Source organism: Segatella cerevisiae, assembly GCF_024054555.1.
In the GTDB taxonomy this organism is placed as follows: Bacteria; Bacteroidota; Bacteroidia; order Bacteroidales; family Bacteroidaceae; genus Prevotella; species Prevotella cerevisiae.
This window is the reverse complement of record NZ_JAMXLY010000006.1, coordinates 57,672-100,922: the sequence shown is the minus strand read 5'-3', so window position 1 is coordinate 100,922 and position 43,251 is coordinate 57,672. Positions and strand designations below refer to the sequence as shown.

The following is a 43,251-nucleotide window of genomic DNA, read 5'->3' as shown; positions in this document are numbered from 1 at the left end:
GGTACCCCGGAGATTGTCAATACAGACCAGGGAAGCCAATATACCAGCGAAGAATGGGTCAACACGTTGAAATCATATCATGTCAAAATCAGTATGGATGGCAGAAACAGATGCAAGGACAATATATGGATAGAGCGCTTCTGGCGTACCATTAAGCAGGAGTATATCTACTTGAATCCGGCTAATAACGGAGCCGAACTTCGTAAAGGCATTGGCAAGTTCATGGAATATTACAACTACCGCAGGCCACATCACAGTTTACCGGAATTAATTCCGATAAGGAGATATCAATCTGCAGCGTGACGCTCGCCGAGGCGTTACACGACGCCTCTTGCCGCTATGCGCGCTCTCCGTGGATGAGTATATTATTTAAATAAAAGTTAAACATTGTCTAAAATTGGGGTATAGTATAGTATGATGAGGACTAATCTTTGATAAAAGAATATCTGTTCTAGGAAAAGTATTTTTATTAAGGTCTAAACGTGACCTTATACTACATGATAAGATCACGTTAAATTCATTTAATTGATTATCGAAAATTTCATGCAGTAAAGTCCGAACTTCAAACCTTTCTGTACTTCAGGCATCATTTTACTTGACTTTTAAGGAATGCAGCCAGTTTAGCTACAGCCCGTGCACGATGAGAGATTTTGTTCTTTTCTTCATCTCCCATTTGTGCAAAACTTTCTTGATAACCTGTAGGGATGAAAAGAGGATCATATCCGAAGCCCGATGTACCTCTTTTTTCTTTAGCTATAGTACCGGAGATTTCACCGTTAAAGTAATGAATGGTCTCCGAAGAAGCGGCATTACCATTACGTTGGGCCGGATTCTTTTGGATTAGAGTAATGACAGTACGGAATTTAGCCCTTCGATTAGGATTATCTCCCAATTTCCGTAAGAGTTTTGCGATATTGGCTTGGTTGTCATGGTCGGTACCTTCAGCATAACGGGCTGAATGTACGCCAGGCTCACCATTCAATGACTCTACCTCCAGTCCCGTATCGTCTGCGAAACAGTCCTGATGATAGTGTTGATAGACATAAAGGGCTTTTTGAAGAGAATTCTCCATTAGAGTATTTCCTGTCTCAGGAATATCTTCATGGCAGTTGATGTCAGAGAGCGAAACGATATTGAAATCAGATCCTAGAATTTCACGGATCTCACGAAGTTTATTCTTATTGTTAGTGGCAAATACAATAGTTGTCATTTGTATTGTTTTATGGTTGTGGATATCCTATAATTTAGGGACAGAGCCGTTTTGCGAGGCTTTGATGATCGATTCTTTATCACGTTTGGGGATCTTGATCCTCATTTTGTCAAAGCCTTCGCCGTAGACACCGATGACGGATGATTGGGATACGAAAGCATTCGGGTCGATGATCTTGATAAGTCTGAAGATGATAGGGCTTTCTCTCTTTCTAGCCAAGATACAAAGCACTTTCACTTCATTTCCGGTATACCATCCGTGACCGTCGAGAATCGTTACACCATGTTCCATTTTCGTTCCAATGGCATTGGCTATCTCCTGATATTTTTTAGAGAAGATCATGAACTGTACACTCTCCCTTTGAGCATTCATGACATAGTCCAAGACAAAGTTTTCTATGACCATCGTACAGAAACCGAAAACCAGTTTTCTCCAATCATGGAAGATAGGGTAGGAGCTGCTGATGATACAGATATCTACGAAAACCAGGACACGTCCCAGGGAAATATTCCGGTACTTATTGACGCAAGCGGCTATGATATCCGTTCCGCCAGTAGACCCGTTGTGCAGAAATACGATTGCCAGTGCCGTACCGGTCATAGAACAACCTATGATTAAGGACATGAAATCCTGGCCTTTGCCTAATATCTGGTACATCGTATGATCAGGCAGGGTCATCGCCTGCTGTGCAAAACTCAATGTGAGTGACAGGACGATGGTCGCATAAATGGTCTTTACCAGAAATTTCAGTCCGAGGATTTTCAGTGCAAAAACCAGAAGTATGGCATTTATAATGAAATAAGAGTAGGCGATAGGAATTTTAGAAGCATAAAATATGATAGCTGAGATACCAGTTACCCCACCTGTTACGATACTGTACGGCAAGAGAAATACCGTCCAACCAAAGGTATAAAGTATGAGACCTAATGTAATATATACATAATCCTTGATCTCATTTTTTACATTACGATTGTTCATATAGCTTGTAAATGCAAGTGCTTGACGGGCAGGACACCTGTATGGATTTTATGCTGAATGACTGATACGAAGTCGCCTGCTATTCTTATTCCAAAATCAGTTTCAATTTTTGAATACCACGTTCACGATCTTTTTAGGAACTACGATGATTTTTATAATATTTTTCCCGGCAATATATTTTTGGCTCTTTTCATCCGAGATGACTGCTTTCTTGATACTTTCTACATCTGCATCAGCTGAGAAGACTTTTTGATACCGTGCTTTCCCATTGAAGGATATGGTCATTTGGATTTCATTTTCCACGAGATATTTCTCGTCATAAGTCGGCCACTGAGCATCGCAAACTGAACCTTTTTCTCCAAGTTCATGCCACAATTCTTCAGCGATATGGGTGCAGAACGGTGCGATCAAGACCACGAGTTCTTTCAGAATATCATGATTATGGCACTTTTGCTGGGAAAGTTCATTGACAGCGATCATAAATGCGGATATAGCCGTATTATAACTGAACTTCTCGATGTCTTCACCTACCTTTTTGATGAGTTTGTGAGCCGATTTAAGGCTGGCTTCACTCGGAGCAACCTCATTGATGAGACATTGATCAGAACGGTTGTCCCAGAACAAGTTCCAGAATTTCTTCAAGAATCTGTGACAGCCGTCTATGCCGTTGGTATCCCAAGGTTTGCTGGCTTCTACAGGTCCCAGGAACATCTCGTAGAGCCGTAGCGTGTCAGCACCATATTTGTTGACGATATCATCAGGATTCACGACGTTGAACATGCTCTTACTCATCTTTTCCACAGCATATCCGCAGATATACTTACCGTTTTCCAAGATAAATTCAGCGTTCTTGTATTCCGGTCTCCATGCCTTGAATGCATTAATATCGAGAATATCATTTTGGACAATGTTGATATTGACATGGATAGGTGTAACATCCTTATAGTTCTTCCTCAGGTTGAAACTGACGAATACCGGTTTGTCCTTCTTGCTTTTTTCATTGACACGGTAGACGAAATTACTGCGTCCTTGTATCATACCTTGGTTGATGAGTTTCTGGAAAGGTTCTTCCTTGCAGGAATAGTCATAGTCGTGCAGGAACTTATTCCAGAAACGGGAATAGATCAAGTGTCCGGTAGCATGCTCTGTACCCCCGACGTATAAGTCGACATTCTGCCAATATTCATCTTTCTCCTTGCTCACAAGAGCCTGGTCGTCATGAGGATCCATATACCGAAGGTAATAAGCTGAACTTCCTGCAAATCCCGGCATGGTATAGAGATCAATAGGGAAGACGGTCTTGTTGTCTATCAACGCAGTGTCAACGACCTTATTGCTTTTCGTATCCCATGCCCATTTCTTTGCGCGTCCCAATGGAGGATTACCTGTTGCAGTAGGCTTATACTGGTCAATGTCAGGAAGAGTCAAGGGTAAGAACTGTTCCGGAATCATATAAGGCATGTCATCCTTATAATATACAGGGAATGGTTCACCCCAATATCTCTGACGGGAAAAAATGGCATCCCTCAACCTATAATTGACTTTTATACGGCCTATACCTTTTTCTGTAACGAATTTTTTGGTAGCGGCAATGGCTTCCTTCACGTTCAATCCGTTCAAGGTAAAACCATCCAGGCCTTTCTTACCCGCAGCCGGAGAATTCATCACCGTTCCCTCTTTGGCATCAAAACTCTCCTCGCTGACATCAGCGCCTTCTATCAGAGGAATGATAGGCAGATGGAAGTGTTTTGCAAAGGCATAGTCCCGACTGTCATGTGCAGGCACAGCCATGATGGCTCCAGTGCCATATCCTGCTAGAACATACTCTCCAACCCAAATAGGAATGGCTTCTTCTGTAAAAGGATTGATCGCATAGGATCCGGTGAACACCCCCGTGACTTTATGATCACTCATGCGCTCAAGTTCCGTCCGACTTTTCACGTAATCCAAATATTTTTCCACTTCCTCTTTCTGTTCAGGAGTGGTCACTTGGGCGACCTTGTCTGATTCAGGTGCAAGGACCATGAAAGTCACGCCGAACATCGTATCTGCACGGGTCGTGAATATTTTGAATTCAAGGTCACTGTCTTTGACTTTGAACACCACTTCAGTCCCCTCAGAACGGCCGATCCAGTTGCGTTGTGTTTCTTTGATGGAGTCACTCCAGTCAATGGTATCCAGTCCATCCAACAGTCTTTGAGCATAGGCTGACACTCGGAGACACCACTGTCTCATTTTCTTCTGAATGACAGGATAGCCTCCTCGGACACTGACGCCGTTCACGACTTCATCATTGGCAAGTACAGTTCCTAATCCGGAACACCAGTTCACCATCGTCTCCCCTAAATAGGCGATACGGTAGTTCATCAATATCTGTTGCTGCTTTTTTTCATCCCATGAATTCCATTCATCTGCCGTGAAAGAAAGTTCTTTGGTTTGTGCTGCATGGATACCTTCGGTGCCCTTTTCAGAAAAGTGGTGGATTAACTTTTCTATAGGTTTGGCTTTCTGGCATTTAGTGCAATAGTAACTATTGAACATCTTTTCAAATGCCCATTGTGTCCAATGGTAATAACTGGGATCACAAGTTCGGATCTCACGGGACCAGTCAAATGAAAAACCGATCTTATCAAGTTGTTCCCGGTAATGGTTGATATTCTGCTCTGTTGTGATGGCAGGATGCTGCCCCGTCTGAATTGCATATTGTTCTGCAGGAAGACCATAGGCATCATAGCCCATAGGATTCAGTACATTGAATCCTTTCAAGCGTTTGTAACGGGCATAAATGTCACTGGCAATATATCCCAATGGGTGACCGACATGAAGTCCTGCACCTGAAGGATAAGGAAACATGTTGAGTACATAATACTTTTTCTTACTTTTATCTTCAGTAACCTTATAGGTTTTGCTCTCAACCCACTTTTTCTGCCATTTCTTTTCAATCTCTCTGAAGTCGTAGTTCATTTTATATAAGTGATTTTTGTTCTTTCTTTAGACGTCTTTCAGTGTAAGAATCAGTCCTACAATATTGTGCAAAGATATAAAAAAATATTGTGTAAATTAAAAGCTTTTGAAAAAAATATAGTAACTTTGGGGCTGGTATAATTAATAACTTATAAATAATTGGCATTATGAAAAAATATGTATGTAATGTATGCGGCTATGTTTATGATCCTGAAAAGGGTGATCCAGATAATGGTATAGCACCGGGAACAGCCTTTGAAGACCTTCCGGATGATTGGGTTTGCCCACTTTGTGGTGTAGGAAAAGACGAATTTTCCCCACAGGAATAAGCAGGAAAATATAACTAATCAATAACACATTTTTTGAATTTAATCTGTGTTGGTAAGGTCCCCTTTTGAAAATCGTTTTTCAAGAGGGGACCTTTTTCTATTGTATTATCATCGATTTCTCAGAAAATATAGTCTACAACTTTTGTACCTTATGGACTCCCCGGAAAATCTTTTTATTGGAGGTAGGATACAAATGATAATGTCGGCTCAAAATAGTTAGAACCCGTATAAAACAAAAAGTCGCAACAAACAGAACTGTATGTTGCGACCCCCACTTGATTTCAAAACTCTCAACTTGCTCTAATTTATCTACGCTCGATGGTTGAATTAATCACACCTGCAACTACAAAGAAAAGCAATGCTAAACCCATCACACTCGAACTTGTCAACATAATTTATATCCTTTCAATTAATTTATGCCTCAGTCATGAACTTCGGCTTTATACATTTTCTTATTATCAGTTTCTGGCTGTTTTATCTTGTCATCTTTAAAAAGACCCCTCATTCGGTTGAGGACCTCTTCTCTCTGATTGACGTTGCAAAGATAATATATTTTAAAATCACGATCTATAAAATTCAGGTATATTCGTGTATTTTGTTTATTTTGTTGACATAAATCAATGAGCGTGTGTACGCACACATAATAAATGCTATCTACGTGATAAAAGTATTAAATATGACATATTGATAATTATAATACTGAATATATCCCATATAGATGTACAAAACACTATATATCACCAATTATTTCGATATTAACTTTACATTGTGATTTATTGATATACAGAGATAGAATCTATGAGTTATCTTCTAATTTTATAAATATTTATTACTTTATTCTAGTTTGATAATTATAGAATATTAAAAGTTATATTTTAATTTTTTTAAAGGTAGAATAGTATCAATTAATAGAGTAGGTAAGGTGGAAAGATAACGTCGGCAAACAGATGATAAGATTTTTCAGAAGAAAAAAGAAGGTTAAGTTTTTCGTTTCAAAAGAAATGTGTAAATTTGCACTTGGAATTCAAATACATTATATATAATGAGTATTCAATTAGCATTTATACTTTTTGTAGTTGTCGCATTGGTCGGTTGGGGCGTCTGTGAATTGAAGTCCAGATCAACCTTTACTCATTCCGAGGCAGAAAAGAAGGAGTTGGAAGAGATGGAACTGGCAGATAAAGCCAAAGGGGGGTATCATGAGATGAATCTCCATGAGTTAATCCAGAACAATTCTTCCAAAGGTTACGACGCTGTCGACAATAAGGATGCAGTAGACTAATTCTTATTAGTCTTTCATATATCTTACCTGGTATCTTCATCTTGGAAAGAAATGGAGAGCCGGGATTTTTTATGTCCGCACGTCTCGGACTTGATTTCTAAAGATCCGGCAAAAGAATGAGACATTTGTGTGCCTCATTCTATTAGTCCGAAATGCTTCAATGCATAAGCCAGCCCATCATCATCCACGCTGCGAGTGACGAAATCAGCTGCAGCTTTGGTTTGATCCGAAGCGTTTCCCATTGCGATGCCTATTCCTGCCTGTCTAATGATCGGAATATCATTTCCTCCGTCCCCCAGGGCGAAAGTATGACTGATATCGAATTTCTCAAAGGCAGCCATTTTCAACAACCCTTTTCCTTTATCAGCGTCTTTATCCGTAATATCAGTAAACTTTGGATTCCATCGGCCACTGGTGCAATGCTTCAGATAAGGCATCATCTTTTCTTCCTGTTCGGGAGAGATAAAAGGAGTCAACTGTAGTATCCGCTGTCCCTTCAATGCATTTATCGACGGTGCCTTGTCCAATCCGGGAACACCCAGTTCTCCGTAGAAGACGGCATTGACTTCAGGCGTATTGTGATAGACTGCTATTGTCTTTTCACCTACTAGAACGCAAGGAAACCCCATTTGATCAGAAAATTTCAGCATTGTCTGTACATCTTCAGGAGAAATGCCACAACAGTTAACTTCCTGTTTGCCTACAAAGCAATAAGCACCGTTCGTCGTGATGTAACCGTCTATGAGATGCTCTATCTGTTTTAAATTAATGATGAAACACAAAGGTCTGCCGGTCGAAATATAAATACGGTGACCTCTTTGATGGGCTTCCGTCAGCGCCTGAACAGCCGATTCAGGTATGACATGAGTTTCAAAACTGACCAATGTTCCATCTATATCACTGAAAATAGCATATTTATTATTCATTTTGCCTTAATCAATTTAGTGTATCCTTACAAAGTTACTCAAATTTTATCTTAGATAATGTAAATTTGCAAAAATTGTTTTTTTATTTTGTCTTCTGCTATAAAAATTCTATATTTGCATAAAAGAAAATAGAATTAAGATGGAACAGAAACTGATTATTTACAATACACTTTCCCGACGGAAAGAGATTTTCAAACCTTTACATGCACCGCATGTGGGAATGTATGTCTGCGGACCTACTGTGTATGGTGACCCGCATTTGGGACATGCACGTCCTGCCATTACCTTTGATGTCCTTTTCCGTTATCTGAAGCACTTAGGGTATAAAGTCCGCTATGTCCGCAACATTACGGATGTCGGGCATTTGGAGCATGATGCAGATGAAGGTGAGGACAAGATAGAGAAAAAAGCACGTCTGGAGCAGGTGGAACCGATGGAAATAGCCCAATACTATACCATCCGCTACCATCATGCGATGGAGGCTCTGAATGTCCTTCCGCCTTCGATTGAGCCCCATGCCACCGGCCATATCATAGAGCAGGAAGAGTTGACCAAAGAGATCCTGAAGAACGGTTATGCCTATGTCAGTAACGGCTCCGTCTATTTTGATGTCGTGAAATATGACCAGAAATACCATTATGGTATCCTTTCAGGGCGTAATCTGAAAGACATCATCAATAATAGCCGGGAGTTGAATGGAGTAGGTGAGAAAAAGCACCAGTGTGATTTTGCACTTTGGAAGAAAGCCCAGCCCGAGCATATCATGCGCTGGCCGAGTCCTTGGAGTGTAGGTTATCCCGGATGGCACTGCGAGTGCACGGCTATGGGAAGAAAATATCTGGGTAATCATTTTGATATACATGGAGGAGGTATGGACTTGGTCTTTCCTCATCATGAGTGCGAGATTGCGCAGGCCGTAGCCAGTCAGGGCGATCAGATGGTCCACTATTGGATGCATAACAACATGATTACCATCAATGGTCAGAAGATGGGGAAGAGTCTGGGTAATTTTATTACTTTGGAACAGTTCTTCACCGGAAAGCATCCGACACTTGATCAGGCATACAGTCCGATGACGATCCGTTTCTTCATCTTGTCTGCCCATTATCGCAGTACGGTCGATTTCTCCAATGAAGCCCTCAAGTCAGCCGAGAAAGGCTATAAGCGTCTCATGGACGGCATCAATGACCTGAAACGCATTCAGGTTGACAAGACCAGCGACGAAGCCACGGCAAAATTTGTGAGTGAACTCCGCCAGAAATGCTATGATGCGATGAATGATGACTTGCAGACTCCGACAGTGATCAGTAACCTGTTTGAAGCTTGCCATCTGATCAATACGATAGTCGGTCATAAGGCTAAAATCAGTGCTGCAGATCTGAAAGAACTCTCAGACACCATGAATCTCTTTACTTCCGACATTCTCGGACTGAAGAGTGAGGAAGGTGCTGACAGCAGTGAGCGGGAGAAGTCATTCGGGAAAGTCGTAGATATGGTCCTCGATCTCCGTGCCAAGGCAAAGGAAGCCAAGGACTGGACGACGAGTGACAGGATCCGCAATGAATTGCAGAAAGACGGTTTCGAAATACAAGACACACAAGATGGGGCAACCTGGAAACTCGATAAATAAGTTTTTGGAGCAGTTGTCTTGATGTGTCGGATTGAGAACAGTCCGAACAGATAAAAGAGGGAATCGAATCCTAAGAAATGGAATGAGGAATAGGAAGAGCCCTGATATCAAGAATAGAAAATGCCTGTCAATGATTCTGACAGGCATTTTGTTATTATCAATGTTTTTTGTAACAGGAGGTAGTGCCATGAATTTAAGAGAACAGGAGAAGACCGTTCGTCCTATGGCCGTTGCCGGTCAATTTTACCCCGGAACGCCACAGCAACTAATCAATGATTTGAAGTCTTATTTTAAGAGTGCAAAGGTGTTGTTTGCGGACCGGCAGATACAGTCCGTTATCGTCCCGCATGCCGGATATGTCTTTTCCGGCCGAGTGGCAGCAGATGCTTTTGCCCAGATTTCTCTGGATGCGCAATATGATCACATCTTTCTGATAGGCCCCTCGCATCATGTGGCTTTCGACGGTGCTTCCATCTGCAATGCCTTTGATGAGTATGCCACCCCTATAGGCCGTATCAGCGTAGACAAGGAACTTTGCGGCCAACTTCTCAAGTCGAATACGGTATTCCGGTATGTGCCTCAGGCTCATGACCGCGAACACTGTCTGGAAGTACAACTCCCCTTCTTACAGTATCATTTAAAGCATGTTGCACCCATTGTCCCCATTATCATCGGGACAGAGAATATCCATCGGTTGAGGGAGATAGCGAAGGCCTTGGCGCCTTATTTCAACCCTCACAATCTGTTTGTGATCAGCAGTGATTTTTCCCATTATTCGTCTTATGATGATGCAGAGAAGGTCGACCACCGTACAGGCAATGCCATTGCGACAGGTGATTTGGAGAAATTCGTCAAGACATTGTCAGAGAACAATTCCTTGGGGATCCGAAATCTGGCGACCAGCGCCTGTGGACAGTGCGGTATAGCGGTATTGCTGATGATGAGTCAGGAGAGGACGGATGTTCAACTCCATCGACTGATGTATCTGAATTCCGGTGATTCCCCTTACGGAGGGAAAGATGAAGTTGTAGGCTATTATGCTTTGTGTCAAACCTGTTCAGGAAAAGATTCTGCAGACGACTCACCTTCTTCCAACCTTTCATCAGAGAGCACGGCAGATCAGACACCAACTGCAAAGACAGGAACATCTTCAGATGCTTCTAGGTCTCCATCTTCTGCATATCCCCCGTCTTCTCCTGATGAATTTCTTACTCAGGAGGAGAAAAAGACATTGCTGGCGATTGCCCGAAACAGTATCTCATCGAAATCGGAAAGCGTCTCTTTCCCCCTTACAGACCGTCTCAAGAGCAAATGTGGGGCTTTCGTCACGCTCAATGAAAACGGTCGTCTCAGGGGTTGTATAGGGCATTTTGGAGAAGATATACCCCTTGCTGATGTCGTCAGGGAGATGGCTAAGGCTGCTGCTTTCGATGATCCCCGTTTCTCACCGGTCACGACTGATGAACTTCCGAAGATCGACATCGAAATTTCCGTCCTTACACCACTGCATAGAATTTTCGATATCAGTGAGTTCCAATACGGGAAACAGGGCATTTATATGCGTAAAGGTTTTCGTAGCGGCACATTCCTGCCACAAGTGGCCGATGAAGTCAACTGGACAAAAGAAGAATTTCTGGGACATTGTGCCCAGGACAAGGCAGGTATAGGTTGGGACGGTTGGAAAGATGCAGAACTTTATACTTATCATGCCGTTATTTTCAGTGAAAAGTCTATGGGGAAAGGAGAATAACTGATGTTGTATGAAGCGAAATTTTATGAAAAACTGACGACCCCGGTTTTGTCTGATACAGAGAATACCGACAAAATCGGGAATCCGAAAGAGACCGGAACGCTTTCTGGTGAGAAAAACAAACCCTCGGGTAATAGTGTCAGGTGCTTACTCTGTCCGCATGAATGTCGGGTTTCTGACGGACATACAGGTCTTTGCCGAAACCGGAAAAACATCAATGGCAAACTTTATTCCGTGGTATACGGTCATCCTTGTGCCTTGGCTGATGACCCGATAGAAAAGAAACCCCTATTGCAGTTTCATCCCAGCAGCAGATGCCTTTCCTTGGCTTGTCCGGGGTGTAATCTGAGATGTAAGAACTGCCAGAACTTTGAAATATCACAGGCTTTCCCTCAAGACGTTTCCAGTGCAGAATACAGTCCGGAAGCTATTGTAAAATTGGCATTGAAGAACCACCTTCCGACAATAGCCTACACCTATACAGAACCCTTGACCTACATCGAATATGTGCACGATATAGCGGTATTGGCGCATCGTCATGGGCTTTATAATGTACTTGTTTCTGCAGGTTACATTAATCCAGAACCACTCCGTTGGCTGGTGCCTTATATTGACGCCGCCAATATCGATTTGAAGTCTTTCAGTGACGACATCTATCGGAAATGGAACGGGGCGACATTGAATCCCGTCCTTGAAGCCCTGAAGATCTTCCTGAAAGCCGGGGTGCATCTGGAGATTACCAATCTTCTGATTCCCGGAGTCAACACGGATGAAAAACTGATCACCCGTTTATGCAATTGGTTGGCGGATAATGGTTTTGCCGATTGCCCTCTGCATTTCAGTCGCTGTTTTCCTATGTTCAAGATGGCAGACCAAGGTCCGACACCATTGAAAGATATGTATCAAGCCAAAGCTATTGCGACCAAAGCCGGTATCAAATATGTCTATCTGGGCAATATATGATCGGAAAGATGCAGTGAAGAACATCTGACTTGAGACAAGGATGGCCTTCAAAAGCGTTATTCTTCATCGTAAGAGGACATCATGTCCTCATCCCAGTCGTCCAGATTGTCCTTATACCGAGTTGTGTCATACCCGTGTGCCGTAATCTGATAGACAATGTGCGCAGCTGCTTCAGTCGGTGTCAGTTGGTCATCTTTATTGATGTCCACGGTCCTGCCGGCGAGGTCACTGATCGAGCCGAGGTGGGTATTGGTCACCATCACGTGGTCTTTCCGTCTTTTCACACCGATGACCATATCGAAATAGTCAAAAGTGGGTTGGACGGTTCTCAATATATTGAATGTTCTCTCATAACTCTGAAGGTCTTTCAGGTCATGATAAGATTGTCTGAGAACCTCTTCAATGTCCTCGAGACGGACACTTTTCATTAGTTCTTGTATACTCATGTCTTTTCCTTGAAAAAGTTTTGGAGAGATGTGTCAAAATAAGAAGAGCCTTTGCCAATAGTGTCAGGTCTGCTTCATTCCTTTCACTTTGGGTAAAGAAAGGGTAAGAGTTCAAAGTGCTGTCACTGTTGACGACTCGAATCTCCGTTTCGGCATATCCCTTTTCTTATTCGGTCTTATCTGAAAGAAACTGGCTATCTGTCCGCTCTGATCATTGCAGGCACAGACCGTCAGATTCTTGTCAGTTCTTCAGAAAGTCCTTGTCAGGACCGTTTTTCCCGGTCCTTCTTGATAAGTGCTAGCAGATGATCCACTGCTTCATCCTCCGGAATGCTTTTCTCTACACAGACCTGTTTGCGGTAAAGCGAGATCCGGTTAAAACCGGCGCCGACATACCCATAGTCAGCATCATGCATCTCGCCTGGTCCGTTGACGATACACCCCATGATGCCGATTTTCAAACCTTTCATGCCTTGTGTCGCCTTCTTGATCTTTGCGATTGTGCCTTGAAGATCATACAAAGTACGTCCACAACCCGGACAACTGATATATTCTGTTCTTGTCGTCCGCAGGCGACCGGCTTGCAGGATGCCGAAAGCAGTCGATAGGATATCCTTGTCAGAGAGATCGCCGTCATTCAACAGCCATATCCCGTCCGTGAGTCCGTCTATCATCAGAGCCCCCAGATCAGCAGCCGCTTCTATCTGGAATTCCTCTTTCTCTTTTTGGGAGTGCTGGTACATCTCCGAGAATATCACGGGGTTCTTCAGTCCTGCAGCCCATATTTCATGGACGAGAGCACGCTGGTCTCCCAAACGGTTCTTATGATGGCTCATGCAGATGACCACCGTTTCCGGGTGATACTTCAAACAGGTCAGGTACTCGGCAGACGGTGTTCCGAATTCGAGAACCAGAAATTTCAGAGGCGATTGGACCATACTCATGAAAGGCATGGCATTGACAGGGAAGATGGGATAGAACTTCGTCCCGTTTTTCTCAAGTTCCGCTAGTTTTCCCGTCCCTTGCAGTTCTCCGAATTGATTATAATCGAGGATATATTTCTGATTCGGGAGCAGTTGTTTCGGGATATCGGAACCGATATACCAGTAATCCGCTTCAGGACCTTTGCCGATGACGACAGGTACCTGTTCGCCCCCGATATTTTCAACCGCCTTCGTCACCCGTCTTTTCGGTTCGAGCCAGTTGAATTCTTTTGCCGCAACAGCAGGAATCAACACGTGTCCGGCCCTCATCGTGATATAGTTGACGAGATGGCGTGCCACAGGAATTTCAGCTTCAGGCTCTTCGCTAAGGCTGACACGTATAGTGTCTCCGATGCCGTCAGCCAGCAGCGCCCCGATACCTACAGCACTCTTGATGCGTCCGTCTTCCCCGTTTCCGGCTTCCGTCACTCCCAAATGGAGCGGATATTCCATGTTTTCCTTCTTCATCTGTTCGACCAACAGTCGCACAGAACGGACCATGATAACTGTATTGGAAGCCTTGATGGAAATGACGACATTGTCGAAATGCTGCTGCTTGCAAATGCGGAGGAACTCCATACAACTTTCCACGATGCCTTTAGGTGTGTCGCCGTATCTGTTGCGGATACGGTCTGAAAGTGATCCGTTGTTGACACCGATGCGAATAGCCGTATGGTTCTTCTTGCAGATGTTCAGGAACGGGACGAAGCGGTCTTCTATTTTCTGGAGTTCCTGAGCATACTCTTCATCTGAATATTCCTTTTTAATGAACCGACGAGCAGGATCGACATAGTTGCCCGGGTTGATTCGCACACCTTCGGCATATTGGGCAGCTATATCGGCGATATTTGCGATGAAGTGGACGTCGGCCACAAGTGGAGTATCGTATCCGTCAGCCCGTAGTCCTGCATTGATGTTCTTCAGATTTTCTGCCTCACGCTTTCCCTGCGTGGTCAGTCTGACCAGTTCTCCGCCAGCCTTGATGATGCGCTCAGCCTGGGCGACGGAGTCTTCTGTATTGTCAGTATTGGTCGTTGTCATGGACTGGATGCGGATCAGGTTGTTACCACCGATATCCACTGCACCTACATGAACAACATTCGTTTCTCTGCGTTGATAATTGAATAAGTCCAAACTCATTAAAAATAATTTAGAGTTGGTTAATATATTTTTTCCCGTATAAGACAAATCATGGTTGTTCAATCCCGTTGAGAATCCCGGGATTGACAACCATCTATTTGATCATACACTTCAATGTACTGTTATCAGTTGCATTTATATTTATAGTCCTTGAGCTCTGCCAGGTCTTTGTTGGCTTTCTTGATCTTATCCCCGAGACCGGCTTTCCAGTCATCGACTTTGCCGGCGACAGTCTCGTCGCCCAAAGCGATCATTTCTGCAGCCAGGATAGCCGCATTCTTGGCAGCGTTGACACCTACTGTAGCGACAGGTATCCCTGGAGGCATCTGGATAATGGAAAGCATGGCATCGAGTCCGTCGAGCATGCCTTTGATGGGTACTCCGATCACAGGCAATGGCGTAGAGGCTGCGATGACACCCGGAAGTGCTGCGGCCATCCCTGCCCCTGCAATGATGACTTTGATGCCCCGGGCTTTGGCGCCTTTGGCAAAGGATTCAACGGCATCGGGCGTGCGATGGGCAGAAAGCGCGTTTACTTCAAAAGGAATCTTGTAAGACTCCAGCCACTGACAAGCTTTTTCCATCACTGGCAGGTCGCTTGTAGAACCCATGATAATACTGATTAATGGTTTCATATCATTTGGATATTATGATCATACGTTTTGAAAAATGAATGGATCATTTATTGTTGTTTTGTATTTTATTCTTTTTATTGAGAGATCCTTGCGGGCAAGTAGCCGGGTAGGATTAGATGACGATGAAGGCACAAATCAAACCCACAAAAAACCCGGCTGTAACCTGCGACAAACTGTGTTGCCTGAGTATCATCCTACTGGAGCATACTGCCCCTGCTATGATCAGGACCAGGCATAGCCACCACGTCGGATCATAGGTGAATATCTCCGCAAAAGCCAGTAAGGCGCCTGCCACCCCTCCGATAGCTGCTGAATGAGTGGATATCTTCCACCAGACATTGATCAACGCACAGATCATCTGCACGACCAAGGCTGCAACTACGATGATGCTAATGAACCGCGGCACATGAAACCTGTTCATGATGTAGATACAGAAGAAGTAGCAGACGATAGAGATGATATAGGGCACTATGCGGCGCTCCTTTCTCCTGAGATCGATGGCTTTCCACCCTTGGTGCTTCCTGTAGAGATGGATGAGGAAGGTCGGGAGAAGGATGGTCAGCAGATAGACAAACAGGATGACGGTCAATTTGTAAGAGAAGGGCAGCAAACTCATATAACTGAACAGAAACAGAATGACGAGTCCCAGCAAAGGCAGGTAAAACGGGGTGAAGATCATACTCATCACCCGGGCTGCCTTGATAATCTGCCGATCTTTCAATATATTTGTATTTATTCGATTTTCAGATGACATCTTGTTTAAAATTATGTGTAGTTTCTTTTTATCTTTCAGACAGTCATCCTTGGGAGGATCAACTCCTTTGACGATGTTGCCGCCTGTATGTTTATTTTTCCAATACCTCTATCAAACTCGAATGTATCAAGTCGTCCAAATATCCTTTATCCCTTTATTATCAGGGTAGAAAGTCCGAGTTGTGCCCTCATTCCCGCCTGAGTCTGGCGACCGGAATGCCAAGTTGTTCGCGGTATTTTGCCACTGTCCTTCTGGCAATAGGGAAGCCCTTGGACTTCATCAAACTGGCCAATGTATCGTCACTCATCGGTTTTTTCTTGTTTTCCTTGTCGATGATGCCTTTCAATGCCAATTTTATTTTGCGAGTAGACAACTCTTCCCCGTTTTCAGTTGTATAACCGTCGCTGAAGAAGAATTTCAAGGGGAAGATTCCCCATTTTGTCTGGGCATATTTCATGCTGGCTATCCTGGAGATCGTAGAGATGTCTAGCCCCGTCTGGTCTGCGATATCCTTCAGGATCATAGGCCGGAGATCCGATTCATCCCCATCCTCGAAGAATTTTTTCTGCCAGTTGATGATCGACTTCATGACGACGAACATCGTGTGCCTTCTTTGTTTGACGGCATCTATGAACCCTTTGGCTTTCTCTACCTTGTCCTTGGCATAGAGGAGGGCTTCCTTCTCTTGCCGGTTCATGTTAGCCTTATTGCTCTTATAACTGTTGAGCATGTCCACGAAAGAAGGGGAGACCATGAGATCAGGGATATTCCCCCGGTTGATGTAGAAAGAGATACTGCCGTCATCAGCCGTATCTACGATATAGTCCGGCGTGATCTGCTGGATATTCCTGCCTTCACTTTCTCCGAGAGAAGAGCCCGGTTTGGGGTTCAGTTTCCGGATTTCTTTCTGTATCGTCTGTATCTGATCATCGTCAAGGGACAGTTCCTCCCGGATTTTATCCCAGTGTTTCTTCGTAAATTCATCGAAATAATCCTTGATGACGGTATAGACAGTCTGCTTCAGTTTGCTATCCTTCATCCTTTTGATTTGGAGGAGGAGACATTCCTGCAGATCCCTAGCCCCGATTCCCGCAGGGTCAAACTGTTGGAGGAGGTGCAGGATCCGTTCTATTTCTTTTTCTGACGCGTCGATATTGTGGTAGATGGCCAGTTCGTCGCTGATCGTTCCGATATCTTTCCTGAGCAGACCGTCATCATCCAGAGAACCGATGAGATACTCCATGATGTCATGCTCTTTATCCGTCAGATGGAGCATGTCCATCTGCTCTTTCAACCGGTCATAGAAGGACAGCGTATCCCCATATACCATATTCGGGTAATCGGAATCACCCGAGTTGCCGCCTCTGCCCATGTTATAGTCCGGTTCAGGCATCTCGTCGTCAGCCCCCATAGTCTTCAGGGCAGAGTCGAGTGCGTCCTCCCGTTCTTCGCGCTCAGTACTTTCGGTATAGTCGATATCATCTGCATCATGATCCGTCTCGTTGTTGTCATTGTCCTGCGGGTCATTGTTGCTGTTCCTGATTTCCCCGTCCTCTTCGACACTTCTCTCAAGGGCAGGATTATCGTCCAATTCGGCATTGACATTCTCTTCAAGTTCATTCAGAGGCATTTCAAACAACTTCACCTGAAGCATCTGCTGGGCAGAAAGCCTCTGAACCTGTTGCATTTTCTGTGTCTGAGACTGAATTAGTTTCTGAGTCATAACTGTAATTGTCAATTAATAGAAATAGTATCTGAGTTCTTTCGATAAGTTGGAAAGTTCTTTTATATTTCCATTGCCATAGCGTTGCCATATTTTCTGACAGGGCCCCAAGAGTGGATTGACCATAATATCGTCGTGCTTGAGACAGGGGTCACAATAGAGGAAGACATCCATGACCTCAACGATCAATTCCGGTTCCACCTGTATGAGTTTGCTGAGGTCAACTATTTCCGGAGTCTCTTTCACCATTGTCAGCGGAATGAGGTGGAAATAGAGGTTGAGAATGAGGATCAACTTGACAGGCGTCAGTTCCGGGTTGGTTTCCAAAGGCTCGAAGAGTTTTTCGAACGATTCGTGTATTTCCACGCCTTCATAGAATTGTTCAGCGTGGTTGAACCCGTCCATCGTTTTGAGGAGTTTGACCTCATGTGAAAGTCTCTTCGGACTCTTCCCGTATTTTTTCCACAACTGTTCGATGCGAGGCGTGTCTAACAGTTGTAACCGCGTCATTTGTTCATGGAGATAGCACGGGGAAATGTGCAATTCCAGACTCAGGTCTACCAATCCTTTGGAATACAGAGATTTTACTCCGACAGGTTTCTTGAGATAGAGTTGCATCAGCAACAGCCAATATTCGTCAGACCATAAGGGATTTCTTGCCATATTCTTATCGATTGATGTTCCGTCTGAACCGGTTTCCGAGACCGGCCGTAGTCTATTGCAAAAATAGTAAAAAGGGTAGGAATAACAAAATAAAAAGAACTTTTTTGATGAGAAAAGCGGATTAATCAGAAACATCTATAAAATAATCGTCTGTATGAAATCATCGCTGGTGTCAGTACGCAGAATTTATAGAGGACTACCCGTAGGGATCATCCCGATTGCCTTGACTATCCCAGTTATTCTGAAAAAAGTCAGAAAGGGCATTGATCTGGCCTTCCTGACGGTCTATACTACTTCTGGTTGATGCTGAGTCAAACAGAGCGTTTACGTTCAGTAAGATGGCTCCGGGTAGTTTCGAGAAAGTCGGCTTTATCTCTCGAGAAAGTCAGCGCTTTGTCTCGAGAAAGTCAGCGTCTTGTTTCTCGAACGATAGAATCCTTTTTATTCGGACCCGTTTGGCAATGTTTAGGCCTTAGGAAGTGAGACTGTAAAACAACTGCCTTCACCCAATTGACTTTCCACATGTATGGTACCACCGTGAGCTTCCACAAAGTCTTTTGATATGGCCAGTCCCAGACCACTTCCTTGCACTTTAGTTCCGGGAACGCGGAAATAACGTTCAAAGATAGTCTTGTGATAACGAGGGTCAATGCCCTTGCCGAAATCCCGGACATAGATTTCAATGTTGTTTCCTTTTTGACGAGCTCCGACAATTACCCTTGCGTTCTCCTGTGAGTAATGGATAGCGTTGGAAAGGAGGTTCGTTACCACCCAAGCGATCTTTTCACTGTCAACAAAGAGTTTGTCAATGGTTTCAGGATAATCTATCTCGACGTTGCATTTGAAACGTTCTGCCAGCACACGTGTGGCACCAATGGCATAATTGATCAGTTCAATTGGTTTGGTGATTTTTGGATTTAACTTTAAAGCCCCGGATTCTACTTGTGTCATTTTGAGTAGTTCTCCAGTGATGTTCAGTAGTCGGTTACTGTTTTCCTTAATGCTTTCAGCTAAGGCCGTCTGCTCCTCGTTCATGGTCCCAACACGTTTGTCCTCCATAAGTTGAAGACTCATCATAATAGCGGCTATGGGAGTTTTCAATTCATGGGATACAACTGATATGAAATTTGTTTTGGCATTATCCAGTTCTTTAAATCGGGTAATGTTACTCAAGAGAATAACGGTTCCCGCATTTTTCGGTAATTGCTGGTAGTGGACTTCAAAATAGCTTTCTTTATTGTCGGCATAAATTTTAATCGGTTCATTCTGTTTAGCATCTTCCATGCCTTTCATCAACCGGCGGAAGAGGTCATTGCTGAGTGAAATATTCAAAGCTGATTTGCCCACGAAATTGCCTGCAGATAGATTCAGTATACTTGAAGCCGAGTTATTGGCAAAAAGTACGGTCTTTTGTTTGTCAATCCCAATAATAGGTTCATCAATGGAGTTGATGACAATTTCAAGATACTGTTTGGTAGAGATGATGCGTGCCATACTGCTCTGTTGGAAGACAGCCAATTCCTGGGCCATCTTGTTGAATGAAGTGGCGACCCCTCCAAACTCAGATTTATCATCTACATCCAGTCTTTTATCATAATTATGATTGGATATTTCCAAAATACCTTCCATGAGTTTTTTGATGGGATCCGTAAGCATTTTTGGAATGGTCAAAAGCATGAACAAGGCAAAGCATACGCATATAGATGACAGTACGATCATCCATATCAATGTTTGTCTGGCAGATATGGTCGCTGTTTCTGATTTCTGTTCTATGGCATTGCCATTCAGCAATATGATATCATTAATGGAATCACTCAATTTTATCAGGTTATCTTTGTTAGGTTGATGAAGATAGCGGTCGAATAAGAGACGGATATCATCTGTCATCTGACTTTCTGAGTTTTCCGTAATGTTTCTTTCTTGCAGGAAAAGATTCTTTTTAAAAATACTGACAGCTTCTGTGGAATCAGACTGCATGTGATACAATGACCAAAGCATCCTTTGGGCATACTTCACTGAATTATAATTCTTGTTGAGAATATTCTCCGTATTACTCTTCAAGGTCGCTGTAGACTGTGCTGCATAGTACCCTAGAAAAGAAATGATGGTCAGCAATAGACCAATAGCTAATGTTATTTTCGTTCTTATTTTCATTCCGACATTATTATGAGATCAATTTTTGATTTGTCCAAGGAATTGAACAGGTGACGGTAGTGGACTGCTGCCTGAATCATGTTTCTCCACGAGATTCTTGGTCTACCAATGCAGACCGTCGTAATGGCATGAGACAAACTTACTGAAATGATTCCTTCTATCACATTCTTGGCATTGAACTGAATTACATTACCGCCCAATTGTGTTGCTAATTTGAAATTGTTGATGAGATGACGCTGGTCGGCCAATGATATATTGTCAGTCTGTTCTCGGGGAGTACGTACATAAAGAATTGAGAATGAGGCATTGTGTCGAGTTGTCAATCGTGCTACTTTACGGATAATGTGTCTTGGAGATTTCTCATTGCTGCTTATGCAGGCCAGAAAATGTTCGTGCCGCAGGCCTATATTCTCTTTCGTTACCAGTTCCACTTTCTTTTCCACCTTCAGTGCCACTTCTTTCAATGCCAGTTCACGTAACTGGAGAATATGGTCGGGTTGAAAGAAATTCTCCAGAGCCGTTTCAATCTTGTCAGAGGAATATATCTTCCCCTGTTTAAGTCTGTCGATTAAATCTTCTGCTGAAAGGTCTATATTCACTATTTCGTCAGCAGTGGCCAACACGCTATCGGGAATACGTTCAGTGACTTCTATTCCTGTTATTTGTTCCACCTCATGATTCAGGCTCTCAAGGTGTTGGATGTTAACGGCAGATATGACATTGATGCCTGCATCCAGAATATCCAGCACATCCTGCCATCGTTTTTCGTTCTTGCTGCCCTCCACATTCGTATGTGCAAGTTCATCAATGATGACAACTTCCGGGTGTTCTCTGAGGATCGCATCAATGTCCATTTCTTCCAATTCTTTTCCGTGATAGAAAATTTTCTTTCGAGGAATCAAAGGAAGTCCATAGGCCATTTCGTCGGTTTCCTTTCGCCCGTGTGTTTCGATATAACCAATGCGTGCATCAATGCCTCCGGATAGCAGTTGCCTCAGTTCTTCAAGCATACGATAGGACTTGCCCACACCGGCAATCATGCCGATGTAGAGTTTGAATTTGCCTCGTTGGGAACGCCGGATCAAATCCAAGAAATGTTGTACGCTGCTATCCATATCTCTATTTATTCAAGTGCAAAGATACGCCAAAAATCAGGAAAAATCTCTCCTCCTGACGGATTAAGAATGCGTTGGAAAAAGACGGGGGAACGGGATTACTCTGTAATCTTGATTTTCCTGTTGCTCTTATACCCCCTTGACATAAGCAAAGCCCCATGAACTAAAGGAAAGAAAAACATGAATACCAGAGTTAAAATCCGATGTCTGACCTTTATTCATCATATAGAGCCGTATTCCAAAGGACTCAGTATTGGATATGAAATCAATTATTTCCAGACTTTTCCAGCGCTACGTTTAGTTCCAGTACATTGATGTATGGCAATCCGAATAGAGGTTGATGTGTTTGTCGTTTTACAATTTCCGATACCATCTCAACAGGCAAATGGCGCGCTTTTGCTACGCGAAAGATCTGTATTTCTGCAGCTCTCGGTGAAATATGTGGATCTAGTCCACTGCCGCTGGCAGTTACCATCTCGGATGAAATATCCGATTTTTTCAAATAAGGATGTGCCTTCAGAAAAGTATTGATACGCTTGTTCACTTCTTGAAGATATTCAGGATTGGAAGGTCCTTTATTGCTGCCACCGGATGCTCCACCGTCATAATCGACGGCTGAGGGGCGCCCCCAGAAGTATTCTGGACGGGTGAACGACTGCCCTACATTGGTTGTGCCTACCACTTTTCCGTTTAATTCAACCTTTCCAATTTCTCCATGACTGGGTGTGGCAATGGCTGCAATGCCCCATAGAACTAATACATATCCCACGAATAGCAGGACACAACTTAGTACTGTAAATTTCAAAGATGTCAATATTGTTTTCATTTTTTCTTTCAGTTTATTACATGATGACAGTGAGAATCAGATCTATCAGTTTTATTCCTATGAACGGAACGACGGCACCTCCCAGACCGTAGATGATCAGGTTCCTTCTTAGAAGAGCAGAGGCTCCAATGGGTTTGTATTTTACACCTTTTAGTGCCAGTGGTATGAGTGCCGGAATAATCAGCGCATTGAAGATCACTGCAGAAAGAATAGCTGAAGCCGGTGAGTGGAGTCCCATAATGTTCAATTCTGCCAAGGCAGGAATAGATCCCATAAATAGAGCAGGAACAATGGCAAAATATTTGGCCACATCGTTGGCGATACTAAATGTCGTCAATGTACCGCGAGTCATCAATAATTGCTTGCCTATTTCTACGATTTCAATCAGTTTAGTCGGGTCGTTGTCCAAATCTACCATATTGCCAGCTTCTTTTGCAGCTTGAGTGCCGCTGTTCATGGCCACGCCTATATCGGCTTGTGCCAGTGCAGGCGCGTCATTAGTGCCGTCACCCATCATAGCGACTAGTTTTCCTTCCACTTGCTCTTTACGAATATATTCCATCTTGTCTTCCGGTTTGGCTTCAGCTATAAAATCATCTACACCTGCTTCATTCGCTATGTACTTAGCTGTCAGAGCATTGTCACCGGTTACCATGACTGTCTTGACACCCATTTTGCGCAACCGTTCAAAACGATCTTTAATGCCTGGTTTGATAATGTCCTGCAACTCGATGACGCCAACTACTTTATTGTCATTGGCAACCACCAACGGCGTCCCGCCATTGGCAGAGATTCGGCGTGTGATGAGTTCCGCCTTTTCAGGATAATGACTACTATTGCTCTCCACCATTGATTTGATGGTTTCGGATGCACCCTTGACAATTTTTGTACCGTCACGGAACTCGATGCCTGAGCATTTGGTTTGTGCCGTAAATTTGCTCCATCGACATCCTGCCAATTTGCCACGGTCAATTTCCTGACCGTTCTTTTGACAAAGTTCTACGATGGATTTGCCTTCAGGAGTTTGATCTGCTACGGAAGCGCATAGGCAGGCGTCAATCAATTCATCCTGTTTGCTTACATCCAAAGCATGGAATGCCGTAGCTTTTCGGTTACCGATAGTTATGGTACCGGTCTTGTCGAGTAACAGTGTGTCTACATCACCGGCTGTTTCTACTGCTTTGCCGGATTTGGTGATAACATTGGCGCGGAGCGCACGGTCCATGCCTGCAATGCCGATGGCAGAAAGAAGACCGCCGATTGTGGTAGGTATCAGACAGACGAATAAAGAGACTAATGATGCGATGCTTACAACGGTGGAGGTGTACTGTGCAAAAGGCCGCAAGGTGACGCAGACGATGACAAATACAAGAGTGAAACCAGCCAGCAGAATAGTAAGGGCAATCTCATTCGGACTTTTCTGCCGTGACGCTCCTTCCACTAAAGCAATCATCTTGTCAAGAAAACTTTCACCGGCTGCAGTTGTAACACGTACGACAATCTTGTCGGATAGGACCTTCGTACCTCCTGTCACGGAAGTCTTGTCACCGCCGGCTTCACGAATGACTGGGGCTGACTCTCCGGTAATGGCACTTTCATCGATAGAAGCCAGTCCCTGGATGATTTCGCCATCGGTCGGAATGATATCTCCAGCTTCACATTCAAAGATATCCCCTTTGCGAAGTTCTGCACTGCTGACGGTGACAATTTTGTCTTTATCATACTTCTTTGCCGGTGTATCCTGCCTCGTCTTTTTTAATGATTCCGCCTGTGCTTTTCCTCTTGCTTCGGCGATGGCTTCGGCAAAATTGGCAAAAAGCAATGTAATAAAAAGTATGAGGAATACAGTTATATTGTATCCGAATGAACCCTGATTCCCCGTATGATCAAACAAGACACTTATAGTTACGATGCCCATGATTACAGTAGATACAAGTACTGTGAACATGATGGGATTGTGATATAAAACAGCAGGATTCAATTTGACGAAAGATTCTTTCAGTGCCGATATGACCTGCTCGCGAGTAACTAATTTATTCTGTTTCATAGTTGTTTACTTCATAGTTAAGAATTCTGAAATTGGTCCTAATGTCAAAGACGGGAAGAAGGAAAGAGCAGCTATAATAAAGATTACGGCAAAAGTCATAACAGAGAAAGTCGCGGTATCGATCTTCAATGTTCCGGCACTTTCCGGTACATATTTCTTCTTTGCCAAGATTCCGGCAATGGCAATTTGACCGATGATCGGCAGATAGCGCCCAAATATCATTATGATGCCTGTGGATATATTCCAAAACGATGTGTTGTCTTTTAGACCCTCAAATCCAGAGCCATTGTTGGCAGCGGAAGAGGTGTATTCGTAAAGCATCTCACTTAATCCGTGGAAAGACGGATTGTTCAACCATTGCGAGGCAAGCGATGAATTGTTAGCAGTCAGGTAGGCTGCTATGGCTGTACCTGTAAGGATAATAAAGGGATGGAGCAACGCGATGATGGTAGCTATTTTCATTTCCCTGGCTTCAATTTTCTTTCCTAAGAATTCAGGTGTACGTCCCACCATCAGCCCACTAATGAAGACAGCGATGATGATAAATATATAATAGTTCATGAAACCTACACCTACGCCACCAAACCAGCAATTAGTTTGCATATTTAGCATGGCCAACATACCAGTAAGTGGAGTAAGGCTATCGTGCATGCCGTTGACAGAACCGTTGGATGAGGCGGTGGTTGACATCGCCCACCATGCTGTGGCAACTGAACCTAATCGTACTTCCTTACCTTCCATGTTTCCGCTGGGTTGAGAGATACCCAATGCTGCGATTTTAGGATTCCCGTTAGTTTCTTGATGTACGGCAATTATAACAGTGGTAAGATAAGCAAATAGCATCACACTGAATATGCAGAATGCGAAGCGTTTACGTTTTAAATAAAACCCTAATGTCCAAATCAGGGCCATTGGTATCAAAAGGATGGCGGTACACTCTACCGCATTGGTAAAATAGGTTGGATTTTCCAATGGATGTGATGAGTTTGCACCGAAGAAACCACCACCATTGGTACCCAGTTGCTTGATGGCAACGATGGCAGCTACAGGACCTTGCGATATCGTCTGCTCCGTACCTTCAAGGGTGGTCAGTTTCTGTTTGCCCTCTAATGTCATTGGTGTGCCGTTAAAGATAAGTAGCAGTGCAAGAATCATAGAAAGTGGCAAAAGGATACGTGTAAATGAACGTATCAGGTAGAACCAGAAATTGCCGATGGTCTTTGTGGTTTTTTCAGACATCGCTTTTAGCATGCCTGCGAAAGCTGCCAAACCTGTTGCAGCGGTAAGAAACTGGAAAAGCATGACAACAAACAGTTGGGTAAAATAGGTTAGTCCCGTTTCACCACTGTAATGTTGCAGGTCGCAATTTACCACGAAACTGATGCAGGTGTTGAATGCCTGCGAGATACTTTGCCCGATGTTATGGTCCGGATTGAGTGGGAGGACACCTTGGAAGACCAGCAGTACCATTCCCCATATAAACCAAAACAGATTGAGCGCCAGTAGTACTTTCAGAAAACGTTTCCAATTCATCTGTTCATTGGGGTCAATGGAACAGATTTTGTAGATGCCGTTTTCCAAAGGCGAAAGAAAGTCCATGAAATTCTTTTGTCCTTTATACACTTTCGCCATATATCGTCCTAACGGGTAGCTGAGTAATATCAGCAAAATAATCGGGATAGCGACGTTTATAACTTCTATGTCCATCATTACTGTCTTAAAAAGTTAATTATTCTCGAAATTAGAATTTTTCGGGTTTAACCAATACATATATCAGGTAGCCGAATAGGACCAAACTGACAATCAATAATACGGTATACATACTCATTAAATTTTTTCGAACCATTTGATAAACTTAAAAAAGAGCCCGTAGCAGGCTAGGCCGAGTGCCATCAACGTAATAAACATGAATAATTCATTCATTTTCTTATTGTTTTATCTTATTTTTTCTGTCAGTATCTATACCAAAATTATGCCAATTAAGTCAATGCGCTGATTTACATAACTTTACGTGTTTTTCATTTGGACAAACCTTTTCAAAATGGAAGGGTGTTTTATCAAATAGAACAACTTAATATTTTCTCGATGGATTTTAGGCATGAACTATACTAAAAACAAAACAGTCGTAAACGGATGTCTACGACTGTTCTTTAAATAGTGGAAATATGGATTCCTTTTTGTTATCGTTGTGTTTTAGATTAACGTGAGTCCGAGGAGCGGTGCCTTTCATCAAACTCCCGTTGATTTAGGTCGTAATGATCCCGTATTCTTCGATTTTTCTATAAAGTGTAGTCAAACCGATCTTCATGATACGTGCAGCTTTTGTCTTGTTGCCGTTTGTATATTGCAAGATGCGGCATATATGCGCTTTTTCAATAGCGGACAGTTCTCCCCAATTATTACGGTCTTTGGTAGTCATTTGAAGTTCCAGGGGAAGATCTTTGGCATTGAGTTCGCCATTAGAGGACATAATTAGACTTCGTTCTATGATGTTTCGCAGTTCACGAATATTACCCGGCCAAGAATAGTTTTGCAATATCTGAATAAATTTTGCGTCAATTTGTTTTATCGGTTTATTCATCTTTGCTGAGAAACCATTTATGAAAGTTTTGGCTAGTAACACAATATCATCCCTGCGTTCTCTAAGCGGGGGTATTTCTATTGTGAAGACAGACAAACGGTAATACAGATCTTGTCTGAATTTCCCTTCAGATACAGATTCTTTCAGATTTCTATTTGTTGCAGCAATGATTCTCGCGTTTACTTTCTTGGTTTTCGTATCTCCTACAGATATAAATTCACCGGTCTCCAATACACGGAGTAACTTAGGTTGAAGATCAATGCTCATTTCTCCGATTTCATCCAAAAATATGGTACCGTTGTCGGCTTGTTCAAACAGACCTTTTTTATCCTTTATGGCTCCTGTAAATGCTCCGGCCTTATAACCAAAAAGTTCACTTTCGAGTAAAGGGCCGGCCAAAGCAGCACAGTTGACAGCAACAAAAGATGCTCTGGCACGGTTACTTGCATAATGGATGGCCGTAGCAAATACTTCTTTCCCCGTACCTGTCTCACCTGTAAGAAGAATGGTGGTATCAGTAGGAGCAACTTTTTTAGCCATCTCTACGGCAAGACGTAATGGGGCTGATTTACCGGTAATGGAATCGAAGGTATATCTTTTTTCTATGATATTTTGTAACCGAGATAGTTTTTTCTGCATGAGAATTTTCTCAGAGACTTTCTCCAGCATCGGTATGATCCGTTTGTTGTCGTCCCCTTTTGTCAAATAATCGTAAGCGCCGTTTTTAATGGCTTGTACGCCATCTGCTATATTTCCATGGGCCGTGAGCATGATAATCTCTCCTCCGGGCAGTAAGTTTTTCAACTTTGGTACCATATCTACGCCATTGCCGTCAGGAAGAAAAACGTCACACAATACGATATCCGGAATATGTTGCCTGATTTGTTTTATTCCGGTATTTATGGAATCGGCCTGCAGTACTTCATATCCTTCTAGAGATATAATTCTTGCCAGAAGGATTCTCAACTGGTTTTCATCATCAATAACTAAGACCTTCATACGCTATCTTTTTTGCAAAGATACAAAAAAGATTATCAGTTAGAAGTTGATATGGGATGTGATTTAATTTTGGCTACAAATGGTATATTGTATAGACATTATAGAAACGCAGCTTTTGGCGTCATATAAAGCAAATCCGCTTGGTCTGCTACCCTACTATAACAAAAAATACGCGCGGCATTTGCCGCGCGCTATCATAATCATTTGTTCTCAGATTTTTCATAAGTTCGGATGGCCGGACTATTTTTTGAAGTTCTCCATCACGAAGCCTGTGGTTGCAATTGCGGCAACCCAGGCGATCATCATTGTCATACTCATTTTACAATCCTTTTTTCCTCCCTATTGAGATTCTTGTTATCCTTTATCTTTATCTGTTTTGGCCGTCTCCACCGACGTCCCTGTTACCTTACTCACAACCTCTTCCTACCTTGAAACTAAATACCTTTTTCCTGAACTTACAATTCTTACCTTTTGCTCTACCTATTGTCCTTCTATGCAATCTCTTTAACCTTACCAATACCTCTCAATTACAATCTTTATTACCTTCTAACTACCTATTCTGTTGTTCTATTCTTAAATACGCTGCAAAGTTAATTTGAATTCGTGTGTCCCACAAGATTTAGGGGTATAATTGTACGTTTAGTCATTCTTTCTTGACCTATGTCAAATATTATGTGTTCGCACACAATGTGTTTTTAATGTGATATGAGTAGAATTTGAAAGATATTATTTAGGATATGGAGAGAAAATATTAACTTTGCGTTGGTTTAAGGATCGTCACTATCCTTATCTTATTTTCAAGATAGCAGAGATTGTCGGATAGGAGCCGTTGATTTCGGTCAATCCGATATGAACATATCACACAGATAAGTCATAAATTCTATTATAATCATATCTTATGAAGAGATTTTTATCATTTGCGTTTATCCTGTGCTTTGCCTTCTCGCTGAATGCGCAGCAGGCTCGGCAGGATTTCAAAGTCAACCGCTGTATGTCGGCGAGCAACTATTATGCTTATCCTGGTCCACAACAGAAGGTCTATACTCCTGCCCCTGCCGGATACACACCCTTTTATATCAGTCATTATGGCCGTCATGGCAGCCGCTATCTCATCGGAGCCAAGGCTTATGACCTGCCCTATTTCACACTCCTGAAAGCCGACAGTCTGAATGAACTGACTCCGACAGGCAAGGACTTGTTGAAGAAACTCCGGATCATCCGCGACGAGGCAATGAACCGTGATGGTGAACTGACTCTGCTGGGTGCCCGCCAACACAAGGAAATTGCAGCTAGGATGTACAAGAACTTCCCTCAGGTCTTTGAGGGCAAGACGAATATCGATGCGAAGAGCACGATCGTCATCCGCTGCATCCTCTCCATGGAGAATGAACTGCAGCAACTCTTGGTCGAGAACCCTCAGTTGCAGATCAGGCATGACGCCAGCATGCACGATATGTACTATCTGAATTTTGAGGATGACAGTTTGTTCAAACAGCGTTTTTCAGGCAACACGAGAGCGGTTTTGAACGCCTTTGTCAAAAAGCATGACCATTATGAACGGGTGATGCGTGAGATCTTCAAAAATGACGACTATTGGCAGCATCATCTGAACGCTTCACGCCTGAACCGTGACCTATTCTCCCTCGCCAGCAACATGCAAAGCACGGATTTAAAGGACAGTATTTCACTGTATAATCTGTTCAATGATGATGAAGTCTACAATAACTGGTTGATGAACAATGCGTACTACTATGTCGAGTACGGCGCATGTCCTTGGAACGGCGGCAACCAACCCTATTCCCAGCGCAATCTGTTGCGTAACATCATCCATCAGGCTGACAGTTGTATTGTCCTGAAGCATCCCGGTGCAACCTTGCGTTTCGGTCATGATACGATGGTCATGCCCTTGACCTGCCTTCTCGACTTGGACGGAATGGGACTTCAGGAATCGGATTTTGATAAACTCCCTGCCGATGGCTGGTGCGACTATAAAATTTTCCCGATGGCTTGCAACATCCAGTTTATCTTCTACCGCCGTTATGAGGGCGACAAGGATATTCTGTTTAAGGTCCTCCGCAATGAGAACGAGGCCAAACTGCCGATCAAGACAGATTGTGCGCCTTACTACCACTGGAAAGACTTCAAGGCTTATTATCTGAACAAACTTGACAGTTATGACCGGAAAGCCAAACAAGTTAATTGAGGAAAACAAAAAAAGCGGGTCAAATTGACTCGCCTTTTTTATATAGTGATTAAACTAAAATTTCAACTTAAAAGCCGCAATTACTTTTTAAGTTCAATATTGCGGTTGATGTTAATTGCTTCAGCAATCATTGTTGCTACGATTACGAATGAAAATAATGTTACCATAATCTTTTTACCTTTCTTAATTTTATCTTGCAGCTTGTGCTGCGTTTCTTCAATCTTATCTATTATATCTTCTTTTTACAGTTGCAAAGGTAAACTCTTTTTTCTGTGTGCGAAAACAATTTGCCTGAAAAGTTGATTTATTTCTCATTTTGTTGATTTCGGTCAAGAGATTGATTTGCATCAATCTTGTCTCATATTGGGCATTTGTGAGTTTATTCCCGTGCTTTTCCTGCCTGTTTCTGCTGGTTTTTCCCTTCTGCTCAGATGCCGTAGGCAGCTTTGCTCATGGTCACTGCGATGGTATAGAGATAAAGGTATTCCCTGCTTAGGTAAATCGGTTTTGCTTTGGCAGAAGGACTCTGGGGATCGTGGGCAATGAAGTATTCACGATGTGCGGAATCGTGGGCGATGCCGATGAGTTCATAAGCCCGGTCATCAGTTGTAAAGAGTTGTTCGAACTGTGTCTGACGTCTCTGGGGCGTGCAGGATTTTGGAGATAACTGGCGTCCTGCGATAGGGTCCCCGGCTTTGAAAGACGTATTCGTGATGTCACCTTCCCAGCAGACGGGATGTCCATGTCTGAGCGCTTTTTCAATAGATTGGATCAGTCGGTCGATCGGAAGATTGTAAAATCGGTCATTCATGGCATTGTTCGGTGTCTCAAGGGCAAAACGTGTATAGTAAGGGTGATGTGTAAAACTCGTCAGCCAGATGTATTCATCAGGTGCGCATACGCTGCGGGCAAACTCCTGTTTGGTGTATTCCGCACCGAGCAAGAAGACATCCTCTCCCGGCAGGAATCCCATGTACCGGTCAAGACATGCCGCGGCAGATTGGCGGAAATGATCCAATCCGGTGTGGCGCCCTGCACACTGGGAAGCCATCTTTTCCAAATCCTGGCAGACAACATTATAATTGAGGTGCGGTGCATCGGGATAGGAATCGTAGGGGACGGTGCCGTATTTCTCTATCAAGTGGATGGCCATAGGACCCATACCTTGCGTAGAGGGTGCAGTCGTTCCGCTTGTGAAATAACTTTTCTCGGCATTCTCCAAGAGCAGCATTCGCAAAGGATAGGCGACGGAAAGATTCACTGAATCGCCTTCTGCCAGATGTTCTGTCTCTATTGTCGCCAACATGGCATAGGCCCAGGTAGGACTCCCCGTACAAGACTCTTTTACAGGAGTTGTCGGCAATAGAATATCAGTTTTCAAGGCGCCTTCTGAATTTGTCCGGACTTTGTTCAGACAACTCGTGAAGGCACAGATGGCAATGGCGATGACAGCAAAAACAGATTTCTTCATAATTACAAGCAAAAATACAAATTTTCAATTATAATAAGACCTATAGACGGCAAGAAATCTTTGTCTTCGGGAGAAAGCTGTCCTTATTCGGGACAGAAGAAACCGGATGGCCTTGCTTTAGAGGCGTATGGAGAGAGGTTATGGTTTTAAATCTTGGAGTGATCTTTATGAGTTCCGAGGATATTTTGTATCTTTGTAAGCATGAACGCAAAAGTAGAAGATTTTGAGATTATGGCTCCCGTAGGTTCACGGGAAAGCCTCGCTGCGGCGATACAAGCCGGAGCAGATTCGATATATTTCGGGATAGGGAAATTGAATATGCGCTCTCATTCGGCCAATCACTTTGAGATCAGTGACCTGAAGGAGATCGCGGAAGTTTGCAGGGCGCATGGTCTGAAGACCTACCTCACGGTCAACACCGTCATCTATGACGAGGACGTAGAGACCATGAAAGAGATTGTAGATGCGGCTAAAGCTGCCGGTGTCTCTGCGATTATAGCCAGTGATGTGGCAGTCATGAGCTATTGCAACCAGATCGGTGAGGAAGTTCATTTGTCCACACAACTAAATATTTCCAATACCGAAGCATTGCAGTTTTACAGTCGTTTTGCCGATGTGGCTGTCCTGGCACGGGAGTTGAAACTCACTCAGGTGAAGCACATCCATGAAGAGATTGCAAAGCGTCGCATCTGTGGTCCTCTGGGCCAGCCCATCCGCATAGAGATGTTCTGTCATGGCGCCCTGTGCATGGCTGTGAGCGGCAAATGCTATATGAGTTTGGGACTTGCTAACCGTAGTGCCAACCGGGGAGAATGTGTACAGATCTGCCGCCATTCCTATACCGTCACAGATGATCAGACAGGAAATCAGTTGAATATAAACAACAAGTACATCATGAGTCCGAAGGACCTGAAAACGATCCGCTTCATTGACAAGATGATGGATGCGGGCGTGAGGGTCTTTAAGATCGAAGGCCGTGCCCGCGGCCCCGAATATGTCTATACGGTGGTGACGTGCTATAAGGAGGCGATAAAGAGTGTCCTCGACGGGACTTTCACGGAAGAGAAGAAAGAAGAGTGGGACAAGCGGCTGGCGACAGTCTTCAACCGAGGCTTTTGGGATGGCTATTATCAAGGGCAGAAATTCGGCGAATGGAACAAGCACTATGGTTCTGTAGCGACCGAGAAGAAGGTTCTCGTCGGCAAGATCACTAAATACTTCTCCAAACTTCAAGTTGCTGAGGTGGCGGTTGAAGCTTCGGAAATAGAAACGGGAGACAAACTCCTGATCACCGGCGCTACGACAGGAGTGATGTATCTGGATTGCAAGGAGATACGCTATGACCTGAAACCTGTTCAGAAAGCCGAAAAGGGCTGGAGAATATCCATTCCGGTCACAGGGAAGGTCCGCCCGCATGATAAGATTTTCAAATTGGTCAAAGTAAAAGAAATGAAGGAGATAGAATAAATGACTATTAACGAAGCACAGGATGAAGTCATCGAGGAGTTTGCTGACTTTACAGACTGGATGGATAAGTACCAGATGCTTATCGACATGGGAAATGAATTGGATGCTCTGGATGAGCAATTCAAGAATGACTCCAATTTGATAGATGGCTGCCAGAGTAGAGTATGGCTGCAATGTGACTATAAGGACGGCAAACTGCTGTTCTCTGCTGACAGTGATGCCTTGATCGTAAAGGGCATCATCGCTCTGCTGATACATGTCCTCAGCGGACATACGCCGAAAGAAATCCTGGATGCCAAACTCTATTTCATTGACAAACTCGGATTGAGGGAGCATCTGTCTCCGACTCGCAGCAATGGACTCTTGGCAATGATCAAGCAGATCCGTATGTATGCCCTTGCCTACGCTGCCAAAGAGACAGAATCCCAGAAGAAGTAATCCTCAAGTCCGGTTTTACTGATGCGGAAATTAAGAACTATAGAAATGAACCGGCTTTCTGTGAAAGAATTCAAGAAAGCCGATAAACTGCCCTTGATTGTCGTCCTGGACAATGTGCGTTCTCTCTATAATGTGGGGAGCGTGTTCCGGTCTTCCGATGCTTTCCGTGTGGAGGCCATTTACCTTTGCGGGATCACGGCCTGCCCGCCTGACCCTCAGATCCATAAGACGGCATTGGGGGGCGAGGACAGCGTTGATTGGAAGTACTTTGAACATACGGAAGATGCAGTGAATGCGCTCCACGAGAAAGGCTATTTCGTCTACAGTATAGAACAGGTGGAGGGGTCCACCAAACTCCAGGATCTGCAGGTCGACCACCACAAGAAATACGCAGTCATCTTCGGCAATGAGGTCAAAGGTGTCCTGCAAGACGTGGTAGATGCCTCTGACGGTTGTCTGGAGATCCCTCAGTTTGGCACCAAGCACTCCCTGAACGTGTCTGTGACGGCAGGTATTGTCATTTGGAAATTTGCGGAAACTTTAGCCTTGCTGCGCTAAAGTTCCCAGGTTATTTCAGGTATTCGCCGAAATCGACCAGCCGCATGTCTCCTTTTCTCATAAAGGTATCATGCATGGCAAAGGCAGCCCTCAGGCTCTGAGGCTCATGCCCGCGGTCTGAGATTTTCAGGTATTCCCTCAGAATAGGTTTATAGTCCGGATGTACACAGTTTTCGATGATCTCATGGGCACGGCGTAAAGGTCCCTTCCCACGCAGATCAGCGATGCCTTGTTCAGTGATGATGACATCGACGTCATGCTCTGTGGAGTCGACGTGTGTACACATCGGGACAATGGCAGAAATGCAACCGTTCTTGGCAGTACTGGCTGTTGTAAAGATACTGATATAGCCGTTCCTCTCATAGTCACAGGAGCCGCCGATGCCGTTCATCAGTCGTGCTCCGCAGATGTGACTGGAGTTCTCGTTCCCATATAAATCACATTCGATGGCCGTGTTGATGGCAATGACTCCCAACCTGCGGATAATCTCGGGGGAGTTGGCAATCTCGCTCTGGCGGATGACGAGGTGTTTCTTGAAAAAGTCCATGTTGTCATAGATCTTCTTCAAGCACTCATTGGTGACCGTCATGGCTGTAGCAGACGCTTCCGTGATGATCCCTTTTTGGATGAGGCCGATGGCCGATTCCTGCACCACTTCAGAATAAACCTTGAAGTGGGGGATATGGGGATTTTGCCCTAAAGCCTCCAATACGGCATTTCCCGTTGCGCCTACACCACTTTGCAGGGGCAGGAACTGTGGGGGAATATGGCCTTGTTTCATATCGTTGACGAGAAATTCTGCAACGTTGTATCCCATTTGCTTGGTCTCAGGTGTCAGGGGTTTGAAGACCCTGGCTTCTTCCGGAATATTGCATTCCACGACCCCGACGATTTTTTTAGGATCTATAGGTACATAGTTTTTCCCTACCTTGTCAATGACGTGGATAATGGGGATGGGTTGACGGTCAAATCCACATTCCCCGGGTTCATAGGTGTCATGCAGGCATTTGGAATTAGGATTATGGAAATGGTTGTATTCGATGATGACCTTTTTCGCCAGTCTGGCAATGGTTGTTGAGATGCCGCCTGAGGAAGAGAGGTAGGCTTTACATTCAGATGCGCCTTCATCCAGGTCACTGACCTCGATGATCGCCCAGTCGATTGTCCCGTAGAAACCATGGCGGATACGCTCTGCCATATTCCCGAGATGCGTGTCTTCATAATCGATTTCTCCGAGATTCACATGAGTCCGGAAATCTTTATTTGTAGAGAAAGGTGCCCTGAATTTGATGGCATGGGCATTCGCCATATCCCCTTCTACACTTTGGAGAGAAGAGGCTCCTGTCAGGATACCTACTTGGAAAGGCTTCCCTGCTTCATGTTCCCTGACAGCACGTTTGGAAAGTTCACGGAAAACAGCTTTAGGCACTCCATTGGGAGTGAATCCACTTAATGCGATATAGTCACCATCCTTGATCATTGCTGCGCCTTCAGCAGCAGTTATTCTATTATATGTCATGGTCTGTATTTTTCTTTTCAGACCACAAAGTTACATAAATTTTCATAAAATGGTTCTATTTATGGATATTAATTGCAAAAAAGGCACTAAAATGAATATTTATAAATTATCCTTTCACAATTCCTTTCATTGAAAGGGCTATCCGATGACGAACCTGATCGATATCTAAGACGCGGACTTTGACATGCTGATGGAGTTTTACAACTTCTCCGGGGCTCTTGACAAAATGGTCGCTGAGTTGGGAAATATGCACCAGACCGTCTTGATGCACCCCGATGTCCACGAAAGCGCCAAACTGTGTGATATTAGTCACGATGCCGGGAAGGACCATGCCGGGTTGCAGGTCTTCGAGTGTTTTCACGTTGGGGTCAAATTCGAATACTTCCACCTGATTTCTCGGATCTCGCCCGGGTTTTTCCAATTCTTTCAGGATGTCTGTGAGTGTCGGCATTCCGATGGTATCTGTGACATAATCGGTCAAATGGATCTTCCGGAGTTGGTCAGGATGACCGATCAGATCCGTGATCTTGCAGTCGCAGTCTTTTGCCATCTTTTCGACGACCGGATAACTTTCGGGATGGACAGCACTGTTGTCCAGTGGATTGGGAGAATTCGGAATGCGGAGGAAGGCGGCGCATTGTCTGTAAGCGTTCGGACCAAGTCGCGGGACTTTCAGCAATTGGACTCGAGAGGTAAAAGCACCGTTTTTCTTCCGGTAATCGATGATATTCTGGGAGAGGACAGGTCCCAGTCCGCTGACATAGGAGAGCAGGTATTTGCTGGCGGTATTCAGATTGACACCTATACTGTTGACACAAGAGACGACGGTCTGGTCAAGGCGCTCCTTCAACTTTCCCTGGTCGACATCGTGCTGGTATTGGCCTACGCCGATGCTCTTGGGATCGATCTTCACGAGTTCGGCGAGCGGGTCCATCAGTCTCCTGCCGATACTCACGGCTCCCCGGACAGTGATGTCTTCTTTCGGGAACTCCTCCCGGGCCGTCTCCGAAGCTGAATAGACTGAAGCGCCATCCTCGCTGACCACGAATACCTGGACCGGATGGTCGAATGTCAGTCCGTGTATAAAACTTGAAGTCTCTCTGCTGGCAGTGCCGTTGCCGATGGAGATGGCCTCTATCTGATAGTCTTTGACCATCCTTTCCACTTGCTTGGCTGCCCCGGAACAGTCATTGACAGGCGGATGGGGCTTGATCACTTCTTCATGCAGCAGGTTGCCTTGTGCATCGAGGCATACCACTTTGCAACCGGTCCTGAATCCCGGGTCAACTCCCATGACACGTTTAGGACCCAATGGAGGAGCCAGGAGCAATTGCCGGAGGTTGTCTGCAAAGACATCGATGGCCTCTTTGCAAGCCTGGTCTTTGCTCGAATTGCTGAACTCGGTTTCTATGGACGGCTTCAGGAGTCGTTTATAACCATCCTCTATAGCCTGTCGGACGAGTTTTCCACAAGTCCCTTGGCTGTTGACAAACCGGTGATTCAACTGTCTCAGGCATTTTTCTTCGTCTGCCGATATGGAGACTTTCAATATTCCCTCAGTTTCTCCCCTTCTCATAGCGAGAAGGCGGAAACTGCTGCATCGTCTCAAAGGTTCGGAGAAATTGAAATAATCGGCATATTTCTGAGCCTTTTCTTCATGCTTGACCTTAGTGATGACCTTGGACGATATCATGGCCTCGTGCTTATAGATATTTCTGATGTCTCTACGTGCCTGCTCATCTTCGCTGATGGTTTCGGCTATAATATTCAAGGCGCCTTTGACCGCTGAGTCTGCATTGGCAATATCCCCTTTTACAAAAGTTGAAGCATTCTTTTCCGGATCTGGTTCCCGCTGCAGGAAAATCAGTGTTGCCAACGGCTCAAGACCCTGTTCACGGGCAATCTGGGCTTTGGTATGGCGTTTGGCTTTATAGGGGAGGTAGTAATCTTCGAGTTCATTGCTATCTTGGCAATTGTCAATTTGCAGTTTTAGTTTCGGTGTTAATTTTCCTTGTGTCTCAATGGACTTGAGAATGCTTTCCTTACGTTTCTGAAACTCCTTATGCCAGTGGTATCTTTCCTGGATCTGTCCGACAGCGACCTCGTCGAGGCTGCCGGTACGTTCCTTTCTATAGCGGCTGATGAAGGGAATCGTACAGCCGTCGTCCAAGAGTTGCAGGGTATTTTCTACACTGTGTACAGGCAGATTCAGTTCTTTGGAAATTTGCAGGGTAAATGCGTTCATTCTATCTTTCAGTTATGTATTTTGCAAACTTACGAAAAAATCCCGGAATACAGGAAGGTCTGTTGATCAAGACTTGTCGGCAAATAGAAGTCTAATTTCTAAAACAGAAGAGTTGTCAGACTTTGGCTTAAAGTCCCAAGGTTTAAATACTTTTGCTCGACTCAATGTTTTTTGTTATCTTTGCATGATATTTAAATGCGGAGGAATCATGACAAATAATGAAAAGGCCCAGACCCCCATGATGAAGCAGTTTTTTGCACTGAAAGCAAAACATCCGGATGCCTTGATGCTGTTTCGTTGTGGTGATTTTTATGAGACCTATTGCCAGGATGCTATTGAAGCTTCAAAAATTCTCGGAATCACACTGACGAGGCGTAATAATGGTGGAAATCATGGCTCTGCTGAAATGGCAGGATTCCCCCATCATGCCCTTGATACCTATTTGCCGAAATTGATCAGAGCAGGTAAGCGTGTGGCTATCTGTGACCAATTGGAAGATCCCAAGAAAAAACGGGAAGAGATAAAAGGCAAGAAGGGGCTTACCGCTTTGGATAAGATGGTGAAGCGGGGGATTACCGAACTGGTGACCCCTGGCGTAGCCATGAGCGACAATGTGCTCAATTACAAGGAAAATAACTTCCTGGCTGCCGTGCATTTCGGAAAGAAAGTCTGCGGTGTCAGTTTTCTGGATATTTCTACCGGTGAATTTCTGACCGGCGAAGGATCGTACGATTATGTCGAAAAACTTTTAGGTAATTTTTCACCTAAAGAGGTGCTTTTCGACCGTGCGAAGAAGACGGATTTCGAAAAATATTTCGGGACAAGATACTGTACTTATGAACTCGATGACTGGGTGTTTACTGAGCAGAATGCCAGAGAGCGGCTCTTGAAACATTTCGGAACCCAGAACCTGAAAGGTTTTGGTGTGGAGCACTTGAAAAACGGCATTATCGCCAGCGGTGCCATCATGCAGTATCTGATTCTCACCCAGCATACGCATATCTCCCATATTACCTCCTTGAGTCGTATTGAGACCGAACGCTATGTGCGGCTGGACAACTTCACCATACGCAGTCTTGAGCTCCTCCAGCCGATGCAGGAAGGCGGAAGTTCATTGCTGGATGTCATCGACCATACGGTCACACCTATGGGAGGACGTATGCTTCGGCGTTGGCTGGTCTTTCCTCTGAAAGAGTTGAAACCGATTCAGGAAAGACTGGATATTGTCGAATACTTCTTCAAAGACCCTGACTTTCGGCAGGTCATCGATGACCAGTTGCAGATGATGGGAGATGTGGAACGGATCATTTCAAAAGTTGCCGTGGGGCGCGTTTCGCCTCGCGAAGTGATACAACTGAAAACTGCCTTGCAGGCTCTGGTCAATGTGAAAAAAGCTTGTCTCGGTACGGACGAGAAGACATTGAACAATATCGGTAAAAAACTGGATTGTTGTGAAGCGCTTTGTGACCGTATAGGGAAGGAAATCGTGCCAGACCCGCCTCAGATCCTGGGGCGTGGGAGCGTGATTGCTCCCGGTTATTCCCAAGAACTGGATGACCTGCGTAACATCAGGGACAACGGCAAGGATTACCTGTTGAAAATCCAACAGAGAGAGACGGAGAAAACCGGTATCAGTTCTCTGAAAGTAGGCTATAACAATGTCTTCGGGTATTACCTGGAAGTGCGCAATACCTTCAAGGATAAGGTCCCGTCAGACTGGATCCGGAAACAGACTTTGGTCAGTGCCGAACGCTACATCACACAGGAATTGAAGGAATATGAAGAAAAGATCTTGGGTGCTGACGAGAAGATACAGGTAATGGAAAATGACTTGTATACCCAACTCGTCGTTTTCATGCAGGACTATATCCCTCAGATCCAGTTGGATGCCAGTCTCATAGCCCATCTCGACTGCCTGTTGTCCTTTGCCAAGGTGTCGAATGAAAACGGCTATGTCCGTCCTTCTGTAGACGATACTGACGTCATAGATATCAAAGGCGGCCGGCATGCTGTCATTGAAACGCAGTTGCCGCTTGGAGAGAAGTATGTGCCCAATGACGTCTACCTGGATACTGAGAAGCAGCAGATCATGATGATCACCGGACCGAATATGGCCGGTAAATCCGCCCTGTTGCGACAAACCGCTCTGATAGTACTATTATCCCAGATCGGGTGCTTTGTGCCCGCAGAACGCGCAAGAATAGGCATGGTGGATAAAATCTTCACCAGGGTAGGGGCTTCGGATAATATTTCTTTGGGAGAATCGACGTTCATGGTCGAAATGACGGAGGCAGCGAACATCCTCAATAATGTGACACCCCGTTCTCTGGTCCTCTTTGACGAATTGGGCAGAGGGACTTCCACTTATGACGGTATATCCATTGCCTGGGCGATTGTGGAGTATCTGCATGAGCAGCCGAGGGCAAAGGCGCGCACGCTGTTTGCCACGCACTACCACGAACTCAACGAAATGGAAAAATACTATCCGCGGGTCAAGAACTATAACGTCAGCGTGAAAGAAGTGGAAGGCAAGGTGATTTTCCTGAGAAAACTCATCCGTGGTGGCGCTGCACATTCTTTTGGAATCCATGTGGCTGAAATTGCCGGCATGCCGAAAAGTATTGTCAAGCGTGCGGAAGAAGTTCTGAAACAGTTGGAGGAGGATAATGCTACCGTAGGGTCCATCTCTCATGAAAGTAAGACGGGGAGCAAACAGAAAAACGGTCTCCAACTGAGTTTCTTCCAACTGGATGATCCTGTACTCTGCCAGATCCGCGATGAGATCCTGGGGTTGGATATCGATCATCTGACCCCTATAGAAGCGCTTGATAAACTCAGTGATATCAAGAAAATCGTTTCAGGGAAATGAGGTCGGATCCTTTTCCTACTGAAACGAAAACAATACAAGATTTCCTCAAAAGAATAGTAAGGAAGAATGTTCCTTCTTATTTTTTGATCTCTTTCTTTTGAGACATTTCCTTCTCTTCCTTGATGGCATGGTCGTTTTCACGCTTTTTACTGGTGCAGATGCTCCAAATGCCGATAGCGACAAGTGGAATCGAGAGAACCTGTCCCATATCCAGCGGAAGGCCGGCTTCGAAAGGCTCCTGTACTTCTTTCGTGAATTCGATCAGGAAACGGAAAACAAAGATAAGTGCCAGACACAGTCCGAAATAGAATCCAGAACCTATTGTCTTAGGACCTTTCTTGCGGTAAAACGCAAAAATAGTCAGGAAAATGATGCCATAGGCAATGGCCTCATAGAGTTGTCCCGGATGCCGGGGATAACTGTCGTCTTGAACGAAGATGAAGGCCCAAGGCACATCTGTCACACGTCCGATGATCTCAGAGTTCATCAGATTGCCTAAACGAATGAACATCGCCGTGATGCCGGAGCAGATACCCATATTGTCCAGTACGATCCACCAGCCGACTTGATTCCTGCGGCAGTAGAGATAGATGCCGATGAACATGCCGATGACGCCTCCGTGAGAAGCTAACCCTTCATAACCCGTCAGTTTCCATCCGCCGTCAGGCATGTGATGGATGGGCAGGATCATCTCGACAATATGATCCCAACTGCTCAGGAAGTAATCGGGTTGATAAAACAGGCAATGTCCTAACCGTGCGCCAATCAGCACGCCGACAAAAATATAGATGATCAGCGGGTCGAATTTTTCTTCCGGAATATGCTGTTGCTGGTACAACTTCTTCATCATGAGATAACCCAGGATGAGACCTACCAGCCAGCACATCGAGTACCATCGAAGTGTGACGGGACCAATATGCCCGATGATGGGATTGGGATTCCAGACGATAAAATTCAATAAGTCGACCATAATTCAGTGTGTTTGGTTTCCTGTAAATACTCAGGAATCGGTCCGTTGTAAGGACGATATTTCTTCAGGAAAATCAGTTAAATATTTTCAGACGCTTATATCTTCCGGCAAGCGGATAGGGGGATGTCAGTTCTTGGAGACATTGAACCGGAAGTGCATGATATCTCCGTCCTGGACGACATAATCTTTTCCTTCGACACCCATTTTACCGGCATCGCGAACAGCCGTTTCAGAACCGTACTTGATATAATCTTCGTATTTGATGACTTCAGCACGAATGAAACCTTTCTCGAAATCAGTATGAATGACACCTGCGCATTGCGGTGCTTTCCATCCCTTGTGGAACGTCCATGCCTTGACTTCCATAGGACCGGCTGTGATGAAGGTCTGGAGATTGAGCAAGTGGTATGCTTTCTTGATCAACCGATCCACACCACTCTCCTTCAGACCCAGTTCGTCCAAGAACATTTTTTTGTCTTCGTAGGTATCCAGAGCAGCAATATCTTCTTCGGTCTTAGCTGCAATAGTCATGCATTCAGCCCCTTCAGCAGCTGCCATCTCTTCTACTTTCTTACTGTAAGCATTGCCGTCCTTGGCTGCCGATTCATCAACATTGGCAACATAGAGTACCGGTTTTGTAGTCAACAGAAACAAATCATGGGCTATTTTCTGAAGTTCCTTGTCATCAAAAGCGACTGTTCTTGCATTCTTGCCTTGCTCCAAGGCTTTCTTATAGGCATTGAGAACTTCTAGTGCTTCTTTTGCCTCCTTGTCACCACTGTTGGCAATCTTTTCCTGTTTCTTGAGTTGGGCATCAATGGTTTCGAGATCTTTCAACTGGAGCTCTGTATCGATGATGCTCTTATCTTCTTCAGGGTCAATGGGTGCCCCGCCTTCACGGATGATATTATCGTCGTCAAAGCAGCGGATCACATGGATGATTGCATCACATTCTCGAATGTTCCCCAGGAATTTATTGCCCAGTCCTTCACCTTTACTGGCACCTTTCACCAGTCCTGCGATATCGACAATCTCACAAGTTGCAGGAACAATCTGACCGGGATGTACGATTTCCGCCAGTTTGTTGAGGCGCTCATCAGGAACGGTGATCACTCCCAGGTTAGGTTCAATGGTGCAGAAAGGAAAATTAGCTGCTTGCGCCTTAGCACTTGACAAACAATTGAAAAGGGTAGACTTTCCCACGTTCGGGAGGCCTACAATACCACATTTTAATGCCATTATTTAATTAAAGCTTTTATTTCTATCTTGCAAAGTTACAAAAAAAACTTAATGAGCGGTATTTTAGTAAGTTATTTCTTTATTTGCCTATTAGTTAGCACCGTTTTAGTGGGCTTCCAGCCAATTTTTGCCCCAACCTGCATCAGCAATCAGAGGTACTTTCAATTTGTAGGC

General features: G+C 44.4%; 35 protein-coding genes (1 of these 35 cut by a window edge). 12 read left to right on the top strand and 23 right to left on the bottom strand.

The genetic code is table 11. The annotated features are described in order from the left end of the window. The coding region (locus NG821_RS02905; RefSeq protein WP_252760165.1) for an integrase core domain-containing protein at positions 1 to 303 on the top strand (303 nt) is incomplete at its 5' end. A 283-nt stretch (positions 304 to 586) separates the two neighbouring features. On the opposite strand, the gene NG821_RS02900 is transcribed toward NG821_RS02905, so the two are convergent. From NG821_RS02900 to leuS, 3 genes are all read right to left on the bottom strand, one after another. Continuing rightward, positions 587 to 1,210, bottom strand: a complete 624-nt coding sequence (locus NG821_RS02900; protein WP_252760164.1) for a non-canonical purine NTP diphosphatase — start codon at positions 1,208 to 1,210, stop codon at positions 587 to 589. A gap of 27 nt (positions 1,211 to 1,237) precedes the next feature. Continuing rightward, positions 1,238 to 2,188, bottom strand: coding sequence for a YitT family protein (locus NG821_RS02895; protein WP_252760163.1), 951 nt, complete (start codon positions 2,186 to 2,188; stop codon positions 1,238 to 1,240). 102 nt (positions 2,189 to 2,290) lie between these two features. Continuing rightward, entirely contained in the window at positions 2,291 to 5,152 is a 2,862-nt protein-coding gene (leuS, locus tag NG821_RS02890) for a leucine--tRNA ligase (RefSeq protein WP_252760162.1), read from the bottom strand. A gap of 167 nt (positions 5,153 to 5,319) precedes the next feature. On the opposite strand from leuS, the gene rd reads away from it, so the two are divergent. Together rd and NG821_RS02880 are read left to right on the top strand one after the other, a co-directional pair. Then, positions 5,320 to 5,481 (top strand): rubredoxin, encoded by a 162-nt coding sequence (rd, locus tag NG821_RS02885; RefSeq protein ID WP_252760161.1) that lies wholly within the window; start codon positions 5,320 to 5,322, stop codon positions 5,479 to 5,481. 1,042 nt (positions 5,482 to 6,523) lie between these two features. Then, complete coding sequence (locus NG821_RS02880) at positions 6,524 to 6,763, top strand: hypothetical protein (RefSeq protein WP_252760160.1); 240 nt, start codon at positions 6,524 to 6,526, stop codon at positions 6,761 to 6,763. A 134-nt stretch (positions 6,764 to 6,897) separates the two neighbouring features. Here the strand turns inward: NG821_RS02880 and NG821_RS02875 are convergent, their stop codons facing one another. Continuing rightward, positions 6,898 to 7,689: a Cof-type HAD-IIB family hydrolase gene (locus NG821_RS02875; protein WP_252760159.1), complete on the bottom strand. Its 792-nt coding sequence runs from the start codon at positions 7,687 to 7,689 to the stop codon at positions 6,898 to 6,900. Between the two features lie 139 nt (positions 7,690 to 7,828). Here NG821_RS02875 and cysS point away from each other — a divergent pair, with 139 nt between their 5' ends. The 3 genes from cysS (at position 7,829) to amrS (ending at position 12,032) form a co-directional block, all read left to right on the top strand. Then, complete coding sequence (cysS, locus tag NG821_RS02870; protein WP_252760158.1) at positions 7,829 to 9,319, top strand: cysteine--tRNA ligase; 1,491 nt, start codon at positions 7,829 to 7,831, stop codon at positions 9,317 to 9,319. Positions 9,320 to 9,506: 187 nt separating this feature from the next. Next, complete coding sequence (gene amrB / locus NG821_RS02865; protein ID WP_252760157.1) at positions 9,507 to 11,069, top strand: AmmeMemoRadiSam system protein B; 1,563 nt, start codon at positions 9,507 to 9,509, stop codon at positions 11,067 to 11,069. A gap of 3 nt (positions 11,070 to 11,072) precedes the next feature. Continuing rightward, complete coding sequence (amrS, locus tag NG821_RS02860) at positions 11,073 to 12,032, top strand: AmmeMemoRadiSam system radical SAM enzyme (protein WP_252760156.1); 960 nt, start codon at positions 11,073 to 11,075, stop codon at positions 12,030 to 12,032. Between the two features lie 56 nt (positions 12,033 to 12,088). On the opposite strand, the gene NG821_RS02855 is transcribed toward amrS, so the two are convergent. From NG821_RS02855 to NG821_RS02830, 6 genes are all read right to left on the bottom strand, one after another. Further along, positions 12,089 to 12,478, bottom strand: coding sequence for a hypothetical protein (locus tag NG821_RS02855; protein WP_252760155.1), 390 nt, complete (start codon positions 12,476 to 12,478; stop codon positions 12,089 to 12,091). Between the two features lie 263 nt (positions 12,479 to 12,741). Then, on the bottom strand, positions 12,742 to 14,601 hold the full coding sequence (locus NG821_RS02850; RefSeq protein WP_252760154.1) for a 4-hydroxy-3-methylbut-2-en-1-yl diphosphate synthase: 1,860 nt from the start codon (positions 14,599 to 14,601) through the stop codon (positions 12,742 to 12,744). 125 nt (positions 14,602 to 14,726) lie between these two features. After that, the gene (purE, locus tag NG821_RS02845; protein WP_252760153.1) at positions 14,727 to 15,236 is read right to left on the bottom strand and encodes a 5-(carboxyamino)imidazole ribonucleotide mutase; all 510 of its coding nucleotides are present in this window, start codon (positions 15,234 to 15,236) and stop codon (positions 14,727 to 14,729) included. Positions 15,237 to 15,348: 112 nt separating this feature from the next. Continuing rightward, entirely contained in the window at positions 15,349 to 15,957 is a 609-nt protein-coding gene (locus NG821_RS02840) for a phosphatase PAP2 family protein (RefSeq protein ID WP_252760152.1), read from the bottom strand. Positions 15,958 to 16,177: 220 nt separating this feature from the next. Beyond that, the gene (gene rpoN / locus NG821_RS02835; protein ID WP_252760151.1) at positions 16,178 to 17,713 is read right to left on the bottom strand and encodes an RNA polymerase factor sigma-54; all 1,536 of its coding nucleotides are present in this window, start codon (positions 17,711 to 17,713) and stop codon (positions 16,178 to 16,180) included. A 15-nt stretch (positions 17,714 to 17,728) separates the two neighbouring features. Continuing rightward, positions 17,729 to 18,376, bottom strand: a complete 648-nt coding sequence (locus tag NG821_RS02830) for a hypothetical protein (protein WP_252760150.1) — start codon at positions 18,374 to 18,376, stop codon at positions 17,729 to 17,731. Positions 18,377 to 18,530: 154 nt separating this feature from the next. Between NG821_RS02830 and NG821_RS02825 the strand changes: the two genes are divergently transcribed. Further along, positions 18,531 to 18,680, top strand: a complete 150-nt coding sequence (locus tag NG821_RS02825) for a hypothetical protein (protein ID WP_252760149.1) — start codon at positions 18,531 to 18,533, stop codon at positions 18,678 to 18,680. 161 nt (positions 18,681 to 18,841) lie between these two features. Here the strand turns inward: NG821_RS02825 and NG821_RS02820 are convergent, their stop codons facing one another. The 7 genes from NG821_RS02820 to NG821_RS02790 all read right to left on the bottom strand — a co-directional run bounded on the left by NG821_RS02820 (position 18,842) and on the right by NG821_RS02790 (position 28,098). Continuing rightward, on the bottom strand, positions 18,842 to 20,530 hold the full coding sequence (locus NG821_RS02820; protein WP_252760148.1) for an ATP-binding protein: 1,689 nt from the start codon (positions 20,528 to 20,530) through the stop codon (positions 18,842 to 18,844). Next, the gene (locus NG821_RS02815) at positions 20,527 to 21,645 is read right to left on the bottom strand and encodes a sensor protein KdpD (RefSeq protein WP_252760147.1); all 1,119 of its coding nucleotides are present in this window, start codon (positions 21,643 to 21,645) and stop codon (positions 20,527 to 20,529) included. Before NG821_RS02815 ends, NG821_RS02820 begins: the two co-directional genes overlap by 4 nt. 265 nt (positions 21,646 to 21,910) lie before the next feature. Further along, positions 21,911 to 22,471, bottom strand: coding sequence for a potassium-transporting ATPase subunit C (locus NG821_RS02810; RefSeq protein ID WP_252760146.1), 561 nt, complete (start codon positions 22,469 to 22,471; stop codon positions 21,911 to 21,913). A 16-nt stretch (positions 22,472 to 22,487) separates the two neighbouring features. Further along, entirely contained in the window at positions 22,488 to 24,518 is a 2,031-nt protein-coding gene (gene kdpB, locus NG821_RS02805; protein WP_252760145.1) for a potassium-transporting ATPase subunit KdpB, read from the bottom strand. Positions 24,519 to 24,524: 6 nt separating this feature from the next. Further along, positions 24,525 to 26,225 (bottom strand): potassium-transporting ATPase subunit KdpA, encoded by a 1,701-nt coding sequence (gene kdpA / locus NG821_RS02800; RefSeq protein ID WP_252760167.1) that lies wholly within the window; start codon positions 26,223 to 26,225, stop codon positions 24,525 to 24,527. A gap of 34 nt (positions 26,226 to 26,259) precedes the next feature. Next, positions 26,260 to 26,340: a K(+)-transporting ATPase subunit F gene (gene kdpF, locus NG821_RS02795; RefSeq protein WP_252760166.1), complete on the bottom strand. Its 81-nt coding sequence runs from the start codon at positions 26,338 to 26,340 to the stop codon at positions 26,260 to 26,262. 423 nt (positions 26,341 to 26,763) lie between these two features. Further along, positions 26,764 to 28,098, bottom strand: a complete 1,335-nt coding sequence (locus NG821_RS02790) for a sigma-54-dependent transcriptional regulator (RefSeq protein ID WP_252760144.1) — start codon at positions 28,096 to 28,098, stop codon at positions 26,764 to 26,766. 898 nt (positions 28,099 to 28,996) lie between these two features. On the opposite strand from NG821_RS02790, the gene NG821_RS02785 reads away from it, so the two are divergent. Further along, on the top strand, positions 28,997 to 30,301 hold the full coding sequence (locus NG821_RS02785; RefSeq protein WP_252760143.1) for a histidine-type phosphatase: 1,305 nt from the start codon (positions 28,997 to 28,999) through the stop codon (positions 30,299 to 30,301). A 427-nt stretch (positions 30,302 to 30,728) separates the two neighbouring features. On the opposite strand, the gene NG821_RS02780 is transcribed toward NG821_RS02785, so the two are convergent. After that, a complete protein-coding gene (locus NG821_RS02780) occupies positions 30,729 to 31,772 on the bottom strand; it encodes a C1 family peptidase (RefSeq protein ID WP_252760142.1) in 1,044 nt (347 codons plus the stop codon). A gap of 201 nt (positions 31,773 to 31,973) precedes the next feature. Between NG821_RS02780 and NG821_RS02775 the strand changes: the two genes are divergently transcribed. Genes NG821_RS02775 through NG821_RS02765 form a run of 3 tightly spaced genes read left to right on the top strand, consistent with a single transcriptional unit; the run spans position 31,974 to position 34,235 of the window. Beyond that, positions 31,974 to 33,239: a peptidase U32 family protein gene (locus NG821_RS02775; protein ID WP_252760141.1), complete on the top strand. Its 1,266-nt coding sequence runs from the start codon at positions 31,974 to 31,976 to the stop codon at positions 33,237 to 33,239. Continuing rightward, complete coding sequence (locus NG821_RS02770) at positions 33,240 to 33,677, top strand: SufE family protein (RefSeq protein WP_252760140.1); 438 nt, start codon at positions 33,240 to 33,242, stop codon at positions 33,675 to 33,677. It abuts the gene before it with no gap. Between the two features lie 21 nt (positions 33,678 to 33,698). Continuing rightward, positions 33,699 to 34,235, top strand: coding sequence for an RNA methyltransferase (locus NG821_RS02765; RefSeq protein WP_252760139.1), 537 nt, complete (start codon positions 33,699 to 33,701; stop codon positions 34,233 to 34,235). 10 nt (positions 34,236 to 34,245) lie between these two features. Here the strand turns inward: NG821_RS02765 and NG821_RS02760 are convergent, their stop codons facing one another. Both NG821_RS02760 and NG821_RS02755 read right to left on the bottom strand, forming a co-directional pair. Next, on the bottom strand, positions 34,246 to 35,754 hold the full coding sequence (locus NG821_RS02760; protein WP_252760138.1) for an acetyl-CoA hydrolase/transferase C-terminal domain-containing protein: 1,509 nt from the start codon (positions 35,752 to 35,754) through the stop codon (positions 34,246 to 34,248). A gap of 106 nt (positions 35,755 to 35,860) precedes the next feature. Beyond that, positions 35,861 to 37,999, bottom strand: a complete 2,139-nt coding sequence (locus tag NG821_RS02755; RefSeq protein WP_252760137.1) for a Tex family protein — start codon at positions 37,997 to 37,999, stop codon at positions 35,861 to 35,863. A gap of 208 nt (positions 38,000 to 38,207) precedes the next feature. Here NG821_RS02755 and mutS point away from each other — a divergent pair, with 208 nt between their 5' ends. Further along, on the top strand, positions 38,208 to 40,868 hold the full coding sequence (mutS, locus tag NG821_RS02750) for a DNA mismatch repair protein MutS (RefSeq protein ID WP_252760136.1): 2,661 nt from the start codon (positions 38,208 to 38,210) through the stop codon (positions 40,866 to 40,868). A gap of 76 nt (positions 40,869 to 40,944) precedes the next feature. Here mutS and lgt read toward each other — a convergent pair whose 3' ends face one another. The 3 genes from lgt to polA all read right to left on the bottom strand — a co-directional run. Further along, on the bottom strand, positions 40,945 to 41,838 hold the full coding sequence (lgt, locus tag NG821_RS02745) for a prolipoprotein diacylglyceryl transferase (RefSeq protein WP_252760135.1): 894 nt from the start codon (positions 41,836 to 41,838) through the stop codon (positions 40,945 to 40,947). A gap of 126 nt (positions 41,839 to 41,964) precedes the next feature. Then, on the bottom strand, positions 41,965 to 43,077 hold the full coding sequence (gene ychF, locus NG821_RS02740) for a redox-regulated ATPase YchF (RefSeq protein WP_252760134.1): 1,113 nt from the start codon (positions 43,075 to 43,077) through the stop codon (positions 41,965 to 41,967). Positions 43,078 to 43,182: 105 nt separating this feature from the next. Further along, on the bottom strand, positions 43,183 to 43,251 hold the 3' portion of the coding sequence (polA, locus tag NG821_RS02735) for a DNA polymerase I (protein WP_252760133.1). It continues 2,694 nt past the right edge of the window; the window shows 69 of its 2,763 coding nt (coding positions 2,695–2,763); its start codon lies beyond the right edge, outside the window; its stop codon occupies positions 43,183 to 43,185.

Bases quoted from the DNA above. Each gene is read 5' to 3' on its own strand.
- NG821_RS02900 (WP_252760164.1), bottom strand. From the start codon at position 1,210: ATGACAACTATTGTATTTGCCACTAACAATAAGAATAAACTTCGTGAG.
- NG821_RS02895 (WP_252760163.1), bottom strand. From the start codon at position 2,188: ATGAACAATCGTAATGTAAAAAATGAGATCAAGGATTATGTATATATT.
- leuS (WP_252760162.1), bottom strand. From the start codon at position 5,152: ATGAACTACGACTTCAGAGAGATTGAAAAGAAATGGCAGAAAAAGTGG.
- rd (WP_252760161.1), top strand. From the start codon at position 5,320: ATGAAAAAATATGTATGTAATGTATGCGGCTATGTTTATGATCCTGAA.
- NG821_RS02880 (WP_252760160.1), top strand. From the start codon at position 6,524: ATGAGTATTCAATTAGCATTTATACTTTTTGTAGTTGTCGCATTGGTC.
- NG821_RS02875 (WP_252760159.1), bottom strand. From the start codon at position 7,689: ATGAATAATAAATATGCTATTTTCAGTGATATAGATGGAACATTGGTC.
- cysS (WP_252760158.1), top strand. From the start codon at position 7,829: ATGGAACAGAAACTGATTATTTACAATACACTTTCCCGACGGAAAGAG.
- amrB (WP_252760157.1), top strand. From the start codon at position 9,507: ATGAATTTAAGAGAACAGGAGAAGACCGTTCGTCCTATGGCCGTTGCC.
- amrS (WP_252760156.1), top strand. From the start codon at position 11,073: ATGTTGTATGAAGCGAAATTTTATGAAAAACTGACGACCCCGGTTTTG.
- NG821_RS02855 (WP_252760155.1), bottom strand. From the start codon at position 12,478: ATGAGTATACAAGAACTAATGAAAAGTGTCCGTCTCGAGGACATTGAA.
- NG821_RS02850 (WP_252760154.1), bottom strand. From the start codon at position 14,601: ATGAGTTTGGACTTATTCAATTATCAACGCAGAGAAACGAATGTTGTT.
- purE (WP_252760153.1), bottom strand. From the start codon at position 15,236: ATGAAACCATTAATCAGTATTATCATGGGTTCTACAAGCGACCTGCCA.
- rpoN (WP_252760151.1), bottom strand. From the start codon at position 17,713: ATGACTCAGAAACTAATTCAGTCTCAGACACAGAAAATGCAACAGGTT.
- NG821_RS02830 (WP_252760150.1), bottom strand. From the start codon at position 18,376: ATGGCAAGAAATCCCTTATGGTCTGACGAATATTGGCTGTTGCTGATG.
- NG821_RS02825 (WP_252760149.1), top strand. From the start codon at position 18,531: ATGAAATCATCGCTGGTGTCAGTACGCAGAATTTATAGAGGACTACCC.
- NG821_RS02820 (WP_252760148.1), bottom strand. From the start codon at position 20,530: ATGAAAATAAGAACGAAAATAACATTAGCTATTGGTCTATTGCTGACC.
- NG821_RS02815 (WP_252760147.1), bottom strand. From the start codon at position 21,645: ATGGATAGCAGCGTACAACATTTCTTGGATTTGATCCGGCGTTCCCAA.
- NG821_RS02810 (WP_252760146.1), bottom strand. From the start codon at position 22,471: ATGAAAACAATATTGACATCTTTGAAATTTACAGTACTAAGTTGTGTC.
- kdpB (WP_252760145.1), bottom strand. From the start codon at position 24,518: ATGAAACAGAATAAATTAGTTACTCGCGAGCAGGTCATATCGGCACTG.
- kdpA (WP_252760167.1), bottom strand. From the start codon at position 26,225: ATGGACATAGAAGTTATAAACGTCGCTATCCCGATTATTTTGCTGATA.
- kdpF (WP_252760166.1), bottom strand. From the start codon at position 26,340: ATGTATACCGTATTATTGATTGTCAGTTTGGTCCTATTCGGCTACCTG.
- NG821_RS02790 (WP_252760144.1), bottom strand. From the start codon at position 28,098: ATGAAGGTCTTAGTTATTGATGATGAAAACCAGTTGAGAATCCTTCTG.
- NG821_RS02785 (WP_252760143.1), top strand. From the start codon at position 28,997: ATGAAGAGATTTTTATCATTTGCGTTTATCCTGTGCTTTGCCTTCTCG.
- NG821_RS02780 (WP_252760142.1), bottom strand. From the start codon at position 31,772: ATGAAGAAATCTGTTTTTGCTGTCATCGCCATTGCCATCTGTGCCTTC.
- NG821_RS02775 (WP_252760141.1), top strand. From the start codon at position 31,974: ATGAACGCAAAAGTAGAAGATTTTGAGATTATGGCTCCCGTAGGTTCA.
- NG821_RS02770 (WP_252760140.1), top strand. From the start codon at position 33,240: ATGACTATTAACGAAGCACAGGATGAAGTCATCGAGGAGTTTGCTGAC.
- NG821_RS02765 (WP_252760139.1), top strand. From the start codon at position 33,699: ATGCGGAAATTAAGAACTATAGAAATGAACCGGCTTTCTGTGAAAGAA.
- NG821_RS02760 (WP_252760138.1), bottom strand. From the start codon at position 35,754: ATGACATATAATAGAATAACTGCTGCTGAAGGCGCAGCAATGATCAAG.
- NG821_RS02755 (WP_252760137.1), bottom strand. From the start codon at position 37,999: ATGAACGCATTTACCCTGCAAATTTCCAAAGAACTGAATCTGCCTGTA.
- mutS (WP_252760136.1), top strand. From the start codon at position 38,208: ATGACAAATAATGAAAAGGCCCAGACCCCCATGATGAAGCAGTTTTTT.
- lgt (WP_252760135.1), bottom strand. From the start codon at position 41,838: ATGGTCGACTTATTGAATTTTATCGTCTGGAATCCCAATCCCATCATC.
- ychF (WP_252760134.1), bottom strand. From the start codon at position 43,077: ATGGCATTAAAATGTGGTATTGTAGGCCTCCCGAACGTGGGAAAGTCT.